55 protein-coding genes (2 of these 55 running past the window's edge) are annotated in these 57,671 nt (G+C 48.5%); 16 read left to right on the top strand and 39 right to left on the bottom strand.

Translation table 11 applies throughout. The annotated features are described in order from the left end of the window. Positions 1-621 carry the 3' portion of a carbohydrate ABC transporter permease gene (locus tag AB4Y93_RS22830; protein WP_441895366.1) on the top strand. It extends 348 nt beyond the left edge of the window, so the window shows 621 of its 969 coding nt (coding positions 349-969); the start codon falls outside the window, past its left edge; the stop codon is at positions 619-621. A gap of 19 nt (positions 622-640) precedes the next feature. Beyond that, positions 641-1,459, top strand: coding sequence for a carbohydrate ABC transporter permease (locus tag AB4Y93_RS22825; RefSeq protein ID WP_441895364.1), 819 nt, complete (start codon positions 641-643; stop codon positions 1,457-1,459). A 58-nt stretch (positions 1,460-1,517) separates the two neighbouring features. Here the strand turns inward: AB4Y93_RS22825 and AB4Y93_RS22820 are convergent, their stop codons facing one another. The 6 genes from AB4Y93_RS22820 to AB4Y93_RS22795 all read right to left on the bottom strand — a co-directional run bounded on the left by AB4Y93_RS22820 (position 1,518) and on the right by AB4Y93_RS22795 (position 7,093). Then, positions 1,518-2,321, bottom strand: a complete 804-nt coding sequence (locus tag AB4Y93_RS22820) for a DUF4358 domain-containing protein (RefSeq protein ID WP_441895362.1) — start codon at positions 2,319-2,321, stop codon at positions 1,518-1,520. Between the two features lie 28 nt (positions 2,322-2,349). Then, positions 2,350-3,501 carry a DHHW family protein gene (locus AB4Y93_RS22815; protein WP_441895361.1) on the bottom strand — a complete coding sequence of 384 codons (1,152 nt, stop codon included), beginning with the start codon at positions 3,499-3,501 and terminating at the stop codon, positions 2,350-2,352. Positions 3,502-3,518: 17 nt separating this feature from the next. After that, the gene (locus tag AB4Y93_RS22810) at positions 3,519-4,928 is read right to left on the bottom strand and encodes an MBOAT family O-acyltransferase (RefSeq protein WP_441895359.1); all 1,410 of its coding nucleotides are present in this window, start codon (positions 4,926-4,928) and stop codon (positions 3,519-3,521) included. Between the two features lie 6 nt (positions 4,929-4,934). Further along, positions 4,935-5,417, bottom strand: a complete 483-nt coding sequence (locus AB4Y93_RS22805; RefSeq protein ID WP_441895357.1) for a DUF4358 domain-containing protein — start codon at positions 5,415-5,417, stop codon at positions 4,935-4,937. 167 nt (positions 5,418-5,584) lie between these two features. Then, entirely contained in the window at positions 5,585-6,127 is a 543-nt protein-coding gene (locus AB4Y93_RS22800; RefSeq protein WP_441895355.1) for an NADPH-dependent FMN reductase, read from the bottom strand. A gap of 87 nt (positions 6,128-6,214) precedes the next feature. After that, the gene (locus tag AB4Y93_RS22795; protein ID WP_441895353.1) at positions 6,215-7,093 is read right to left on the bottom strand and encodes a LysR family transcriptional regulator; all 879 of its coding nucleotides are present in this window, start codon (positions 7,091-7,093) and stop codon (positions 6,215-6,217) included. Positions 7,094-7,216: 123 nt separating this feature from the next. Here AB4Y93_RS22795 and AB4Y93_RS22790 point away from each other — a divergent pair, with 123 nt between their 5' ends. Then, positions 7,217-7,957: an SDR family NAD(P)-dependent oxidoreductase gene (locus AB4Y93_RS22790; protein ID WP_441895351.1), complete on the top strand. Its 741-nt coding sequence runs from the start codon at positions 7,217-7,219 to the stop codon at positions 7,955-7,957. A gap of 4 nt (positions 7,958-7,961) precedes the next feature. Here the strand turns inward: AB4Y93_RS22790 and AB4Y93_RS22785 are convergent, their stop codons facing one another. The 4 genes from AB4Y93_RS22785 to AB4Y93_RS22770 form a co-directional block, all read right to left on the bottom strand. Continuing rightward, positions 7,962-9,110: a Ger(x)C family spore germination protein gene (locus tag AB4Y93_RS22785; RefSeq protein ID WP_441895349.1), complete on the bottom strand. Its 1,149-nt coding sequence runs from the start codon at positions 9,108-9,110 to the stop codon at positions 7,962-7,964. Between the two features lie 14 nt (positions 9,111-9,124). Continuing rightward, positions 9,125-10,585 (bottom strand): spore germination protein, encoded by a 1,461-nt coding sequence (locus AB4Y93_RS22780; protein ID WP_441895348.1) that lies wholly within the window; start codon positions 10,583-10,585, stop codon positions 9,125-9,127. Then, the gene (locus AB4Y93_RS22775) at positions 10,582-11,685 is read right to left on the bottom strand and encodes an endospore germination permease (RefSeq protein ID WP_441895346.1); all 1,104 of its coding nucleotides are present in this window, start codon (positions 11,683-11,685) and stop codon (positions 10,582-10,584) included. The genes AB4Y93_RS22780 and AB4Y93_RS22775 overlap by 4 nt, the downstream gene beginning before the upstream one ends. 161 nt (positions 11,686-11,846) lie before the next feature. Beyond that, complete coding sequence (locus tag AB4Y93_RS22770) at positions 11,847-13,133, bottom strand: glycosyltransferase (protein ID WP_441895344.1); 1,287 nt, start codon at positions 13,131-13,133, stop codon at positions 11,847-11,849. Positions 13,134-13,256: 123 nt separating this feature from the next. Between AB4Y93_RS22770 and AB4Y93_RS22765 the strand changes: the two genes are divergently transcribed. Both AB4Y93_RS22765 and AB4Y93_RS22760 read left to right on the top strand, forming a co-directional pair. Next, positions 13,257-15,746, top strand: coding sequence for a choice-of-anchor A family protein (locus AB4Y93_RS22765; RefSeq protein WP_441895343.1), 2,490 nt, complete (start codon positions 13,257-13,259; stop codon positions 15,744-15,746). A 254-nt stretch (positions 15,747-16,000) separates the two neighbouring features. Next, complete coding sequence (locus tag AB4Y93_RS22760; RefSeq protein WP_441895341.1) at positions 16,001-17,494, top strand: DHA2 family efflux MFS transporter permease subunit; 1,494 nt, start codon at positions 16,001-16,003, stop codon at positions 17,492-17,494. A gap of 57 nt (positions 17,495-17,551) precedes the next feature. Here the strand turns inward: AB4Y93_RS22760 and AB4Y93_RS22755 are convergent, their stop codons facing one another. After that, positions 17,552-18,523, bottom strand: coding sequence for an iron-hydroxamate ABC transporter substrate-binding protein (locus AB4Y93_RS22755; RefSeq protein ID WP_441895340.1), 972 nt, complete (start codon positions 18,521-18,523; stop codon positions 17,552-17,554). A 151-nt stretch (positions 18,524-18,674) separates the two neighbouring features. On the opposite strand from AB4Y93_RS22755, the gene AB4Y93_RS22750 reads away from it, so the two are divergent. Next, positions 18,675-18,878 (top strand): DinB family protein, encoded by a 204-nt coding sequence (locus tag AB4Y93_RS22750; protein WP_441895339.1) that lies wholly within the window; start codon positions 18,675-18,677, stop codon positions 18,876-18,878. Positions 18,879-18,893: 15 nt separating this feature from the next. Here AB4Y93_RS22750 and AB4Y93_RS22745 read toward each other — a convergent pair whose 3' ends face one another. The 14 genes from AB4Y93_RS22745 to AB4Y93_RS22680 all read right to left on the bottom strand — a co-directional run bounded on the left by AB4Y93_RS22745 (position 18,894) and on the right by AB4Y93_RS22680 (position 31,275). Next, positions 18,894-19,271, bottom strand: coding sequence for an MmcQ/YjbR family DNA-binding protein (locus tag AB4Y93_RS22745; RefSeq protein ID WP_441895338.1), 378 nt, complete (start codon positions 19,269-19,271; stop codon positions 18,894-18,896). A 20-nt stretch (positions 19,272-19,291) separates the two neighbouring features. Next, on the bottom strand, positions 19,292-19,741 hold the full coding sequence (locus AB4Y93_RS22740) for an SRPBCC family protein (protein WP_441895336.1): 450 nt from the start codon (positions 19,739-19,741) through the stop codon (positions 19,292-19,294). A gap of 79 nt (positions 19,742-19,820) precedes the next feature. Beyond that, positions 19,821-20,393 carry a GNAT family N-acetyltransferase gene (locus tag AB4Y93_RS22735; RefSeq protein ID WP_441895335.1) on the bottom strand — a complete coding sequence of 191 codons (573 nt, stop codon included), beginning with the start codon at positions 20,391-20,393 and terminating at the stop codon, positions 19,821-19,823. Positions 20,394-20,482: 89 nt separating this feature from the next. Then, positions 20,483-20,920: an SRPBCC family protein gene (locus AB4Y93_RS22730; protein ID WP_441895333.1), complete on the bottom strand. Its 438-nt coding sequence runs from the start codon at positions 20,918-20,920 to the stop codon at positions 20,483-20,485. A gap of 48 nt (positions 20,921-20,968) precedes the next feature. Then, a complete protein-coding gene (locus AB4Y93_RS22725) occupies positions 20,969-21,445 on the bottom strand; it encodes a MerR family transcriptional regulator (protein ID WP_441895332.1) in 477 nt (158 codons plus the stop codon). Positions 21,446-21,504: 59 nt separating this feature from the next. Continuing rightward, complete coding sequence (locus tag AB4Y93_RS22720) at positions 21,505-23,391, bottom strand: FtsX-like permease family protein (protein WP_441895330.1); 1,887 nt, start codon at positions 23,389-23,391, stop codon at positions 21,505-21,507. A gap of 95 nt (positions 23,392-23,486) precedes the next feature. Beyond that, complete coding sequence (locus AB4Y93_RS22715) at positions 23,487-24,272, bottom strand: helix-turn-helix domain-containing protein (RefSeq protein ID WP_441895329.1); 786 nt, start codon at positions 24,270-24,272, stop codon at positions 23,487-23,489. A gap of 123 nt (positions 24,273-24,395) precedes the next feature. Beyond that, positions 24,396-25,292, bottom strand: a complete 897-nt coding sequence (locus AB4Y93_RS22710) for a 3-hydroxyacyl-CoA dehydrogenase (protein WP_441895327.1) — start codon at positions 25,290-25,292, stop codon at positions 24,396-24,398. A 108-nt stretch (positions 25,293-25,400) separates the two neighbouring features. Further along, a complete protein-coding gene (locus AB4Y93_RS22705; RefSeq protein ID WP_441895325.1) occupies positions 25,401-26,156 on the bottom strand; it encodes an SDR family NAD(P)-dependent oxidoreductase in 756 nt (251 codons plus the stop codon). A 71-nt stretch (positions 26,157-26,227) separates the two neighbouring features. Next, a complete protein-coding gene (locus AB4Y93_RS22700) occupies positions 26,228-27,016 on the bottom strand; it encodes an SDR family NAD(P)-dependent oxidoreductase (protein WP_441895324.1) in 789 nt (262 codons plus the stop codon). A gap of 186 nt (positions 27,017-27,202) precedes the next feature. Continuing rightward, positions 27,203-27,847, bottom strand: coding sequence for a GntR family transcriptional regulator (locus tag AB4Y93_RS22695; RefSeq protein WP_441895323.1), 645 nt, complete (start codon positions 27,845-27,847; stop codon positions 27,203-27,205). Between the two features lie 159 nt (positions 27,848-28,006). Then, on the bottom strand, positions 28,007-29,827 hold the full coding sequence (locus AB4Y93_RS22690) for a carbohydrate-binding domain-containing protein (RefSeq protein ID WP_441895321.1): 1,821 nt from the start codon (positions 29,825-29,827) through the stop codon (positions 28,007-28,009). Positions 29,828-29,857: 30 nt separating this feature from the next. Next, positions 29,858-30,538: a DUF4956 domain-containing protein gene (locus tag AB4Y93_RS22685; protein ID WP_441895319.1), complete on the bottom strand. Its 681-nt coding sequence runs from the start codon at positions 30,536-30,538 to the stop codon at positions 29,858-29,860. Further along, the gene (locus tag AB4Y93_RS22680) at positions 30,535-31,275 is read right to left on the bottom strand and encodes a polyphosphate polymerase domain-containing protein (RefSeq protein ID WP_441895317.1); all 741 of its coding nucleotides are present in this window, start codon (positions 31,273-31,275) and stop codon (positions 30,535-30,537) included. Before AB4Y93_RS22680 ends, AB4Y93_RS22685 begins: the two co-directional genes overlap by 4 nt. A 190-nt stretch (positions 31,276-31,465) precedes the next feature. On the opposite strand from AB4Y93_RS22680, the gene AB4Y93_RS22675 reads away from it, so the two are divergent. The 4 genes from AB4Y93_RS22675 to AB4Y93_RS22660 all read left to right on the top strand — a co-directional run bounded on the left by AB4Y93_RS22675 (position 31,466) and on the right by AB4Y93_RS22660 (position 36,375). After that, entirely contained in the window at positions 31,466-32,143 is a 678-nt protein-coding gene (locus AB4Y93_RS22675) for a response regulator transcription factor (protein WP_441895315.1), read from the top strand. After that, positions 32,143-33,432 carry a sensor histidine kinase gene (locus AB4Y93_RS22670; protein WP_441895313.1) on the top strand — a complete coding sequence of 430 codons (1,290 nt, stop codon included), beginning with the start codon at positions 32,143-32,145 and terminating at the stop codon, positions 33,430-33,432. Before AB4Y93_RS22675 ends, AB4Y93_RS22670 begins: the two co-directional genes overlap by 1 nt. A 921-nt stretch (positions 33,433-34,353) precedes the next feature. After that, positions 34,354-35,343, top strand: a complete 990-nt coding sequence (locus AB4Y93_RS22665) for a phosphodiester glycosidase family protein (RefSeq protein ID WP_441895311.1) — start codon at positions 34,354-34,356, stop codon at positions 35,341-35,343. An 18-nt stretch (positions 35,344-35,361) separates the two neighbouring features. Then, positions 35,362-36,375 (top strand): glycosyltransferase, encoded by a 1,014-nt coding sequence (locus AB4Y93_RS22660; RefSeq protein WP_441895309.1) that lies wholly within the window; start codon positions 35,362-35,364, stop codon positions 36,373-36,375. 301 nt (positions 36,376-36,676) lie between these two features. Here AB4Y93_RS22660 and AB4Y93_RS22655 read toward each other — a convergent pair whose 3' ends face one another. After that, positions 36,677-37,372: a response regulator gene (locus AB4Y93_RS22655; RefSeq protein ID WP_441895307.1), complete on the bottom strand. Its 696-nt coding sequence runs from the start codon at positions 37,370-37,372 to the stop codon at positions 36,677-36,679. A gap of 6 nt (positions 37,373-37,378) precedes the next feature. Next, a complete protein-coding gene (locus tag AB4Y93_RS22650; RefSeq protein WP_441895305.1) occupies positions 37,379-38,914 on the bottom strand; it encodes a sensor histidine kinase in 1,536 nt (511 codons plus the stop codon). A 231-nt stretch (positions 38,915-39,145) separates the two neighbouring features. Here AB4Y93_RS22650 and AB4Y93_RS22645 point away from each other — a divergent pair, with 231 nt between their 5' ends. The 4 genes from AB4Y93_RS22645 to AB4Y93_RS22630 all read left to right on the top strand — a co-directional run bounded on the left by AB4Y93_RS22645 (position 39,146) and on the right by AB4Y93_RS22630 (position 43,633). Then, a complete protein-coding gene (locus AB4Y93_RS22645) occupies positions 39,146-40,435 on the top strand; it encodes an ABC transporter substrate-binding protein (protein WP_441895303.1) in 1,290 nt (429 codons plus the stop codon). Between the two features lie 74 nt (positions 40,436-40,509). Then, the gene (locus AB4Y93_RS22640; protein WP_441895301.1) at positions 40,510-41,400 is read left to right on the top strand and encodes a carbohydrate ABC transporter permease; all 891 of its coding nucleotides are present in this window, start codon (positions 40,510-40,512) and stop codon (positions 41,398-41,400) included. Between the two features lie 18 nt (positions 41,401-41,418). Further along, a complete protein-coding gene (locus tag AB4Y93_RS22635) occupies positions 41,419-42,264 on the top strand; it encodes a carbohydrate ABC transporter permease (RefSeq protein ID WP_441895300.1) in 846 nt (281 codons plus the stop codon). A 22-nt stretch (positions 42,265-42,286) separates the two neighbouring features. After that, positions 42,287-43,633: a glycoside hydrolase family 5 protein gene (locus AB4Y93_RS22630; protein ID WP_441895298.1), complete on the top strand. Its 1,347-nt coding sequence runs from the start codon at positions 42,287-42,289 to the stop codon at positions 43,631-43,633. A gap of 44 nt (positions 43,634-43,677) precedes the next feature. On the opposite strand, the gene AB4Y93_RS22625 is transcribed toward AB4Y93_RS22630, so the two are convergent. The 4 genes from AB4Y93_RS22625 to AB4Y93_RS22610 all read right to left on the bottom strand — a co-directional run bounded on the left by AB4Y93_RS22625 (position 43,678) and on the right by AB4Y93_RS22610 (position 46,771). Further along, positions 43,678-44,259 (bottom strand): TIGR00730 family Rossman fold protein, encoded by a 582-nt coding sequence (locus AB4Y93_RS22625; protein ID WP_441895296.1) that lies wholly within the window; start codon positions 44,257-44,259, stop codon positions 43,678-43,680. Between the two features lie 17 nt (positions 44,260-44,276). Beyond that, on the bottom strand, positions 44,277-44,597 hold the full coding sequence (locus tag AB4Y93_RS22620) for a MazG nucleotide pyrophosphohydrolase domain-containing protein (RefSeq protein WP_167281558.1): 321 nt from the start codon (positions 44,595-44,597) through the stop codon (positions 44,277-44,279). Positions 44,598-44,701: 104 nt separating this feature from the next. Next, complete coding sequence (locus AB4Y93_RS22615) at positions 44,702-45,502, bottom strand: lipase family protein (protein ID WP_441895294.1); 801 nt, start codon at positions 45,500-45,502, stop codon at positions 44,702-44,704. 324 nt (positions 45,503-45,826) lie between these two features. Continuing rightward, positions 45,827-46,771 carry a helix-turn-helix transcriptional regulator gene (locus AB4Y93_RS22610; protein WP_441895292.1) on the bottom strand — a complete coding sequence of 315 codons (945 nt, stop codon included), beginning with the start codon at positions 46,769-46,771 and terminating at the stop codon, positions 45,827-45,829. Positions 46,772-46,869: 98 nt separating this feature from the next. Between AB4Y93_RS22610 and AB4Y93_RS22605 the strand changes: the two genes are divergently transcribed. Both AB4Y93_RS22605 and AB4Y93_RS22600 read left to right on the top strand, forming a co-directional pair. Continuing rightward, positions 46,870-48,060, top strand: a complete 1,191-nt coding sequence (locus tag AB4Y93_RS22605; RefSeq protein WP_441895290.1) for an MFS transporter — start codon at positions 46,870-46,872, stop codon at positions 48,058-48,060. Positions 48,061-48,163: 103 nt separating this feature from the next. Continuing rightward, positions 48,164-48,802, top strand: a complete 639-nt coding sequence (locus tag AB4Y93_RS22600) for a DUF2306 domain-containing protein (RefSeq protein WP_441895289.1) — start codon at positions 48,164-48,166, stop codon at positions 48,800-48,802. A 38-nt stretch (positions 48,803-48,840) separates the two neighbouring features. Here AB4Y93_RS22600 and AB4Y93_RS22595 read toward each other — a convergent pair whose 3' ends face one another. From AB4Y93_RS22595 to AB4Y93_RS22560, 8 genes are all read right to left on the bottom strand, one after another. Beyond that, positions 48,841-49,791 (bottom strand): NAD(P)H-binding protein, encoded by a 951-nt coding sequence (locus AB4Y93_RS22595; RefSeq protein WP_441895287.1) that lies wholly within the window; start codon positions 49,789-49,791, stop codon positions 48,841-48,843. 113 nt (positions 49,792-49,904) lie between these two features. After that, complete coding sequence (locus AB4Y93_RS22590; protein WP_441895285.1) at positions 49,905-50,426, bottom strand: TetR/AcrR family transcriptional regulator; 522 nt, start codon at positions 50,424-50,426, stop codon at positions 49,905-49,907. Positions 50,427-50,647: 221 nt separating this feature from the next. Then, positions 50,648-52,609, bottom strand: a complete 1,962-nt coding sequence (locus tag AB4Y93_RS22585) for a GTP-binding protein (RefSeq protein ID WP_441895284.1) — start codon at positions 52,607-52,609, stop codon at positions 50,648-50,650. A gap of 38 nt (positions 52,610-52,647) precedes the next feature. Beyond that, on the bottom strand, positions 52,648-53,943 hold the full coding sequence (locus AB4Y93_RS22580) for an MFS transporter (protein ID WP_441895282.1): 1,296 nt from the start codon (positions 53,941-53,943) through the stop codon (positions 52,648-52,650). A gap of 126 nt (positions 53,944-54,069) precedes the next feature. Next, positions 54,070-55,362 carry an amidohydrolase family protein gene (locus AB4Y93_RS22575; protein WP_441895281.1) on the bottom strand — a complete coding sequence of 431 codons (1,293 nt, stop codon included), beginning with the start codon at positions 55,360-55,362 and terminating at the stop codon, positions 54,070-54,072. Positions 55,363-55,376: 14 nt separating this feature from the next. Continuing rightward, a complete protein-coding gene (locus tag AB4Y93_RS22570) occupies positions 55,377-56,072 on the bottom strand; it encodes an NAD(P)H-dependent oxidoreductase (protein WP_441895279.1) in 696 nt (231 codons plus the stop codon). Between the two features lie 81 nt (positions 56,073-56,153). After that, positions 56,154-57,152, bottom strand: coding sequence for an ABC transporter substrate-binding protein (locus tag AB4Y93_RS22565; RefSeq protein ID WP_441895278.1), 999 nt, complete (start codon positions 57,150-57,152; stop codon positions 56,154-56,156). A gap of 96 nt (positions 57,153-57,248) precedes the next feature. Further along, positions 57,249-57,671 carry the 3' portion of an amidohydrolase family protein gene (locus AB4Y93_RS22560; RefSeq protein ID WP_441895276.1) on the bottom strand. Its footprint extends 912 nt past the window's final position, so only the last 423 of its 1,335 coding nucleotides appear in the window; its start codon lies off the right edge, out of view; it ends in the stop codon at positions 57,249-57,251.

The following is a 57,671-nucleotide window of genomic DNA, read 5'->3' as shown; positions in this document are numbered from 1 at the left end:
GTCGTCACGAACAACATGAACGGCAAAATGAAAAACGTTTACCGCGGTATCTTCTTTATCCCGATGATTCTGGCCCCTGTGTCGGTCAGCGCCATCTGGCGGTGGTTATTCCATCCGTCCAACGGTGTAGTCAACCACATCCTGCTCAAGATGGGCATGATTGATCAGCCTATCGCCTTTTTCTCCGACGCGCATTATGCGAAGTGGATTATTCTATTCATTACCGGCTGGAAAATGATCGGCTTCAGCGTCATAATGTTCTCGGCTGCCTTAACCAGCATTAACCGGGAATACTACGAAGCTGCTGCCATTGACGGTGCTTCGAGCCTGCGCCAATTCATTAACGTCACTGTACCACTCATGTCGCCAATGATTATGTTCATGCTGATGATGAGTATCCTGTTCTCCAGTCAATGGACATTTGCTTATATCGATATCCTAACAACTGGCGGTCCATACGGCACTTCAACAAACATCTATTACGAAATGTACCGCTACGCATTCTCGAACTTGAATGTTGGCTTCAGCTCGGCAGCTGCGCTTGTATTCTTCTTCCTATTTGGCGCAATCGCATTGCTGCTCAATGCAGTATCCCGCAAGCTGTCGTTCTACGACAATTAATGGTGAAGGAGAGTTATCGATGAACAAACGATCCCCGGTAGCGGCAATCCTGCGGCATGGGGTGCTGGCTCTGATGTGCATCATTGCGATTATTCCGCTGTACTGGATGGTTAATTCCTCACTCAAGAACGAGTCTGAGATTTTCACATCCAGCTTTTTCCCGAAAGCACCGACCTTTAGCAACTATACGTATGCTTTTTCCCAAATGCCGATTGTCCGAATGATCTTTAATTCGTTTGGCATCTCGATTCTCATGACGCTTCTCCAACTGGTAACAAGCCTGCTTGCGGCTTACGCTCTCGTCCGCTGGAGATTCCGCGGCAAGGGATTGATCTTCTCGATCCTGAGCCTGACCTGGCTGATTCCGTTCCAGGCCATCATGATTCCGAACTATGTACTCGTTAATAACATGGGACTTAATGATTCCATGCTTGGTATCGTGCTTCCGTTCTGCGTTTCTACCTTTGCAATTCTGTCGTTATATCAATCGTTTCAGTCGTTCCCTAGCGTTCTGATTGAAGCAGCTTGTATCGACGGCATGAATGATTGGGACATTCTGGTGCGGCTTATTATTCCTAACATCAAATCGGGGATCGCGTCGCTTGGCATCATCTCTTTCATCAACGCATGGAATGAGTATCTCTGGCCGATGCTGATCACAAAGAAGATGGAAAACTCGCCGATTCAGATTGGTCTGAAGCTGTTCGTCAACTCGGACACGAATATGTGGGGCTCCTTAATGTCCGCCACTACCGTGTCTTGTCTGCCGGTTCTGATCATCTATCTGCTGCTCCGCCGTCATATCGTAGATTCGTTCATTAAGTTCGGTATCAAGTAACACTTTAGTAAAAAAGGCCGTGATCTCTGTTCAGTAGAGATCATGGCCTTTATCTTTATTATGATTTTAACGCCGCTTTAAAAGCTTTCACGAGATCATCCGCACTTTCCGAGATGACGAATAGGACGTAGTTGCCTTGTACGACTATTTTATAGTTCTTCGCATTCTCGTATTGGTCCTGCAGATAGGTCTCGAACATCTTCTGAACCGTTTCAGCACGACTTACCATGCCTTTCTTAACGGCATCGATATCCTTTTCTTTCTTCACTTTAAATACCGCAATTTCGTTCGTCTTCACATTCATCATCGGCATACGTGCGGAGAAGTCAGCAAGGGTTGACGTATCGATGCCATACATATTCTTCACATCATCGGCAGTCATCGCCATAAGAGCGGGCTGTTCCACGGCTTTCAGCATCGCTTCGATCACATCACCTGCACTCGCATCCGCAGCCGGACTTGGACTTGGCTTAACCGTTGGCTTCGGCGATGGCTTTGGCGTTGCAGATGGCTTCGCGCTTGGCGCCGGCGTTGCAGCTGGCTTCTTCGTAGGCTCAGACGGCTTCTTCGTTGCGGCAGGCTCTTTCGTTGGAGCTGGCGTCTTGCTTGGCTCAGGGGTAGCACTAGGTGAAGGTGATGCACTAGGGCTTGGGCTCGCCGAAGGACTTTCGCTTGGCGTCTCCCCAGCCTCTTCACTTGGCTCCGTATCTGGACTTACCGATGGGCTTTCTTCACTTGGACTCACTGTAGCAGTAGGACTTGGCGATGCCCCCGTATTACTGTTGTTATTGCTGCTGCAAGCACTTAACACGCCGCCCAGAATCATCGTGGATAGTAGAAGAATAATCGCGCGTTTTTTCATGAAAGAACTCTCCCTATTATGATCTCGTTTATTTGTTTAGCTTTAAGATCTCGCCATTCTCCGCGAACGTCGCCGTGTTAAACAACAGCAGCGTATGGCTGATGCCATTCTGCTCCATGTAATCCCCGATGCTTCCGTTGTAATAGCGCATATCAATGACATGAATCTCTTTCACATGTTGCGTCAAGAAAGGCAGGAAGCTGTGTGCATACGAATCTTTGATCACCAGCAGCTTGTCCAAATCCTCTTCGCCCTGTGGAATATCACTCGTAATGGTCATAAGTGCATGAACCCCGCCTAGAAAATACGAGTACTTATCCTTTTTCGCCAGATAACTGTCGTCGTACAGACTATCTGTTGTTGTGTCCGTATCAGCTACATATACCGAGGTTCCAACCGGCTGCTTCGGCAGATATTTCTCTATAGAATCCGGTTTGACAAGGCTGAATTGTCCTCGCGTATCGTAGCTTCCGAGGAAGGAATCGCTGACCGTCTTTATTTCATAATCCGTCACGGGATGCGGCGTCCACCCCATCTGTTTCGCATACGCTTCATAAGCATAATAGGCGCCAAGTGTTGTCCAGTGATGGTCGGTCCGGTAATAAATATCCTCAGAGGCATGCGGCATCAGAACGTCGAACCCATTCATAAACGTCAGATTCGCAAGCCCCTGCAACTGTTCCGCTGCGGCATCATTCACCTGATCCTGCGGATCATAAGGCGCTTTCCATGGCAGTTTGTCCGGATAGAGGCCAATTGAGGTTGGTGCAAGCAGGAACTTCATGTCCGAGTCCGGATGGGCAGCTGCAAATGCTTTTATCGTATCTGTATATTGCGCGAGCAGCGCCGAATCAGGCTTCGTAAATTTCTCGAACAAGTAACCGTCCTTCCCTTTGTAGATGCCGTTGTTTTCCTGCTGAAGCCTCAGCTGTTCCGACAGCGACTTCATCCACACCCACTCGCCGCGCATTGGAAAATGATCGGTCACGAACGTTTCCGCTTCCTCTGCGAATTTTTTGGAGATCAAGTTATCCCACGTAAGCTTTGGTGCTGCCTGCAAATAACGGTTCTCGAGCTCGGAGAACTTGCTGGCAGGTGAGAAGAGGAAAATCAGAGCTAGAACAAGTAACGTCGCGACGAACCAGATGGCGAGCAGCCGGTCGGTTTGCTTTTTCATCATGTTGTCCTCCCTTGCTGTCAGAAACGGAAATACAGGAACGGATTAAACGTCGCGTCGACGAGATAGGAGACGGAAAGGAAGAACAGCAGCACCAGCCACGCTAAGCTTGCCACTGAACGCACGCCATCGACACGTCTTTCCGTTCCTTCCACCACAGGCTGTCTCTTCCAAGCCATTGAGGCCAGAATAAGCAAAACAAGCAGAACGGCATTCGTATAAACAAAATACATCGTGCCGTCGTTCCAGACCGGCTGCCCATTCAGTCCAAACATGGCTCTCAAGTAGCCGCTGACCTTCGGCAGTTCATCAAAGGCGAACAATACCCATCCGATAAGAATAAGCAGACTGGCATAGACATGCCTGATCCATCTTGGTGCCCGGGCGAGAAGCCGAAGCCCTGCCCATTTTTCGAAGATAAGAATGACACCAAAGTACAAGCCCCACAGCATAAAGTTCCATGCCGCACCATGCCAAATCCCGGTCAGCACCCAGACGATAAGAATGTTGCGGAGCTGCTTACTAAGCCCCTTCCGGTTACCTCCGAGAGGAATATACACATAATCCCTGAACCAGCTGCTCAGCGAGATATGCCATCTGCGCCAGAAATCTGTAATGCTCTGAGCCGTGTATGGCTTATTAAAGTTCTCATTGAATCGGAAGCCAAACATAAGTCCAAGTCCAATCGCCATATCGGAATAACCGCTGAAATCGAAATAGATCTGGAAGGCAAATGCAATAATACCAAGCCATGCGGTCAGAACCGGTAAGGTGCCTGCATCTGCGTCCGAGATCGCATGCCAGAGCAAGCCGATGTTATTTGCAAGCAGCACCTTTTTGGCAAGGCCGATAATAAAGCGCTTCACACCCTCGGCGAACATCTCCATCGTCACACGGCGTTCCCGCAGCTGCTCCGCCAGCGTGTTATACTGCACAATTGGCCCTGCGACGAGCTGCGGGAACAAGGCAACAAACGTACCAAAGTCGATCCAGTTACGCTGCGCTTTGGCCGTTCCACGGTACACGTCAATAATGTAGGACATCGATTGGAATGTATAAAACGAGATGCCGATCGGCAGAGCAAGCTCAGTCAGCGGAATATCGGTTCCAAGCAGCGCATTCACATTATGGATAGCGAAATCTGCATACTTGAAATAAGACAGCAGAGCCAAATTTACAATGACCGATGCAACAACGATTGCTTTCCTCCGCTTCGGCCCCCAACCTGGTTTGTCTAACAAGAGCCCAAAGCTGTAGTCCGTAACGGTCGAGATCAGCATGATGACAATATAGACCGGCTCACCCCAGGCGTAGAAGACTAGACTTGTCAGGAAAAGAACAAGGTTCTTCATCCTGCGGGGTGACAGGAAGTAGAGCAGGAATACCACCGGCAGAAAAACAAACAGAAATAGCAGGCTGCTAAATACCATAGCCGGTTACTTCGTTTCGAAGAATCCATTGAAGGCGGTTACGATATCATCCGCATTCTCTCCAATGACAAACAGAACATAGCTGCCTTGTGCGACTACTTTATAATTTTTTGCATTCTCATATTGGTCAGGCAGATAAGTTTCGAACTGCTTCTGAACGTCAGCCGCACGCTGCTTCACGCCTTCTTGTATAGCCTCAACGTCCTTGGCATCCTTCGCTTTCAGCACCGCAATTTCATTGGTCTTCACATTCATCAGTGGAATCTTTATGGTATAAGTGTCAAGAAGTGCCGGGTCCAAATGGTACAGATTTTTTACCCCAGCTGTCTCAAGATCAGTTTGGGGCGGCTGCTCGTATTGCTTCGTAAGCTGCTCGATCATTTCTTGTGTCGACAACTTTGGATCGTAGTTGCTGCCTTTTTCAGAACAGGCACTCAGCGTTAGGCCGATGAGGATCGTAAATAACAGAATAAACACTGGTTTTTTCACGTTTAGCACTCTCCTTGATGTAGTGTTGATTTTACGAAATTCAAGACAGTGCTACAGACGCATGATAGGACAAGAAGGTTACAAATTACACAAAATTAACATTATAAAAAAACAAGGCCTTCCACCATAGTAATGGCGGAAAGCCTTGTTTACTTCCTAGCAGATAATTATTGTCTAAGCGTTCTTAATGCACCGCTCCAAGCCACAACTTGGTCGAGCATACCGTTCACATTCGTTAGATGCAGATCAGCTGGCTTGAATACAGAGCCGTTCTCGAAATCAGTGAACAGCGACAGAGCCGGGTGCACGCGCACATCCGCTACCGACAATTCGCCCAAGATGCCACGCAGATGTTCAGCTGCACGGGCGCCGCCCACCGAGCCATAGCTCACGATGCCGGCAGCTTTATTGTTCCAAGCATCACGCGCGAAATCGAGTGCATTTTTCAGAGAAGCCGTAATGCTGTGATTGTACTCCGCTACGATAAATACGAATCCGTCCAGACTTGCCAGCTTCGTATTCCAAGCAGTAGCCTGCTCCGTTGCATCTACCTCGCCAAACATTGGCAGCTTGTATTCAGCGATATCGACGATTTCGTAGTTTGCATCGCCACGTTTGTCAGCAATGCCCTTCACCCATTCGCCTACTTGCGGACTTACGCGGCCTTGGCGGGTGCTACCCAGAATAATACCGATATTCAGATTAGACATTAATGTTTACCCTCTTCCATTGAGATTTAGATGAACGATCGAACCTTGCTCTATCGTTTCCACATTATACCTTCTCTATGCAAGGGTTCAAATCCTTTCCAACTTCTGCCTTAAATTCTCGTAAAGCCTCACTGCTGCATGTCCAAGCGGATTTGTTCTGCTCAAGAGTCCTGTAAGCATATCAATGGATTCACCACGGATCTCTCTCGTCAACGTGCCGGCAGGCAAAGGGTCTAAGGCAATTCGGGGAACAAGAGCAATGCCAAATCCGCTTGCCACATAATGCTTAAGCGCCGTCATGCTGCCGATCTCCATCGTCGCAATCGAGGGCTGAGCGGCGTCCTGCAGCATTCGTTCAAGTCTCTTCCGATAGGGACAGGTCGCCGCTGTAATTAACAACCGGTGTCCTTCCAGATCACTTAACCTAATGCTCTCAGAGTCGGCAAGCAGGTGACCTTCCGGCAGCAGAGCCGTAAACTCCTCTTGAAACAGCGGGTGAAAATACAGCTCCTCACCAGCCTCGGGTGGCGAGCACAAAGCAAAATCCAGCTCTCCCTGCTTAAGGCTGCTTACCAGCGCAGGTGTACTAGCAATCTCCAGCGACACATCAACTTTTGGATACTCGCGCATAAAAGCCTGCAGCAGCATCGGCAGCCGGCAGCTGGCCGACGGCTCTGTTACGCCAAGCCGCACTTTGCCGGCCTCGCCATTTTGCATTTCCGATAGGTGAGCCTGTAATTGCTCCATCCGATACGTAATATCCAGACTCTGCTCATAGAACACCCGTCCCGCTTCCGTCAGCTTTATTTTCTTCCCCCGTTCAAACAGCTGTACACCCAAATCGGCCTCCAGCCTTTGAATTTGCATCGTTACCGTTGACTGCGCATAGTTCAGCTCCTCCGCTGCCTGATGAAAGCTGCCGCTTTTCACAATCGTGTGCAGCGTCTTAAACGTCTTCAGATCCATCCGTTATCTCTCCTCCAATTATGTTCAATAATATTGAACAAAATATTCATTATGTTCAATTATACAAATCGGAAGCTGAGAGATACAATTTATTTATAAATGTAATCCATAGGAGGAGATTCCATGAATCTGCAAAATAAAGTGGCGTTAGTAACGGGTGGAGGCACAGGCATCGGTCGGGCAACCTGCCTTGCCCTGGCTCATCGCGGTGTTTCTGTCGTAGTTAACTTCTCCCGCTCCAAAGAAGAAGCCGAAGAAACCGTGAAGCTAATTCAAGACTTAGGCGGGCAGTCCATTGCCATGCAGGCTGATGTTTCGAAAGATAACGAAGTTAGAGCCATGGTTGATCAGATCGTAAACTGCTATGGAACAGTGGATCTGCTCGTCAATAATGCGAGCATTACCCGCCACATCCCGCTCCCAGACCTGGAAGCCGTAACAGATGAGATATGGGATGTGCTGCTAGCTGTCAATGTGAAGGGGATGTTTTACTGTGCAAGAGCCGTCGCCTCTCACATGAGGAAGCAAGGACAAGGGGCGATCGTCAACCTCGGCAGTATTGCCGGTACAACCGGCTCTGGGTCTTCCCTGCCTTATGCAGTATCTAAGGCCGCCGTCCACGGCCTCACCAAATCTCTCGCCCGCGCCCTTGCTCCACTCATTCGAGTCAACTGTGTTGTGCCAGGGGCTGTTGCAACTAGGTGGTGGGACGGCAGAGAGGAACAGATGAAGTCACTTGCCCCTAACCTGCTGCTGAAGCAAATCTCAACGCCCGAGGACATCGCCCAGCTCATATGCGCTGCTCTCGAACAGGAAGCCATGACCGGCCAGATCATTACCGTTGACAGCGGCCAGACACTGTAATTGGTTATTTCACAACCTCTTTATATTTGCCTGTACTTGTAACATTAGCCTTGATGCGCAGGCTGCCGAGGGAGTGTTCGTTCAAGAAAAATTTACCCCCTTGGCTCAGCTTGTGAAAGACACGCGGGTTCTGGCGATACAGCGCTTCTTCCAGTTGGAACGGATCACATTTTTTCGATAAAGCGATCCGGTACGTTTTCCGAATTTCGTCTTCAATTGCCTGCTCCGCTTTCTGCTCAAGCTCCTTTATCGGTGCATTAAAGGATTCCCTAATTGTACCGTTTACCGTCACAGAGAGATCAAAGGTCACATCCCCGCTGCCCGTTACCTTCGGCCTGACTTTCAGCTTAGGGTGTGTAAACGAAATAACAGCCTTCTTACCCTCGTCCAGTGGAACTTGAAGCGACGTTCTGACAATCTTTCTTGTCGCCCACCGTATGCCCTTCAGCTCATCAACCGACATCCGGTCCACTAAACGCCCCTGATTGAAAAAGTAAGCTCCGTCCATCTCGAACATTCCTTTCTGCTTCTTCTCCTCCAGCCAGGTGCTTCTATTGATAGCAATCGACGGCATATAGAAAGAGTTGCCCGGCTCATTCATATTCGCAATCAGACGGTTGCCATAAGCGGAGAGGATATAAGGACTTTGGCTGCGGACCTGCATACTTGTGTACATAATAGTGTCGAGCGGAGATAGGTTGAACAAAGATCTTTGCGTCAGGATATCAGTCATCTTCTCCCTCGTCGCATATACCAGGACATTATAGCGCACCTCATAAAAGCGGTTCAGCGTGCTGTACGTTTCTTTGCCGTCCCTCCGCAAGATATTCTCACTAAGTACTACGGCCTTCAGATGTCCCCAGAACAAAGGAAACTGTGAAGTCGCATTTGTATCTGTCAGTGCAATGGCCAGGGTATCTCCTTGCCCTTTGCCGATCCAGATCGGTACTTTTGTTCCCAGCTGCGTATTCTCGGACCGGGCGATATTCGAGAAATTAAGCACTTGCACATACGTCTTGTACTTGCCATCCTCATAGTCGATGCCAAGTGCCGTCACATAAGCCAGGTTCTGAATATCCCTGGAATTGGCGCAGCCTTGAAGCAGCGGCACCCACATCAAACAAAGGACACATATTCCTAATAAAGAGCGCATCGCCTTCAACTCCTCTACCGTTCCTCGTCCTGATCCTGCAGGCTGACTGGCCGCCTTTTCATCAAGAACCAGGGCAGCCTGAGGAACGAGCCGATTAAATCTCGAAGCTTAAGTGGAGATAACGGCGCGAGATAGCTGACTCCGAATGACCTCTGACTGCCCATCACGGCAATAAAAATAACGATCCCCAGAATAACTCCGTACATACCGAGGAAGGAAGAGAGAACGAAAAAGAATAGACGGATAATGCTGACTACCGTGCTTAAGGATTGATTGACCAGCGTTACGCCTGAGACAGCCGTTATAGCACCCACTACTACAACCGAAGGAGAGACAAGTCCCGCCCTGATTGCGGCATCTCCGATAATAAGACCACCGATCGAAGTTAAAGTCTGGCCAATTGACGTTGGGAGACGTACCCCTGCCTCCCGGAAAATCTCAAGGAGCATCAGCAGAATAAACATCTCTATTTGCGCCGAGAAAGGCAGCCCCAGCCGGGATACTGAGATAGTCGCCATAATCCGGAACGGCAGTTGATCCTGATGAAAGGCCATTAACGCCACCCAAATGCCTGGCAGAAATACCGTTATGAACAGACTGAACAGCCGGATAAGCCGGGCGAATGAAATATAGGTATAGTTAAAATGAATATCTTCTGGTGATTTAAGCAGCAAGCTTAATCCCGCCGGCCCCACAATAACAAGCGGATTGCCATCCATGACAATGAGAAACCGGCCCGACAGCAGAGAGTTTACACAGTAGTCTGGCCGGCCCGTATAATCCAGTAAAGGAAGAAACTTATACTTCGAGCCCGTTAAGGCCTCTTCCAGCTGATTAATGCTGTATACCCCATCGGTATCGATCGATTCCAGGCTTTTATGAACCTCTTCTAATATCTTGGGGCTGATAATATCCGAGAAATAGAGCAAAGAAAGCTTCGTCTTCGTTCGTTTGCCAAGCGTGTATTCCTTTACATACAGCGAGTGGCTGCGCAGCCGTTTGCGGATGAGCGCCACATTCGTTGACATATCTTCATTAAAGCCGTCCTTTGGACCTTTAATAGAGATCTCCGTACTTGATTCCGTAGGCATACGCTGAGGACGGTCAGCTATTTCCATACGGAAATAACGTTTCTCTTGCACGAAATAAAGGAATAACCCCCCTTCAAAGATCGTTTCGTCAATCTCCTCAACAGTAGGATTGCCCTTATAAGGGAACAAAGAAAGTCTAGACACCAGCTGATTGATCTCTTCTGCTGTTACTTTGCCAGCTCGCTCATAATATTCAGCAAGGACAGGAAGAGCAAATTCATGAATTTGTCCGGTGTCGCATAGACCAATCGCATAGACCAGCACAACAGCAGCCTTATCGCTTGTCCCAAACCGGCATGGCTTCACACACACATCAGCCGAGCCTTTATATAACTGCTTCAAGCGTTCTTCCGACCAGTTCATACTGACTGCCGGTGCTGTCATTGGGGCTCATCCTTTCGAAAAGGTTTTGCAGGCTTGGCGAATAGCGTAATGCCCATCCAGATCAACGTCACAACAAACAAGATGCCGAAAGAAATCGGCAAGAAGACGTCATACATCCATTGGTAATAGGAATCATCATTCGTTGGGATGATGCCAACAAACAGATAGCTGACCATAATAATGGCGGTAGCCCATCGGCGTACCCGCCCCTTAAGTTTAAGGGTATCCGTAAGCAAGTAGACGGCGAGACTAATTCGAATACAAGCCCCCGACATCCATTGAAAGATGGAGAAAAAATCAACATGCTCAAGATATTCCCCTACCTTCACCAGCCGCCACTGTTCATAAGGAGGGGTCATCTGGTTGGATGCTTCTGTGGGTCCAAATTCGGTGATCGCTCCGATAATGGGGCCAAGCATAATAAGAATAATAAACAGACTGTAGGCAAATACCTGCCATGACTTGATCTTCTGGCTGAGCCTATGCTGCAGCATCAAGATGAAGATAACCTCAATAAACCCGCTTGAAGCATAGAGGACTCCATCGAGAACAGGCTCCCACCCCTTTTCCAAAATCGGGGTCAGTAGTTTGTAGTCCTTTTCCGAATGATTAAATACACTGACGAATACCCCCAGCATACTGACGATGGGGAACAAGACCCCCGAAGTAACAGCAATGACCCGAAGACCCCATAAGGTAATCATGAAGCAGATGGTCACTAAGGTGATCGTTAGTACAAATGCATGTGAATCCGGCAAGTAGTTCGTAGTATTCCACTTCACGGTATGAACCACCGTTGTAGCTCCAATTAGGTACAGGATCACACAGACCGGCATCATTAATATCCATGAAAGAGCGGGATGGGTTTTCTCGGAGATCCACTTATGCCACTGCTGCTGCCCCGATTTTCTGATCATCCAGGCCAGCAGCAGGCACCACACGATAAAGACACAGCCCGTCACGAGCACGGTAATCCAAGCATCCCGCCCGGAAGAATCCAGCAGCATCGGGTTAATAATGACATGATCGATAAGTCCGTTCGTTAAGGCAAATATCATAAGCAGCTGGGTGATATTGATTTTACTGGCTGTTCCACTCATCGTCTGATTTCCATTCCCCTTGCTCCCTTTAAGTCAGGAAAAGATAGGTTAATCATTCCACCACCCATTCCAAATTATGCATGACATGTAAACCTTTATAATAGAAAAGCTCCCTCATTGCACTTGGCAAGAGAGAGCTTTTTGATACGGATATGATTTAATTAAAGCCCCTCAATTAGCGGCTTCAGCCGGTTCTCCCAAATCCACTGTGGATTATACCGCTGGCGGGTAATTGTCTTGGCCTGAAGAACCGGATTATTCTCTATCTGCCTGACAATAATTCCTGCATGCTCTCGTAAATAGGCTTCCTCTGAAGGATGGTAGCTCTCTCTTGTATCGCAGTCGAAGCCCCTTGCATTCCACCGCATAAAATAAGCATTCAGCCCATGTCCAAGCTCCTCCAAGGCAGGCACCGCCTGATTCAGCACAAGCAGATTTCCTCTGCTGGCTGCCTCCAACACGATCAGCCCAAAGGATTCCGAATACGAGGTACAAATAAACAGATTGCTTAACGTAAATAGCTCCATTACACCGCGATGGGGAAAACCGTCCGGCCAGCCCAGATCGGAGGTAAAGATAAGCTCCTCACTGCCAAGCCCGTAACTCTCGCCTGCGCTTCTAATTATTCGTTTGTACGACGCTGGTTCAATATCAAGGGAGGGAAAGTCGCAGAAAATCAATTTGATCTGCTTGCCTGATTCTGCGCCTATTGCACCGATCAAAGCAGCAGCTTTCTCGAATTGCTTGCCTGTCGTTAGCCTCCCAGGATACACAGCTAGAATGTCTGGTGCAAGCAGATCCGTCAGATTACCGAGTCTTTGAACTGCTTCGCTCATTCCACCATAGAGATTCAGGCTATTTGGAATAGCCCGGCACTGCTCAAGTGGAACATTATATTGACTGGCTAAGGCGGGTAGTCCTGACTCTGCCGGATACAGGTACGTTGTATTGGGAAGCGGTGTATATCTGCCTGAGAGAGGCCAGTCCATTCGCAGTGGTCTCTGGGCAGGATAGGAATGATTCATAGCCAGGAATCGCAGTCGTGGAAGCCGGGCCTGCACCTGCCGAATTGCTATGTTATGTACCAAATGCCAGCCTTGATAGAGAATATCATGGAGGAAGACGACGTCGACATCCCGTACAGCTTCATATAAGCTAGCTGCAATGACCTCCGCCTCCTGAAAAAAAGTCGGATGGACTCTGCCGGTCGGCTGGGTATAATCAAGCCAATGAATCTGCTTGCCATTCAGCCGGTTCGTTATTTTGACCCATTCGATCCTCTCATCGCTGTATATGCCATACCGCTCGGAGTCGGGGCAATCCTGACTGACAAGCACTTTCACCTTCATTCCTCCGCCAAGCAGCATATGCAGATGCTCCTCAACCACACTCACTAACGAATAAGTCTTCGATAAGCCATTAAACATCGTCAGGATAGCGACATTCATGAGCGGGTCCCCTTTATTTCCGATTAAATACTCTCTTCTATGCCTGAAAAAAAGGGAATATGCATAGATATCATACGTGTGCCTCGGCGGGCTAATTACTGCAAATATGGAGGGGATAATTGAATGGCGTGTACTAACCTCGGGATAGCCAATGATTTTAATCTATTTATATTTGGCGATCACACCCAATCCTTCGTTGACTCGGAAGGGAGAGTGGCCGTTGGAGGCAATTCAACTCTTAGTAGTTATGGTGTAGGGGATAAGCTTCCCGTCTCTACAACAAGACCGGATCTTATCATACAAGGCAATGTGAATATTTCGCAGGGGACAAATTTTGCAGGGAATACGGTCGTGTATCCAAGCAGTACGATTATCAATTACACGATGACTAATAATAATGGGGTTCCAGGGCAGCCGCTTGTTGGCACGCCAATCGACTTTAATGCGGCAGAAATTGGATTGGCACAGCTCTCCCTTGATCTTGCCGCAGCAGAGGCTACAGGAACAGTAACCAACAACTTTGGCCAGATTGTTCTTACGGGAACAGACCCGGCCTTCAATTTGTTTATGTTCAACGGTAATAACGTGGATGGGAACGGGCTGCGCCTCGATACGGCTAACGGAATTAATATTGTTGCTCCCGCAGGATCAACGATTGTTATTAATGTAGGAGACGATAATGTCGGCTTCGGAAGCTATACGATTTTCCGCAATGGGGTTACTGCCTCTGAGGGAGAGGGGGCTTTAATCCTCTGGAATTTCTATCAGGCTATCACAGCCTTTAATCAGAACATAGCCATTATTGGCTCCGTGCTGGCTCCGTATGCGAACTGGGAAGCCATTGGATTCGGAAATATAAATGGTACGCTGGTAGCTGCATCGCTGACGAATGTAGGCGGTACGCTGGAGGCGCATAACGTGCCATTCATGGGCTGTATTCCTTCCAGAGATGTTACGACAACAACAACGACTACTACTTCAGCTATTCCAACTACGACAACTACGACAACAAGCACGACCTCCACGACGTCAACGACAAGTACGACATCAACTTCGAGTACTTCGTCAACGTCTAGTACAACAACTGTTGTCCCTACGACGACAACGACAACGACGCCTGTGCCCACTACGACGACAACGACAACTACTTCAACGACCACACCAGCTGTTAATATAGGTCCAATTATCACCGCAACAAAAACGCCAAATGTCGCTACCGCTCAGGTTGGAGATACGATTACTTATACCTTAACCATCACCAATGTGGGGACCGCTCCAGGAGAAGTGTTATTAGCCGAAATTTTTCCTCCAGGTGTGCAATTTATTCCGTCAAGCTTAATTATTGATGGCGGCCGCTTTAGCGGCGTAGACATTACAGAGCAAGTCATTATTGGCCTTGTTAATGTAGGGCAAGTCGTAAACATCCAATTCCAAATCTTTGTTGCGGGATTCCCGCCAAACGGACAAATTACCAACGCAGGATTTGTTGTCACAGTTCCACCTGGCACCGTTCCACCAACTTGTACACCAGGAGAAGCATCCGTTATTGGGATACAAGGGGTACCTCCCATTCCAGGTCTCATGCTTCCTGTCCTGCCAATCTTCAAGCCGGGAGTGACACCAGCTCCTGGGCAAGTCCCGAATTCGGGGCCACTTTCGCTTGCTGACGGAAGAGTTGTGCTCAATCAATCGGTAAGCGTTCCAGGGATTACACTTACCCCGCTTGTCGGTTTAACCATACCTGTTCAGACAGGAACCATTCAGCCGATTATTTCAACCAGCTTTGTCACCGTACCTACGACACCTGTTCTAAGTACTCCTAACCTGCTTGTATCCAAAGCCTTCCTCGATGTTTCATTATTCGTCGGGCAGCGGATTACTTACACAATCTTTATCATTAATAACGGTAATGCGGTATCGGCAAGAACGACACTCATTGATGCTTTGCCGGCCAATGCCTTATACATTCCGGGCACCATTCGGGTGAATAATGTGCTCAGGCTGGACGATAATCCGAATGAAGGCATCAGCATCGGCCCAATTACCCCTAATCAAAGTGCCATCATCCGGTTTGATGTCTTGGTCAGAGGCAGCGGCGCCTTAACGAATACGAGTCAGGTAAGGGCGGATTTCCTGCTGCCGAACCAGCAGCTCCAGACGCAAACCTTCCAATCAAATACAATCTCGAATCCGGTGTCCACCATTCGGGCCGCCGACTTTGCTTCGTTCCTGAAAACATCAGATGCCCAAATTGTCAGGGTCGGAGACAGCTACCATTATAATATTACGCTTACTAACCTGTCTGCGGATATTACAGCGGGAAACGTTATTTTCTACGACCCGCTCGATAATCAGCTTCAGTTCGTATCAGGCAGCCTTACTGTAGATGGCATTCCACAGCTTGATCCGCAGGCAGGGATTCCGCTTGGAACAATTGCTCCAGGGATGACACGGCGGCTGACCTTCCTGGTTAATGTATTAGCAGAACCAATGGGCGGCATTATCATTAACCAGGCTGCTGTTCTTTTTGAATTCCGTTTCGGATCGTCCTGCTTCCGAGCAGGATTGCTTACGAATACAGTTCGGATCATTGTCGAGGAAGAAGAGGAGTAACAAACGGATAGAAGGGCACCCACGGGTGCCCTTCTATCCGTTAATCATAAATTAACCAAATTATAGTCGTTTTTTCCCCGAACCGCCCCTTTTCTCTGCCTAGCCCCCTGTGATAAAGTGGAAATTGGGCTAATTAAAGATCTATGGAGGGGGAAATTAAGGACGCTGTAACTATGCATACTGTCCATCAAGCCTTAACAAAATAACGTACATACCTTTTCGTCAAAAGGCGAAGGAAAGGACGGCAATTATCAATGAATGCTTCTAATGCTGGTACGTCCAGCTCTGCACCCAACTTGACCAATATCAAGCGTGGTCCCATTATTGCTACACTTATTATAGGCGCGTTCATCGCGATTCTTAATGAAACCCTGCTTGGTAATGCGCTCCCTGAATTAATGAGGGCTTTCGATGTAGGTGCTTCTACTATTCAATGGCTATCGACTGCTTACATGCTTGTCGTTGGTGTACTTGTACCGGTAACCGCTTTGCTTCAACAATGGTACACCACAAGGCAAATGTTCATCGGCGCCATGACATTATTTTTTGCAGGTACAGTCATATCGGCCGTTGCACCAGAATTTGGTGTCCTCCTTGTAGGCCGTATTGTTCAAGCTGTAGGAACGGGCTTATTACTCCCGGTTCTGATGAACACCATTATGGCGATCTTCCCTCCGGAAAAACGCGGTGGTGCCATGGGCCTGATCGGCCTTGTCATTATGGCTGCTCCAGCGATCGGACCAACGCTGTCCGGTGTCATTATGGACTCGCTCAACTGGCGCTGGCTCTTTATTCTCGTGATTCCGCTTGCCGCATTGTCGATTATTTTCTCCTTTGTTTTCCTTAAAAACGTATCTGATATTACCAAGCCTAAAGTCGACCTGTTATCCATATTCCTATCCACCATCGGCTTCGGCGGACTGGTATACGGCTTCAGCTCGACAGGTAACAAAGGCTGGTCCGATCCCGTTGTTATCTGGTCTATCGTAATTGGCGGCATCGCCTTGTTATTGTTCATCTGGCGCCAGCTTGTACTGGAAGCTCCGATTCTGGACCTGCGGGCATTCAAATTCCCTATGTTCACTATCGTGACGATTCTGCTCTTCGTGCTTATGATGACGTTGTTCTCCACCATGACGCTGCTTCCGATGTTCCTGCAAGGAGCTCTGCTGTTGACCGCGTTCCGATCTGGTTTACTAATGCTGCCGGGCAGTATTATTAACGGGATTATGGCACCGATCTCCGGCGTATTATTCGATAAGTTTGGTCCTCGTATCCTCGTGACGCCTGGCCTCATTCTTGTTGCGATTTCGCTGTGGATGTTCACAGGTATTGACGCAACAGCAAGTAATGGTCATATCATCATGATCCATATCATTATGATGCTTGGTATATCCCTTGTTATGATGCCAGCTCAAACATCCGGCCTGAATCAGCTGCCGCGCCATCTCTACCCGCATGGCACAGCTATTCTGAACACGCTGCAGCAAGTATCCGGTGCCATCGGTACAGCTCTGTTCATCGGTATTATGACCAATGGCACGAAGGACTATCTGAAGACCTCAACTGATCCAACCGCTCCTGCTGAAGCAGCAAAAGGGATGGTTGCAGGTGTTCATGATGCCTTCTGGATTGGTCTTATAATCGCTATTGTTGCAATTATCATCGGCTTGTTCGTTAAACGTACAAAGCCGCCTGAGGGAGATCAGCAGCCTGAAGGTGAAAAGCAAGTAAGCATGAGCCATTAAGATGCAAAAAGCTCCTTCCAGTTGTTTAGGAAGGAGCTTTTTGTTATAGGGTTGAAATCATTTAAGGAAGCCGTCCTTGAAGATTGTCAGCAAGCTTTCCAACGTTGTTGGATCGCTGTAAGAAGAAGCTTCTGTATCAATTTCAATGACATGGTTGTTCTTAACAGCAGCGATATTTTTCCATACGTCTGTATTCATGAAGGCATTGTCATTAGCGGTACTTCTGCTCAGGACAACCCAATCGCCCGCGTATTCAGGAATAATTTCTTGCGATAGCGTGAGATAACCAGGCCCTTGAGCATCCTTGGTTACTTTCTCAGGCATTTTCAGCCCCATTGCTTGGTAGATAATTTCTGTGCCACGTGCAAAGTTGTTGCCAAACACATAAAAACTCTTGGAGTCCGTTTCCAGGACGGAGACCGTTGTATCTGCTCCGATTTTCGCTTTAACTTCTTCGCCAATCGATGCTGCGCGCGATTTGAAATCATCAACCCAAGTTGTTGCTTCTTGCTCTTTACCAAGGATCTTACCGATTTCGACCTGTTGATTCAGGTAATCCAACTTGCCCCATGTGAAAGCAACGGTAGGAGCGATTTCGCCCAGCTTCTTAACGTTCTTGCTTTCTGTACCTACAACGATCAAGTCCGGATCCAGCTCAATGATTTTCTCCAGATCTTCATCGGATACAACCTCTACACCCTTCAGTTTGTCAGTGAAGAGCGGGCTCATATTGGTCCATTGGTCTACGCCAACAATGTTAGCGCCAAGTGAAATCAAGTTAGGTGCATAAGCTAGTGCTACGATACGCTGTGGGTTCGCAGGGATTTCTACTGGACCGCTTTCAGCTTGATACGTTACAGTTCCAGCTGCTGGCTGCTCTGCTGCTTCAGATTCTGTTGCCTCAGGTGTTGCTGTCGCTTCTGCAGCTCCGTTATTAGCGTTGTTCTTGTTGTTTGCTGCATTGTTTCCGCATGCACCAAGAACAAGTACGAGTGCAAGAAGAAAGATAGCGGGAATAAACTTTTTCATGATACGACCCCTTTACTATTTTAAAATACATTGATTACGATAATGATTATCAATATCACATTGAATCTAACTATAATTGGTTATTTAAAGTCTGTCAATGACAGAAACGGGAGAAAAATTTTTATGGTGCGCTATTGAAAGGGGATAAGGCATGATGATGGACAAACTGATCGAATCACTGCGCAGCCGGTTTGCCGTACTGCTCCAAGCGATGCAGCCCTCCGACTTCCAAAGAACCTTTACTAGTCCTACACATGGTGTTATGACACTTGATATGGCTCTTCAGCGATTTGACTGGCATGGCCGGCATCATCTCGCACAGATCACCTCGTTAAAAGAGCGTATGGGCTGGTAGCCCATACGCTCTTGTTTAATTATGAACACTCTCCAGCACCTGTTTCACCAGCCGTTTCGGCGCTGCAAGCAAGTAAGCTTCCTGAATAAGTACGGTCAGCTCATCCCAGTTTGGTCCAGCCTCCATGTCAACGGAGACCCAGCCGTGATGGCCGATATACGCCGTCTTCACATAACCGCCCTGCTCCAGCAGCAGAAACTGCTGCTCCTTCGTGGCTTTGATTGATAGGCTTGGCAAGACACTATTATGTCCTTCACCCATCATGATGAAGGTTTTGCCCCGTACCTTCATCACATCATGGCCAAAGCCGTCAACGATTTGTTCCACTTCTGGCAGCGCTGCGCAAATGCTCTGCACCCGCTCCAGCATCTCCAATCCAAGCACCGACTTCATGTTTATCCCTCCTCCCCTAGCTATCCCTTTACATGGGCATAAGGCGCCTTATCGTACACAAGGTTCAGCTGAATACCATGCTCCAGATAAGCTTTCGCTCCGCACAGGACAATCGTGAAACCCTCGGTTGAACCGATTGCCCGCTGAGCGACCTCTTCCGCTTCGCCTTGAAAGCCGGAATCGGTAATCGTCACGAAGGTTTCGGACTCGGACAGGGCAGCAAACGTCCATTCCGCTTTTGTGCCCCAATCGATGACAATCCGTTTATTTTCCTCAAGTTCAAGAACTTGAATAGGCGCTGAAACCCCATACATCTCCCAAGTCCACTGCACCTGCTTGCCTGCTTCCAGTCTCGCACTGCTCTTTGTAAACCAGAACTTTGTCGTAATCGCGGGATCGATAAAGGCTTCATATACCTCGCTTACTGGTCTTCTGATGAGCATTTCTGCTTTGGCCACTGGATTCAGCATTCTCACTGCCCCTCTCAAGTTCTTATCCTCATTATTTCTATATCACCCGGCAGGCAACCTGCCATACACTAATGGCTATTTATTTTTTCTTCCGGTAAACCGCCTTAATAAATCCTCCAAATACATCATGACTGTATGTAAAGCCTTGCTTTATGTAGAAATCAAGCGCCTCCTCATTGCCGTTCGAGACGTAAATGAAAAGCAGATCCACGTCCGGGAAGCTCTCCAGCCATGTCATGGACATGTTGAACAGCTTGGATCCCAGTCCCATACTCCGGTAACCGTCCCGCAAATACAGGTTGCTTAAGAACCCAATCTGCTGCGGAGTCTCTATCCAATCGGGGTAAAAGCCTTTACTGCCCTCCTGCTCCTGATTAGGCGCCCATGCTGGAATACCAAGATCCTCTTGCTCTACATTACTAACCGTCGAGAAAGCATAACCAACTGGTACATCATCATCCTTTACGATAAGGACATGGGTATGCAGCGCATGGTCATAGCTTCTACGCATTCGGGTATCGAAGTTCATCATGTCGAATAATTCCGGTGCCATCACAGCCTTTGACTGTTGAAAAGCCATAAGCTCATCGCATAATACTCTGCAAGGTTCTATATTACCGTCCGTTACGACTTCAATGGTGATAGTAGACATGCCAACTCCCCCTTTGTTACTAAAATACATCGAATAACAGAACAGATCAAATAAAAAAGAGCCTCTTATAGAGACTCTCCATGTTCAGCCTATCCCTCAACCAACTTGCCAAGTGCATCTAACATCTCGCCTGTGCCATGCTCGCGAATTTCTGGCGTATCATGTCCATCAAAGAAAGCACCCTGCTCGGTGAATACCAGTTTGGTGCCCCCATCTGCTTCGAATAACTCAATAGTTGTTGTAGACACCGACATCCGAGTTTCATTCATGTCCAATGTGTAGGTGTACACAATGCGCTGATCTGTTTCGATGTCCTGATATACAGCATCAAAGGTGAAGACTGGTCCTTCCGGCGGTCCACCGCTGCTGTACTCACGCCCCCCAACTCGAAACTCGAATTGATCGGGCTTCGAGAACCACTTCCCCTTTACCTCAGGGTCTGCAAAAGCCTCAAATACCCGCTCTGCAGATGCTTTGTAAGTACGTTCGACAACAAAGGTTGCATGTTTAACAAATCTTTCGTTCATTAGTTATTCTCCTCCTAAAATGAATTGTGAAACTTCGTAAGCGTAGGCTCATTCACCCCGCTCGAGCAGCGATCCCAGCTTGTCCAAATGCTGAACCCAGCTTTGCTTCCGCTCGATCACGGGCTTCTCGAATTCCATCTTCATTGCCTGCAGCAAGCTCGTAAAATCATCAACGGTCAATGTTCTCTTCCCGATTAATGCTTTCGACGTATGCTCCAGCTGTTCCAGCAGCTTCTGCTGCTGCTTGATCTGCTCTTTGATCCGCTGCTTCTGCAGCGTCACCATCTCCAGCGGGCTGATCTGCTTGGCTGATAAAGTTTCCTTGATCTCCTCCAGCGATAAGCCCAATTCCTTCAAGGTCAGAATCTGATGCAGACGCGACAGGTCGGACTCATCATACAGCCGGTGGCCGGAATCTGTCTGACTAGACGGCGAGAACAAACCGATCTGATCGTAGAATCGTAACGTTCTGACCGTAAGCCCCGTCAATTTGGCGAGGTCTCCAACTTTCCAAAGATTGTTCATGCTCAGCCCTTTCGTTGTCGCTAGCTCAATTACCGGCAACTCTATTGTAAAACATTACGTTACGTAAGGTGCAAGCCCCATGCTGATTTTACATTCGAAATATATTTTGAACGGATAAACAAGAAGTAGACGGTCTGAATAATGATGAACGACCCAAGCACGGTCAGCGACGGCTTCATCATATTGTACTGAAACATATTCTGCATCGCCGTAAGAGCGATTGCCCCGTGAATTAGAGCCACAACAATCGGAGCGAAGAATAGTATCATTAGCTGTTTGGACAGAATGGCAGACAATTCCCGGTCCGTAAGTCCAATCTTGTGAATCGCCTGGAACTTCCGCTTATCTTCACCAAGGTCGGTATACAGCCGGAAATACAAGAAGCTGCCCGCCCCAACAAAGAACACGATGCCGATAAAAAATCCGACAAACAAGACGACGCCAAAAAATTGATCCTGCTTGTACAGCTCATAATCGACACTCATAAACCAGTTGTCGGAGCCGCCAAGCTTGCTATCGAGCTCTTGCCCTACCTTCTTCAAGGCATCATGAGATCCAGAGATGTCAAAAGCATATTGATAAATGACACTTTCTGTCTGCTTTATCTGATCAAACCGCACATCTGTCACCACATAGTAATCCTGCCCCGCCTGAATAGCGGGCGTATCAATAGCTTGAACCGGCTTCAGCGTAAGTGCTGATTCCTTCAACATGACAGGTGTAAGCTCCGGCCCACCTGCTCCCATCAGGGTACTGCTGTAATGGACAATCGCCGTTTCATCTCCCTCAACATCAGCCTTGATCCCCTTAGCCGCAGCTACAAATGCGTTAAAGGCGGATTCCGCCACGACGGGAATCTGCTTGCCGCCAGACGTTTTAACATTTTTAATCATCAGCTCATATTGCTGGTAAGGCAAGCCAGCTTCCTTTAAAGCCTGCTCAATCGTTAAAGCATCCTGCTTGGATGGCTCATCATAAGAGGTGTACTTCACCGCAAACGGGTTCTCGTCCCGGATCACATCCGTATACATCGATTTAAATCCAAACAATGACCCAATGGCAGAGAAAGCAACCGTCGACAGGATCGCGACCATAAAGAACGTTCTCGCATTATCCTTCATTCGATAAGCAAGGTCCGAGAATAGGATGATGTTTGTTTTCCTCCAGAAGATCGAGCGGCTCTTACGACTTTTATTGACGACATATACGCTCAGCTGCGTGAACAGGAAGTACGTGCCGATAATGACCACGATCGTTACCGGTACCATCGCGTAGAAGACAACCATCCCTTTTGCCAACAGAGCTACGGTGTAGCCTCCAACAATTAAGAGCAGTGCAGCCCAGGACAGCAGCGCAGATGCTTTAGGCTCAGGCTTTGGCTTGTTTGAACCTTTCAGCAAATCAATAAGCGAGTTATTCCGCAGCACCGTAACTGTAAATAACGAGATGAGCAGGAACAGCGCCATAAAAGCAGCCCCTGTCAGAAGAATAGCCTTGGTTGGAAAATAAAACGACAGCGACTCATCGAGGCTGAGCAGCTTTTGGGAAGACATAAGGATGATTTCGGCAAAGCCTACTCCAATCACAATCCCCGCCACCGTGGCAGCAAAACCAATCACGATATTTTCCATAAACACAAGTCGTCTTAATTGCATGCTCGTCATCCCATGCATGATAAGGATGCCAAACTCCTTCTTGCGTGTCTTCAGGAATGAACCCATCGAATAAAGCACGAAGAAAAACGAGAACACATAAATAACCGATTCGGCAAATTTCATCGTAACCGATACAGTCGAATGAATATTGCCGTCAGCCAGACCCGGATGGAATGCAAACATCGAATAAACGAAGAACACCATAACCGAAAAAGCACTGCTCAGAAAATACCCCGCGTAAATTCTCCCGTTCCGAATAACGTTATTGAAAGCAAATCGCCGTAAGCTCATAAATAAGCCCTCCCTATTGATTTGTTCTCATCGTAACAAAGGAGGGAATTCCACTGCTATCGATTAACCTTACCTTTCCTTACAATATTGAAAGGTTATCTCTTCTTCCGGTAAGCCCCCGGCGACATCCCGTACCGTTCGCGAAACAACCGGTGGAAATAAGCGTAGCTGCCAAGCCCGGTCTCGGCTGCAATCTGTTCCAGCGATAAAGCGCTGTGATTAAGCAGATTAATGGCGCGGCTTAGCCGAAGCTGCTGGGCATATCCGATAATCGGCACGCCAAAATGCTCCTTGAACAGATGCACCGCCCGCGAGATACTGAGTCCGGTATGCTGCGCTACCTGCTGGAGCGTCAACGACTCCGAAGCATGCTCCTCAATATATTGCCTCATACGAAGGGCGTGATAAGCAAGCGGCGACTGGTTATCCGGCACCTCTTCGATTGCTCGGTCAATCAGCATAAGTAAGGACCAGACAAGCGAGGTGATTATGTCCGGATTACCACCGTCGAGCCTTCTTTTCTCTAGTACAATCTGATGCCAGACAGCCTTCAGCCTCCGGTCCTCGGCGATCTTCGCAAGCGTCGGCCGCTTCTTCTGCTCCCACCATTCCTCCATGCCAGGACCATCGCTAATAACGTAATAATCGAGGGAAAGATTTGCCTCCTCATCCATTCCAATGCGCAGATCGTAGATATCACCCGGCTTGAATAGCAGCAGGTCTCCTGGGACGATTTCTCTGATGTTTCCGTCGACTAATGCCTGGCATCCCCCTTCTACCTGAAGCCGGATAATATAGCTGTCTAATCCATTTCCAAAATAATGATGAAATGGCACCTCATGCTTCGAATACTCGCTTAAATAAACGTTTATCGCCTTCATAATGGGGGACCCTTCCTTATTTTTTCTAATATATTCAATTAGATCACTACATTGGTCACTTCAGCAAGTTGAATAGAAAAAGGAGATGCCCATGATGATCATGGCGCATCTCCTTTTTCATTATTAGCTTTTGAAATCCGGCTTCAAGAAGCTCGGGTCCGGATATTTGTAGAAGCCTTCGCCCGTTGCCCGGCCAAGCTTTCCTTTGTCGATATACTCGGACTTCAGCAGCTCCGCTATCCTCTCAAACTCTGCGTTCCCTGTCGCTTTCGCCTTCGCAAGACCAATGTTATAGGCCGTATTGATGCCGACCACATCAAGAATCGCGAATGGACCAAGCGGCGCGCCGGTTGCGACCATCCACGTCTTATCAATGGTCTCCACATCAGCAATTTCCCGGACGAGCAGCTGCTGAGCCGCTTCAAGCAGCGGTACCAGCAGCGAATTAAGAATATAACCCGGCTGTTCCTTCTGCAGAGGCAGGGCCACCATGCCAATTGCTTTGGCAAAAGCGACTACATCCTCGAATACCTGATTATCTGTTCCTGGATGCTTCATAATCTCTGCGGTATTATTTTTCCAGATCTCATTAGCGAAATGAAGAGCAAGGAATTGCCCCGGGCGGCCCGTTGCTTCAGCAAATTGGCTCGGCAGCAGGGTGGACGAATTCGTCGCAAATATCGTCTTGGCAGGAGCGACCTGACTAAGCTCTTTATAGAAATCGGTCTTGATCGACACAACTTCCGGGATCGCTTCAATAATAAGCTCCGCATTCTCCACAGCCTGTGCCAAGTCACTATTGTACGTAATCCGCTCATACGCTGCGTTAAGATCGGCCTCTGATGCCTGCAAGTCCGCCACATAATGCGATTTGAGCTCCGCCATTCTTTCTTTCGCCTTCGCTAGTGCTTCATCATTTATATCGTAGACCGTTACATGAAACCCTTTGTATGCCGTCTGAAAAGCAATCTGACTGCCCAGAACGCCACTGCCTGCTACGGTTATTTGTTTGTCGTTCATTGCCTAAGCTCCTTTGTTAACCCTTCTTTTTTAAAATCCCCTATCGAGACCAATCCATACGGTTAAAAAAGGGCCGCTACCCTTGAAGGGCAGCGACCATAATAGCAATTATTTAGTTTTGAAGCTGAGGAAGCCATCGTCGACTGGAATAGTCTGGCCATTAATTGCACTAGCTCCTTCACTAAACAGGAAGGTTACGACACTTGCTACTTTCTCAGGCTGAATAAGTTTGCCACGCATATGCAGGGCGCCCAGTGCATTTTTCATACCCTCGTCATCACCAAGGATTGGCGTATCAATGAAGCCAGGAGCCACACCAACAACGCGGATGCCGTAGTCCGCAAGCTCGAGCGCACCGGATTTGGACATCATAACGACGGCCGCTTTTGCCGCATTATAGTTGAAGCTGCCAAGCGCAGCCGCTGTACCGTAGATGGAAGCTGTGTTTACGATGGTACCTTGTGTGTTCAGCTCAACCATTTTTTTCGCGCCATAATACATGCCGTAGTAAACGCTATGCTGATCGACGTCAATGACACGGTGGTAAGATTCCGGATCCATCTCGAGGAATGGCTTAACCAACCCGATGCCCGCATTGTTGAAGATACCGTTTAATGTACCAAATGTCTCCACTGCAAAATCAATAAGGGCCTTCACTTCATCGCCCTTGGATACATCAACTTTGTAAGCAGCAGCCTTGCCGCCTGCTCCCTCGAGTTCTGCGACAACCGCATTAGCGCCATCCAAGTTATAGTCTGCAACAACGATTGTTGCCCCTTTGGCGGACAGCTGAAGAGCGGTTTGTTTGCCAATCCCGCTTGCTCCTCCTGTAATAATAATCACTTTTCCTGTTAATTCTGCCATGATGGATTTCCCCTTTGTCATAAAGTTTGTGTATGTGAATGAAAGTCAATTACCCGTCTATTATGCCGTTATTAGGTCAGAATCGATCCGCCGTCGATAACGAATTCTTGTCCAATAATATGCGTGGAGAGGTCAGACACCAGATACATCATCAGGTTAGCAATTTCTTCCGCTTCAGCATAACGGCCATCCGGTGTAGTCACGGCCATTTGCTGTCTTGCTGCTTCTGCCGCTTCCTGATTGCCTTTGCCATATCCGCTTTCGATCGAGCGCATCATTTGTGTATTAACTACGCCAGGAAGCACCGCGTTCACGCGGACACCATGAGGTGCCGCCTCAAAACCTGCGGTCTTAGTCATGCCAAGCACCGCATGTTTGCTTGCTCCGTATGCCACCATGTTTGGTGTTGCCACGAGCCCTGCAGCTGATGCGGTGTTAACAATCGCGCCGCTCTTCTGAGCGATCATATAAGGAAGAACATGTTTAAGTCCAAGGAATACGCCACGTACATTAATTGCCATCAGGCGGTCAAATACTTCTGTAGGATAGTCAACGAGAGGAATAATCTTGCCTTCCCAGCCGGCATTATTAAGGAAAATATCAATTTTGCCGTAAGTCTTAATGGTTTGCTCTACATACGCCTTGATGTCTTCTTCTTTCGTAACATCCGCTTTTATAAATACGGCTTCTCCACCGTTTGCTTGTACTTGCTTAACCGTCTCGTTCCCTGCTTCTTCAGACAGATCAACGACAGCCAACTTAGCGCCATTCCCGGCAAGAGCGAGTGATGCTGCACGGCCAATACCTCCGCCTGCACCCGTTACAATCGCTACTTTATTCGTAAAATCAAAACTTTGCATCTACAATCACTCCTTAAAAGAATTAGCACCTAAACAGCCAAATTCAGGGCTGTTTGTGGTGATTCTTACTTCGTAAGCATGAAACATTTACTCATGCTTGCTTACACACCTATCTTAACAGATTACTTTGTCGATTGTCGACAATTTAACCTAAAAAGCTCTTCTATTAACACCAATTTCCGTTTTTTATTTAATGCCTACCATCAGAAATTCATAAATGGCAGCTTGCGCTTTTTCATATTCCGATGCCAGGATGGATGTAGCAAACACTTGAAACGGCGTGTGGAATTCCTTGATCTTGCTCTCACTCCATCTTACTTCAACAAATACGTTCAGAATGAGACTGGCTTTCTCATAGAACTTCGCAAGTGCCATGTTATCCGCTACAAACACAACATGCCTCAGCAAACGCTCCGCTTTTCGCTCATAATCCCGAACATCGCCCTGCTCACATGCCGCATCAGCATCCGCTGCAAATGTCATCAGCATGTCCTTATATTCCTGCGTCCACTTGTGCTGCCCATATTGAACGGCTACACGAAGAAGCTCTGCCATTAAGGTGTTATAATCCACGATCTCCTGCTGGGTGAAAGGCTTCACAATCGTGCCACGTCTCGGAAGCCGCTCCACAATACCTTCGACCTGCAGCAAATAAAGCGCCTCCCGTACGGGCGCCCGGCTCGTATTCAGCTCTTTGGCAATTTCCTCTTCAACGATCTTATCTCCCGCATTCAGCTCACGAGCAATAATTTTCTTCAAAATATGTCGGTATATTTGCTGCGGCAAAGACTCTCCAAATGAAGAATCGGATAGGTCAAATGTGTTGTACATGCTTCGTCTCCCTGTGTATCAAATCAAGCTCTTCTCTTAGTTATCCCAAATTAAGCCGGCAAAATCAATAAGAAACCCGATCAGTGAAATATAAATCTGAATATAAGTCAGTCATCTAATAACAAAAAGGGCGTCCACTACTAGGACGCCCTTCCTCACTTATTTAGCTGTTGTAGAATCAGCATTAGCTGATGCATCTGGTGGTGCAGCACCATCTGGAGGTGTGCCACCATCCTGTGGCATAGTACCGTCCATTCCGCGACCGCCTCCGCCACCCATGCCGTGGCCTCCACGGCCGCCTCCCATACCGCCGCCAAAGCCGCTTTGTGCTTCGGTTACACCGGATTCATTCACCCAAGTGATAAGGGATTCTGCTGTGAACGATACCACCTTCGTTCCCCCGCTGTATTCACCATCTGCATAAAGACCGTTTGTTGCTGTTCCCGTCGATTGACCGCCAGAATACAGCGTGTATGAAGCGCCTTTTGCCATATCAGCTGTGCTAATATAGACCGCTTGGTAGCTCTTCGTTGGAGCAAATGTTGCAATCGATTTGCCCGACTCGTCTTCCAGATGAACCAGTGTGCCAGCCTGTTGCGTCTGTGGGAACATCATCAGAATGCCGGCTTGTGTTGAGCTGTCCGACGCCGCCTGTACCATGCCGGAGCTTCCAGCTGCTACGAGAGTACCACCTGTCATATTGAAGGTACCGTCGTAATCAAGCGATCCGTTGCCATTTTCCGTTGGGCCGTTTACAAAGACCGAGCCGCCTGACATTACAATCGAACCATTTGCATCTAGTCCGTCACCAGTTGCATCTACCGATAAAGTACCACCACTAATGGTCAGGAGACCTTGAGACGCCGAACCGCCTGCCTGACCTCCGCCACCACCGCCAGGAGCCGATCCTTCTCCACCAGAGCTATCTGCACCGGTTGCCGCATTCACACCATCATCGCTTGATACGACCTTAATGTCTCCACCTGCAATTGTAATATCTGTTGCTTCAATCCCTTCATAACTCTCCGTAATATCAATCGTACCACCAGCGATCAGCATCGCTGTTTCCGCATGAATGCCATCATCACCGGCTGCGATCGTAAAGTCACCGTCTGAGATTGACAAGCCTCCTGTGCTGTGAAGCGCATCCTCACCAGACTTAATGTTATAGGTGCCGCCTTGCAGCACGATGATGCCTTCTTCGCCTTCGGTATCATTCGTTGTCTTGATGCCATGACCAGCTGCGTCCAGCGTAAATTGCCCGTCTTTGACAGCTACAAGATCACGTCCCATTACCGCATCATCCGCTGCTTGAATATCGAATGTACCACCGGTAATTTTCAGCTTATCTTTACTTGCGATCCCGTTATTGTAGTTACCTTCTACGGTAAGCTTGCCGGTACCGTTAATCGTCATATCATCTTTGCTGAAAATAGCTGCATTCGGCTCATCCGTCGAATCATCCGGGAACACGTAAGTATCTCCGTCAGATACAACGTTGTTCGTGCCTTCAGGCAAGGACAGAATCAGCTTGCCCGCTTCTTCTACATAAATCGGCGAGCTCTTGCTGTAATGAATCTCCGCTCCGTTCAGAACAAGCCGAACCGTTCCTTTATCCGCTACATTAACAACGATTTGGCCTTCATCCAGCTTGCCGCTGGCAACATAGGTACCGGCTGCAGTAATCGTAACAATACCGCCCTTCACTTCAGCTCCCGAGCCTTCGATCGTTGCACTAGTGCCGCTCAATGTTATTGTCGTTACATCGGCTGTACTCCAATCCGTATAAGTGTCATCCTCATCATATTCAACGGTATTATCAAGTTCAAAGCTTGCGGTTTGAACAGCTCCCGTTTCGCTAGTATTCGTCGTACCCGTACTGCCAGTTGTTACTGCATTCGAATTGTTGTTGCATGCCGACAGTGCTGCCGCGCATAATAAAATGAAAGCAAGCTTGCTTATTCTTTTCTTATTATTCATGGTTTTCTTCCTCTCTATTGTTGGTAGGATCTAGGCTTCTACTACCGTAGGGGTCATCGTTAAGGAAATATCGAGATTTCCGTTTCTGCATCTTATCGCATCAAGCAATTCCTTCTGATTCGTAGAAGGGTCAAGTGTGACGGCATAGACAAGCTCGTACAAGCTGCCAAGCTCGGTAGTTCTTACTTTTCTAAGCTCATACTGCACGTTAAAGACGTTGAAGACTTCAGCAAATGCTTCTTCGTAGCTGAGGTTCTCCGGAATCGTTACTTTTAGCAGCTTCTGCGTTGAGGATTTTGATCCGAATTTCACTGCTTTTAGCAGGAACATCAAGAGACAGAGAATGATTGTGAACAGAATCGCGTATCCGTAAGCTCCAACGCCGCAAGCGAGGCCAGACGCCATCGTGAACAAGACGAACGCAATGTCCTTCGGATCACCAGGTGCACTTCGGAAACGGATAATCGAGAAGGCACCCGCCAAGCTGAATGCTCGTGCGATATTGCTGCCAATTAACAGAATGATAATCGCAACGATCGTAGGGAGAACAATCATCGTTAAGGCAAAGCTTTGGGTATAGACGGTTTGTGTTTTCATATACGTAAAGCTGATCATCGCACCAAGTGCAAAAGATAATAAAAGCGTAAGTATAGCATTACTAAAGGATAATTCGGTTACGGATGCGGTGGTTGAAAAGAGTGAATCGATCATAATAAAAGGCGCTCCTTTATTCGTTCTTCATTTCTTATGTTCATTCGGTATTCATTGCCGTATTTCGAGAAGCCTGTCCGGAACACCCCAAGCTCAGACAGCAGCTGGGCCAGCCAGACTGGAACGGTCTTCTCGGCTTTCACTTCCATCAGCCATTGACCCTTTGCCATTAGCAGCTCCCCGTGGTCACCGGCTTCCAGCCTGAGGTCATGCCGTCTCGTGCGGATATTGGTGTCGAAGGTAATCCGCAGATCCCGGTTGTTCTTACAAAACATCGCGATCCTGTCGTAAGCCAGATATACCTTTGGCTCCAGCTCATAGCGCCCAAGGAAGTATTTGATTTCCTGAATCACCTGCTTGTTCATGTACGGTGCAAGCTCTGGCTCGACTCCGGTGCGGACGAACTCATACGCCTCTTCCAGCTTTAGCCCTGTTCTCCGTTTGTTGACGATGCCGAATACTTTCTTCTTCAGCTCCAGGTACACCTTGGCATCCGGCTTTGGTACGCCGTAAGCTCTGAGCCTGAGCTTCTCCCGATACTTCGGCTTCGACAAGCTGTTCCTAATAATCGAATGCTGATCGGTATCGAAGTAAAGATTGCTTATGGAGTAGAATTGATCGTTCTTGTTGTATTCATCGAGCTCCATGTATTGAAGCAATCGGTTATAAATCTCGTGAAACGATTGGCTGTCCATCAAATACTTGCTTTCATATCGGTTGAATACTTCAATGGCCATCTTCTTGAGGCTCCTTTCATGCGGCCAGCTTGCCGCCTGCTCATGACTGTATCTTAGAGTGGGAACCTTTAATGAATCTTAAATGTTTTGTAAAGTTACTTCAGGTTCGTTTGTCCGAGTTAAGATTGATTAAAGGTTCCCTTCCTATAATAAGTTTGTAAGACAGCAATAACGAAAAGAGGAATGCTTCATGCGAATACTAATAGTAGAAGACGAAGTGAATCTGGCGGATGCCTTATCTCAAATTTTGAAAAAGAATAATTACTCCGTAGACGTCGTTCATGACGGCCAATCTGGACTCGATAATGCCTTATGCGGCATCTATGATCTCCTGCTACTCGATATCATGCTTCCGGAGATGGACGGGATTACGGTGCTGAAGAAGATTCGGGATGAAGGAATCGCAACACCGGTTATTCTGCTGACAGCCAAGGGAGAAGTGAATGATAAAATTACCGGGCTCGATTATGGGGCTGATGATTACATTTCCAAACCTTTCTCGACTGGCGAGCTGCTTGCCCGTATAAGAGCGGCTTTAAGAAGAAGAGGCGAGGTTGTACCCGAGGATGGACTTAAGTTCGGCGATATTGAGCTGAATACAGCGAATCTGAAGCTGATGTGCAAGGGGAAAGAGCTGAAAGTCATTCTAAAGGAGAGCGAGCTGATGGAGCTTCTTATTCTGCGGAAAACAGCGGTGACTTCCAAAGAGCAGATTATTGAGAAGCTGTGGGGCTATGATTCGGATGTGGAGCATAATAACGTGGAAGTCTACATCTCCTTCTTACGCAAAAAACTCGTGTTCCTGCAGTCCTCGGTGAAGATTAATACCATTCGAGGCGTTGGTTATGTACTGGAGGCGACCACCTAATGTTTACTCGGCTGCGCAACCGATTTCTAATTGTGAATATGGTCATCATTAGCTTTATTATGATTCTGGCCTTCTCAACGATTTATACAATTACGTATCAGAACAACCGTAAGACCATAAATGATGATCTCATGCAGGTGGCGGAATTTTATCGTAAACAGGACGGTCCTGATGGCGGTAAGTACGGCGGCAGTCATGGCGGCGGCCATGGGGATATGATGTCACCCGAAGGCAGCATGAAAGGCGGTCCGCCGCCCGAACGCTCGGTATCCTTCGCGCTTGAAGCGGATAGTGATTGGAATATTACAAAGACGGATTCCCGCTTCGATATGGACAGCGACTTCTACGCACTTGCGATCAAAGCCGCTTCTACAGATAATTCCGATCAAGGTGAGTTCAACCTAGACGGTAACCGCTGGGCTTTTGACAAGCAGACGACCCCTAACGGGTATTCTGTTGTATTCCTTGACGTCACGAATCAGCATCAATTCCTGATGACGCTCTTATACACTTTCCTTGCGGTAGGATTTATTATGCTCATTGTCATCTACTTCACGAGCCGGTATTTTGCGAACCGCTCTATCTCTCCGGTCAAGGAGGCCTTCGATAAGCAGCAGCGGTTTATCGCCGACGCTTCTCATGAGCTGCGCACGCCGCTCGCCGTCATTAATACGAATGCGGATGTCCTTTTATCTAATAACGATGATCTCATCCGCAATCAGGAGAAGTGGCTGCATCGTATCAAATCGGAGACAGAGCGAATGAAGACGCTGACGAGCGACCTGCTGTATTTGACTCAATTGGATGATGCACGGGACAATGTCATCTTCGCGCCGTTCAACTTAAGTGAAGCGGTGGAAAGCGTTATTCTTACCCTTGAGGCGGTGATTTTCGAGAAGGATATTGCACTCAGCTATGATATCTCATCCGACTTATCCATTAACGGCAACGTGGAACAGATGAAGCAGGTGGCGCTGATCCTGCTCGATAACGCCATCAAGTACACGAATACGAAAGGTACGATTGATCTAACGCTGAAGAAGCAAGGCCATGATATTATGCTGACGGTCACCAACTCCGGAGAAGGAATCCCAGCCGAGCATCTGGGCAAAATATTCGACCGCTTCTATCGCGCTGACGCGTCCCGCTCCCGTAAAAACGGCGGTTACGGCCTCGGCCTCGCCATTGCTAAAGCAATCGTAGAGCAGCATAAAGGCAGGATCCACGCCAAAAGCGTGCCAAACGAAGCCACCTCATTCTACGTCCAGCTGCCGGCTGAACGCAGTTAGCAAATAGTTAAGCGGTCATGCAGGTGCTAAACCTGCATGACCGCTTTTTTGCGTCCTGGTGCAGTTAAACCATCATGACGCGTCCATACGTTGGATTTCATCCAACCTAAGTCAGCTCGATTGCAGACTGCTGCTAGCTACATTGGATTCTATACAGTAACTTTCGCCAGAATGAGCTTCTTTCGACCAAATGAACTCATTACGCTGGATGATATCCAATGTAGCTTTAGCTGCTCAGCCTAGCACACCATTATGCTGTACGAAATCCAACGTAGGTGACAGTCGGGGCTTCTTCTAGTAAATAGTTAAGCAACCATGACGCGTCCATACGTTGGATTTCATTCAACCTAAGTCAACTCAATTGCAGACTGCTGCTAGCTACGTTGGATTCTATACAGTAACTTTCGCTAGAATGAGCTTCGTTCGACCAAATGAGCTCATTACGCTGGATGATATCCAATGTAGCTTCAGCTACTCGCCCTAGTGCACCATTATGCTGTACGAAATCCAACGTAGGCGGCGAACGGAGGTGTCTTATACTCCCGATTTTGATTGTTTTAGTTTCCCTGCTCCCACCCGCACAAATAGGAAGGAGGATCCGTTTGGATCCTCCTTTTTATCACACGGGGAAGTTGGTCGTTTGAAGGGAGCTGGGGTATCCCCTGAGGAGCGCAGCGTTCGCCTTTGCCTGGCAGGGAATATCCGCTATGCGGATTCCAATCCAGATTCCCTGCCAGGCAACAGCGACCGAAGGGGATACCCCAGCCCCTCAAACACCACTCACTTCCCCCCCCGAAAAAAAGGAGGACCCAATAAGAGTCCTCCTCCCCGCATTTTTGCCCCCGCCCTCCCATTTAAGATTCGCTAAAGGTTGTCGATCTAAGATTACTCCATAACACAAGGCAAACGCCTATTGAAGGAGTGATCATTATTATCCGCACCAGCAAAAAAACCAAAATCATCACCATCATAGTTGTCGTCCTGCTTATCAGTTCAGCCATTCTCTATAAGCTGGCCGATCGTTATTTGATCGAGCATGTCGAGGTGAAGGTGACCTCAAATCCAACGATTACGGAGAGCTCGAGCTCTAATTCCAGTTCAAACTCAAATTCTAGTTCAAGCACTGGAACGTTAACCACCCCCTCCACAGATGCCGTATCCGATGATTGGAACTACAAGGATGACAAGCAGACGATCAGCATCAAGAAGGTGGAGACCGGTACCGGTTCGGATATGATCACCTATTATGTCGCCGATGTGACCTTTAACAGCACAACCAACCTGCTTACCGCTTTCGCCAAAGATTCCTTTGGCACCAATATTATTCAGAATACGTCGACAATCGCGGCTAATCACAATGCGGTCTTCGCCATTAATGGCGATTACTACGGCTTCCGCGAGGATGGCGTCGTCATCCGCAATGGCACCGTGTACCGGGATAATCCTGCAAGAGTTGGTCTCGCCATGTTTAGCGACGGTACGATGAAGTCTTACGATGAAGAAGAAACCTCCACAGATGATCTGCTCGCTCAAGGGGTAACCAATGCCTTCTCCTTCGGACCAGCACTGGTTACAAACGGTGAGATCGCCGGTGATTTCAGCCATGTCGAGATCGACAAGAACTTCGGCAACCGCTCGATCCAGGCATCTAATCCACGGACAGGCATCGGAATGATCTCGGCGAACCACTACCTGTTCGTCATCGTCGACGGACGGAGCTCGGGTTACAGCCGTGGGATGACACTGACGGAATTCGCTGATTTGTTCAAGGAGCTTGGAGCAACAGAAGCTTACAACCTCGATGGCGGCGGCTCGTCTACGATGTATTTCCAGGGTCGGGTGGTTAACAATCCACTGGGCAAGGGGCAAGAGCGTGGTGTCAGCGATATTATCTATATTCCTCAATCCTAAGACATGGAGGCAAATGATATGACTATACTTATCCCCTCCTACGAGCCGGATGAAAGGCTGCTAGCTCTTATTCACAATCTAAAAGAAGAGGCCGGTGATGCCCCTATCCTAATTGTAGATGACGGCAGTGGCGAGGATTATCGTGGGATCTTCCAATCCGCAGAACAAGCCGGCTGTACGGTTCTGACGCATGCCAGTAATCGAGGTAAAGGCAGCGCGCTTAAGACAGGCTTCGATTATGTAAGACAGCATGGTGATGCAGACGGCGTTGTGTGTGCTGACAGTGATGGACAGCATCTACCGGAGGATATCTTCAGAATATCGGATGCTGTTCGCAAGAACCGCAATCATATTGTATTAGGAAGCAGACAATTCACAGGCAAGGTACCGCTGCGCAGCCGCTTCGGCAATTCGGCGACCCGGATGGTCTATGCGCTCGCAACCGGCAGACCTATTCAAGATACACAGACCGGCCTTCGGGGGTATTCCTCCGATATGCTGGACTGGCTGTGCGAGGTGCCGGGTGACCGGTTCGAATATGAAATGAACATGCTGCTGGAAGCGCCCAAGGCAGGCTATGATTTTGTAGAGGTGCCGATCGAGACGGTCTATCTGGAGGATAACAAATCCTCCCACTTCCGCCCGCTTACGGATTCAGCCAGAATCTATTTTCCGTTCCTGAAGTTCTGCACCTCGTCCGGCTTCTCAGCCGTTCTCGATTTTGTCCTGCTGTTCCTGCTGCAGTGGCTGACCTCAAACTTGCTCGTATCGGTGATGGGAGCAAGGCTGGTCAGCTCGATCTTCAACTTCTCGATGAACCGCCGATTTGTATTTACGGAAGGACAAGGGATTGCGATCAAGAAGTCGCTCCCCCGTTATTTCTCCCTTGTTATCGTGATTATGATATCGAACTATGCCCTTCTATATCTGTTCCATGAGAGCATCGGCATCCCATTATTCGTGGCCAAACTGATGACCGAAGTGTTCCTATTCGCCTTCAGCTACATGGTACAGCGAAAGTTCGTTTACTAATAGGTCAGAAAAATAAGGCTGTCCATAAGTCATCAAAAATGACAGTGGACAGCCTTTGCTTTTTCGGTGCGTTGGATTTTCTACATTAAAATCATCCGTTTAAGCTGCTTCGTATTCACTACAATGGATTTCATCCAACGTAATCCTCGCTGAAATGAGACAACTAAGCTGTAAAGCCCATAATACTACATTTATTCCAACGCAGAAGGTCCAATAACAACAACTATCGTTCTATACTGGATGAAATCCATTGTAGGCTTTATCCGCCCTGAGCTAATGGAACTATTGCAGCTAGCTCTAATTAATTCTTCGCCTTACGCTGCGACAAAATCTCTGGAATATGCAGCTCCCGCAGGAGCACCACAACTTCCACGACACTGCTTTTATTAAACTTCTTGAGAATGCTGTTAATCTGCGATTTCAAGGTCGATGGCTCGACATGCCGCAGCTTGCAGATTTCCTGTCGGGTATAATCCTTCATTAAGAGCTCCAACACTTCAAGCTCCGTTGGTGTCAGCTGGGTGAAAATATAGAAGTTATGAAGCAGACTGTCTTCCGTTGTCTTAATCCGCTTAAATTCCCTCGTAATCTTCCCTGCGATGTTCGAGTGCAGAGATGGACGGTCATAATAGGCATCCTTGACCGCTTCCAAAATCGTCTCAGCGGGCATATTTTTCAGTAAATAATTGGTTGCCCCAAGCTCAAACGCGCGGAATACCGTCTCATCCGTCTCGCACACCGTCAGCATCACAATCTTAATATCCGGCATATAGTTCAAAATCTCCGACGTTGCCCGAAGGCCCGCTTGCTTATCTTCAAGCTCGATATCCATTAAGATAACATCGGGCTTATTCAGAGCGGCCAGCATCGTTCCTTCATAGCCGCTTGCCGCCCGCCCGACAAATTCAATCTCTTCATCCTTTGACAGAATCATCTGATATCGCTTACAAATTAAGGGATCATCTTCTACAATCAGTACTTTAATGGGCATGCTCATGCTGCCTCATCTCCTTTCCTGCTTGTCCATTGAAAGTAACGGCATAACGATATGAAACGCGCTGCCTGTCCCTACCTTACTATCTACACTAATCTTGCCGCCGTGAGAGGTAATAATCGTATGACAGATCGACAACCCCATTCCCCAATTGGTTGCAGTAGGCTTGGACGAATAGAACGGCTGAAAAATATTCACCAGATTTTCTTCCGATATGCCTGGTCCGTTATCTTGAATGACGAGCTCAACCCACTTATTTTTCACATTTACGATCATATCAATTTGCCTGGATTTCTCCGGGACAAACTCCAATGCTTCCGCAGCATTCGCAATCATATTTTCGATGGCTTGAGAGAAGTAATAAGGATCTGCCATAATCATAACCCGTCTCTCGGATCTGGCGTAATTCACCTTAATGGCTTTCAATTCCGCGCTCATCTCGGCTAGCAGCTTATCTAACAGATCGAACAAAAGCACAGGCTCCAGCTCGATCCTGGACTTCAGGTTCTTCTGATGGATCGCATCAAGGCGAGTATAGACCTTATTGCAGCGCTGTTCAATGACACGAATTTCCTCCACGACTTCAGGCGACTCTTCGCATAAGCTTTCCAGATATTCCGATTGCGCTTTGATCGCAAGCAGCTCGTTCTTAATATAGTGGCTGAACACCTGCGAAGTTAACAGGGCAGAATCGATATTGTGTGAAATAATCGTCTCCTGGTTGTTAATCTTATTTTGAATACGGGCGTACTTATAGATGCTGTACAAGCTGATGAATAAACAAAAACCCGAGACATAAGGCAATAACGAGTAAATAGACGGGTTACCCACCAGATTGATTGGCTTATAGCGGATAAAATGAGCAGCCTTCGACACTTTGACCAATACATCAGGAGCCCAGTAGTTCATATAGTAATACGTCGTATGAACGGATACATAGGAGATGAGAATCATGACGATATTGCTTCGTATTTGCCGGACTTTCGGGGCATTATACAGAGCATAGAGAAGCAGAATAATGCCCGCAGCAATGTATAGGGCATTCATAAGCAGAGTAACGGTATGAATCGATTCATAGACCGTGTTAAATCGTTGCGCAGACATAAAGTCAGGATAAAGCCAGTAATACAAATGAGCGTAAAAGGATGGATCATAGATAACGACCTGCAGCACGCATGGAACAGCAATTAGAGCGAGCAGCCATCTGCTTCGTCTTGCGGTTAGATCAAAGGCGAAATACATAGCCGAGCAAAGCCCGGTAAAGAGAAACATCACCGTAAACAAATGAAAGATGCGAATAAGCACAAGCCGCGAGATCGGCAGGAACAACAGCTGATTCTGCAAGCTTTTTTGGATGCCGAAGTAATTAGCCATACTGTTGTAATAATAAGCATCCTTACACATGTACGTAATAATGCAGGTGACGACGATCAGATAGGACAAGCCCATTAGCAGCATAAACAAAGTAGCCTTCGTATATTTCTGTTGCGTCAGGCAGAATACGGCGATCGCTATAAATAAAAGGAATACCAAGAAGATAAACATAGCTGCCATCCTTTCATGACCAAATAAAATTTATTTTATTTGATCTTCGCCCAGCTGTGGAGGTTGAAGTTTTATACAACCACCTCTCTATATACTCCTGTAAATTCGCAATGATTTATACCCTTTGCCCCCCTCCCTCCTAGGATAAGCGATGATAAAACTTCAACCTTACCGGATTTCCCGATCAGATTTACTATAAAAGGACTACAAAACTTAGGAGGGAACATCACGATGAAAACTCGCAGCTACCTCAGCTTAGCCCTTATTGCAGCTCTTGGCGTAACCGCTGCCGGATGCGGCTCCAACGATACAAATTCACCTAATGCTTCAGCAGACGGCGGTAAAAAGGTTTTGCAATATTACACCTGGACGGATGAAGCCGATTACATGCAAAAGGTTGTCGACGCCTTTAATGCACAGAGCAGCACCGTCGAGGTAAAGATGAACACGATCAGCAATAATGCAGATGAGTATAACACAAAAATCATGAACAACCTGACCGGCGGTTCCAAAATGGATCTGTACAGCATCAATGGCACATCCAGCCTTGGCCTCTACTCTTCTAAGAACCAGCTCGTTGATCTGACGGACAAGATCAAATCAGCTAACCTGGACGTTGGTGCTTACGGTCCAAGCTATCAGGATATTGTAGAGACGCTGAACCAAGGCAAATATTACGCCCTTCCTTACCGTACTTCTGAATATGCCTTGTTCTATAACAAGGCCATCTTTGATAAAGAAGGCATTCCTTATCCAACTCAGATGACCTGGGATCAATATGCAGATCTGGCGAAACAGCTGACCAAAGGCGACGGAACAAGCAAGCAATGGGGTGGTTACTTCGCAGATTGGCTGACAGCACCACTTGGTGCGCTGCAGAAAGGGACTACCATCCTCGATGACAGCCTGGATGATGTAGCGGAGTGGCTCGACTTCCAAAACCGCTTGTACTACAAAGATCAGTCCCATATGAGCTACAAGCAAATGAAGGGTGAAAGCGTCGACTGGATCAAGCAGTTCGAGAGCGGCAATGTTGCCATGCTGGTTAACGGCGAATGGACCGTTAATATGCTGAAAGCCGATATTGCCAGCGGCAAGACGGATATCAACTTTGATATGGCTCCACTTCCACTTCCGGAAGGAACAACTGATCCCGTTACGGTTGGCGGTGTGAGTACGTTTATCGGTATTAACCCAGCTAGCAAGAACACGGATGCAGCCTTCGAATTTGTTTCGTTCTTAGCCGGCGAGCAAGGCGAATCTATTATTGCGCAATCTAGTGTACTGCCAGCTTACTCCAGCGATAAAACAAAGGATGCGTTCCTGAACGCTACCGGCATTCAAGGCAGCGGCTACTTCTTCGAAGCAAATACCGTTATTGAAAATCAGCCGGTTGCTCAAATCGATGAAATTAACCGTGTATACAACGAGCAGCGTGATCTATTCCTGTTCGAAGAGGAAGATTCGGCGAAAGCCATTACGAACTTCCTGAATAATCGTAAATCCGCTCTTAACCCGTAAGCATAACTCAGCAGTAGTCGGCTTCCGCTTCTTATGACGGAAGCCGATCTTATTTCAGCAAGGAGGTCCAATCCATGACCAGCAGACGACTGCCTCATTACAAGCCGTATCTGACGGGGACGCTCTTTATCCTTCCGGCTTTCGTGCTGTTCGCTGTCTTTATCTTGATCCCACTCATTTATGGCTTTGTCATGAGCTTTACCGATTATGGCGGCTTTAATGTGAAATCGAATTTTATCGGCTTTGACAACTATACGAAGCTGTTCAAAGATGATTATTTTCTCGTATCACTCAAGAACAACCTGATCTACACCGTTTTGTTCGTTCCGTTAACGATGCTGCTGTCGCTTCTTGCAGCGATCGCACTGAATTCCGTTTTACATCTGCGCAAGTACTTGCGCATGGCGTTTTATTTTCCGCAAATAACGTCTATGGTATCGATCGCAATCGTCTGGGCACTGCTGTTCAATCCGATGTCCGGCCCGATTAATCATATGCTTGAAGCAATAGGAATCGCCAATCCGCCGGAGTGGCTCATGTCCTCGAAGTGGGCGCTGCTCGCTATTGTTATTGTTGCCGTATGGAAGAGCTTTGGCTATTACATGATTATTTTGCTGGCGGGCATTCAAGGCATTCCGATTCATCTATACGAGTCCGCGAAGCTGGATGGTGCGAACAAGTTCAAGCAGTTTCTGTACATTACGCTGCCATCGCTGTCACCAACTTTGTTTATGGTTCTCATTCTTACCATTATTAACTCCTTCCAGGTGTTTGACCTGGTATCCGTTATGACGGACGGCGGACCGGGCCGCTCGACGAACGTGCTTGTCTTCCGTATTTATCAGGAAGCGTTCGTGAACTACCGGATGGGCTATTCCGCGGCAATGTCGACCGTGCTGTTCCTGATCATAATGATTATTTCCCTGATTCAATTCCGTTTAGAGAAAAAATGGGTGACTTACTAAGATGGAAGCGAGGTACTCATGATGGATGTCACTGTTAAATCAAAATGGGGCAAGCTTGCCAGCTATGTGTTGCTCGTCGTATTAACACTCTTTTCGATTGCGACTCTGTTTCCGTTCTTATGGATGATCTCGACATCGCTTAGGACGGACGTAGATTTGTTCAATAATCCGATGAACTGGATTCCAAGCAAGCTCTATTTGCACAATTATCAAGAAGTATGGACGGCGATCCCGTTTGGCCGATACTTCCTCAATACACTTAAGCTTTCTGCCATTATTACCATTCTGCAGGTTGTCATCTGTTCCATGGCGGCTTACGCCTTCGCGAAGCTGAAGGTGCCGTTCAAGCAGACGATCTTTATCCTGTTCATGACGAATCTGATGATGCCTTGGCATTCGATCATGGTTCCGCAGTTCGCGATTGTCAGCAAGCTCGACTTGTATAACACGCATACCGGCTATGTCCTTATTCAATTATTCAGCGGCTTTGGTATTTTCCTAATGCGTCAATTTTTCCTCAGCCTGCCGAACGAACTGAATGAAGCAGCCCGAGTGGACGGCCTCAGCGAGTGGAAGATCTTCTGGAAGATCATTATGCCGCTCTCGGCGCCAAGCTTGTCCACCTTCGCGATCTTCACCTTCACTTTTATGTGGAACGACTATCTGGCACCGCTTATTTACTTGAACGACGATATGCTGAAGACCCTTCAGCTTGGCCTTAAGGCATTCCAGACTGAGCACACCATGGACTACGGCCTGCTGATGGCTGGTACGGTGTTTGCAACGATCCCGATGGTCATTGTGTTCCTGGTTGGCGAACGGTTCTTTATTCAGAGCGTAGCCACTACCGGCATGAAAAACTAACTTTAGAAACGAGGGTTTATAGATGACAACAAACCTGAACAACTTTGTACAAGTACGCGGCGAGGATTTTGTCGTGAACGGAGAAAAAATCTTTTTCCGAGGCTTTGGACTGGGCTCTTGGATGAACCTTGAGCATTTCATGATTGGGCTGCCCGGCACGGACACCATGATTAAGAAAGCATTCGATGAGGTGTACGGCGAGGAGCGCGCTGAGAAGTTTTTCGACCGCTTCCTGCTTGAATTTGTTGATGAGAGAGACTTTGAGTTTCTGAAGAAGATTGGCGTGAACCATCTGCGTATTCCGTTCAACTACAAATATTTTATCGATGATCAGAATCCTGGCGAGTATAAAAAAGAGGGCTTCGTCTATCTCGATCATATCGTCGACTTATGCGAGAAATATGAGATCTACGGTATCCTCGACCTTCACTCCGTACCCGGCGGACAAAATCCGGACTGGCATTGCGATACGAACTCCGGGCTGCCGCTGTTCTGGGAATACAGCGCTTTGCGCGATACGGTCATTAAGCTGTGGGGCCATATCGCTCAGTACTACAAGGATCAGCCTTGGGTTGCCGCTTATGATATCGTAAACGAACCGTCGCAGGTGACCAATGCGAAGGTGTTCAACGAGTTCTATGAGAAAATTATTGCAGAGATTCGCCAGTATGATGAGCATCATATCATCTTCATTGAAGGCAACAAGTTCACCACCGACTTTACGATGATTGATCCAATTGATGATCCGCAGGTTGCTTATGAGTTCCACTTCTACCCGTTTGTGGACGAGCCGGCTGTTCTTACACCGGAGATGGACCGCGCACGCCGCAAAGAAATTTTCGCCGAGGCTTTCGGCAAGCTAGTCAGCATCCGTGAGAAATACAAACGCCCTGTCTGGTGCGGCGAGCTTGGCCTCGTGTTCGAGCAGGAACAGATCGACTTCCAAATGACGATTATTGAAGATATGCTCGACTTGTGTGAAGAGCATGATGTATCGTGGGCGCTCTGGACGTACAAGGATGCGGCGACAATGGGGATTGTATATCCGAAGGCAGATACACCGTGGAGACAATTAACCGATGAGATCAAGCAAGTGTGGAACCAGCATAAGGAGCAGGAAAAAGGCGAAGCGTTGGTCGATTATATGGCGGCAACCTACTTCAGGCCAATCTCGGTAGAAGAGCGTTACCCGCTGCAATTCCGGATGAGAACAATTATGCAGGTCATCTGTGTCGAGCAAATTCTGAAGCCTGCCCTGCAGAAACGTTCGTGGGAAGAGATGTACGAGCTTCCGGCTTCCTTCCACTGGGAGAACTCCGAGCATTGGAGCGAGCTTGCGAACCTGATTGGGAAGTATACAAAGGCTTAAAAGATAATAGAAAAGGACGATATCCACGGATATCGTCCTTTTGCTTATTTGGGCAGCTCAGCCCATTTATTCACCTGCTCCGGCGGGGAGTAAGCGGCCATTTTATCTAATAGTACGGCTGGGCTCTCTTCGAAAAGCATCAGTTCAAGATTCGTGTCCCGCATAAATCCTGCCGCAACAGCCTGATTCAGCATATCTGTAATCGGCTGGTAGAAGCCCTTCACATTCAGAATGCCAACAGGCTTCTTATGTATACCAAGCTGCGCCCAGCTTGCAACCTCAAACAGCTCTTCGAATGTTCCTAGTCCGCCCGGCAAAGCGATGTAACCATCTGACAAATCCGACATAAGCGCCTTCCGCTCATGCATATTGCCAACTTCATGAAATGCCGTCAGACCGGTATGCGCCATCTCACCGTTGAACAGTCCACGCGGCATAACGCCTGTTACTCGTCCGCCATTAGCCAGCACCGCATCGGCGACTCTTCCCATCAAGCCGATTTTGGATCCGCCATACACTAATTCGATCCCATTTGCAGCCATCAGCTCCCCAAGCTGAGTCGCTGCCACCTCATATTCCGGACTGTTTCCAACATTGGAACCAGCAAATACACAAATTTTATTCATCGTGAGTACGCCCCCTGCTATTCCTTGATGTATCGCTTGCTCAGCTTATCCTTATGTGCCTCTAATATTTCACCGATCGTGACATCATACATACTAGCCAGGATAAACACATTGCCTAGAATATCGCCTAGCTCCTCCGTCAATTCCTGCTTCAGCTTGTCAGCAGACTGTACGGCTTCATCCGGTCGATCTCTCCCAATCTCAATTGCCCGCACCGCTCTTGCCGTCTCTCCAACTTCCTCCGTCAGGAAAGCAATCCGTTCGAATGGTCCGTAGTTAGACCAGCCGCGCTGCTTGTAGAAATCTTGAATCCACTGTTGCATTTCGGTTTCCTTCATGATGCTGTCTCCTCTATTGTTGTTGTCCCTTTATTATAAAGTTTGCCCTGTACTCTGCTCAACCGGCAAAAAGAAAGAGGCACCCTGCCGGATGCCTCTTCGCCTTATGAAGGAGTCGCTTGACACTTCGAAATATTATCGTCTGTATCTCCAAGAACGTACAAGTAGGTGCTAAGCGCGTGATAGCATGGGATCGAGTGCTTGATTGGGAATAAGGTCGAGTTGATCTCGAGTCCAGGCTCAAGATGGTGGTAACCTGCGATCTCAACTGGAACTTGAGGCACAATGTCCGGTTTATTGTATACACGAGTGTTAGGGATATTCATCCGTTGGAACGCTTCAACAAAAAGCTTGTCCCCCACACGAGGGGAGGCGAATGTCACCAATTCAACATCGATATTCTTGCTTCCTGCAAGAAAAGCATGCAAAGTCGCCAGCGAGCTGCCTAGACTATGACCGGTTACAAGAAGCTGTGTGCCTTGCGGCAGTGTCTCGATTGAATCCATCAACGATTGGGAGGGCAGGCTTGCATCTGCATATTCCACCATCATGCTGCGGTACAAGTTCGTAAATCCACGCTCAGTCTTGCCGCCGTTTGGAACCTCATGGAAGGTCTCCAGCACAAACTCGAAATCCGCCAGCCAGTCTAGCGCGCTCTCCGTTCCACGAATGACCACTGCCTGATGCAGTGGATTATCTGAAGATCTCGCGATATAACCAGCAAACTCTCTTTCCTTCAGATCCTCAAGACGGGGTATCATTGTCAAATTCGCGACCAGTTCCCAGCCTGCCGGAAAATCCGTTGGCACCACTGGCGAAAGATGATTCTGCGCATACATCTCATAAGCAACCTTTACAAGCTTCCCCCAATCAATCAGCTTCTCCATACTAATCGTATTACTCATTCGAACTAGCTCCCCCTACACATGCCAAAATGGTTATTCCTACCTTTATTTCGACAAATACAGGAAAAAACCTCCAGCGGCAGCTGCTTGATAAATCCCTTTCGAGTGGACAAAAAAAAGGAGCTGCTCAACGGACAGCTCCATCTTGTTAGGCAACAAGTACCCTTACCCCGCCATTTGTCGGGATCTCGCCTTTGGTCCACCATTTTGGTTGTAAGCGTCAATGCAGCGCTCGCCGTCAACAATCCAACCCTCTTCATAGACCATGCCAAAAAGCCCCCTTGCCTTCCAGCAAAAGGGGTTCTTTTCTCTTCCTATTTGCGATCAGCGATAACGGTCCATTAGCCCCGCCAAGCTGATCCGCACCGCTTTCCGTAGTTCATCTGGCCCCTTGAGCACCACTTCTTCTCCAAGCCCAATTAAAAATTCTGTATAAAAAGGAATATCCCCGCGGGATACGTCCACGTCAATCAGGCCGCTGCCATCCTCTCGGACCTGCAGCATAGGGGCCAGCCATAGCTCCGCTTCGCATCGCTGAACACCTACCCTGCTTAGCTCCAAGTGCAGACGGATCGGATCACTTGGCGCCACTGTCGCCTGGCGGCTAAGACGGATATCCCCGAGATCCTTCTTAGCCGTACCCGAAGTATCCTCTGAGGCTGAGCGGATTCGATCGCACCGGAATACACGGAAGCCTTCGCGCAGGAAGCAATACGCCGTGCAGTACCAGAGCCCGTTATGGGCATAAATGCATACCGGCTGGATTTTACGGCATCCCGCTTCGCTGTCCTTCGTCTCATACTCGATATCTAACAACTTCTGGTCTACCGCTGCATCCAGCAGCACGGACAGGCAGGGAGCATCTCCCCGCCTTGTTGGCGTAATGAAATCAACCCTATGCTTCATGCTGTCGATGCGGTCTCGTACATCACCAGGCATATGCAAATAAAATTTGTTCAGCGCTGAAGCGGTTTCCGTTTCGAATGGTAAGGATGAGTAATGTCGCAAAGCATGCACCGCGAAGAACATTGCAACCGCCTCTTCTTCCGTAAATGCAATCGGAGGCAGCACTCTCTCCCTCAATACCTGATAACCCCCGTGTGGCCCCACTTCTGAATAGAGAGGAACACCCAGCTCACTCAGCTCTTGTAAATCTCTTAGAATGGTTCGCTTGGAGACACCAAACTCATCGGCCAGCTCCTGCACTTTGAAACGGCGTTTACGATTGACGGTCATCATGAGCTCCATTAACCGTTTGGATTTGGACATCCCTATCCCTCCTATTTCAATATCAATGACAGAATGTGTCACTATTATCCGTTACGATAAGGGCAATAAGCAAGACCAAACCAAAGGAGTGAATGACCATGCTCAAATATTCCGTGCTGTTCTTCCTTATTATGTTCATGATAGGAACCGATACGTTCCTGATCTCGCCGCTGCTTCCGACACTTCAGGCGCAATATGGTGTAACCACCAGCATTGCGGGCTGGATGATTGGTGCTTATACGTTAGGCTCTGCCCTGTTTGCACTTATCGCCGGACCTTTATCTGACGGTTGGAACCGCAGAACGGTTATGATCAGCGGACTAGTTGCCTTTTCTATTTCAACCGCCCTCTGCGGCTTTGCAGAAAGCTTTGAAACCATGCTTTTATTCCGCTTCCTTGCCGGTGTCAGCGCTGCCTTCACCGCTCCCCAGGTATGGGCATCTATCCCTGCTGTCATGCCAGCAGCACGTATCGCGAAAACGATGGGGATTGCCTTCGGCGGACTTGCTGCCGCACAGGCGCTTGGTGTACCGATCGGCAGCTGGCTTGCTGTCTCAGATTGGGCCGTCCCTTTCTGGACAATTGGGACTGCTTCGCTACTGCTCGCAGCCGGAGCCTTCTATTTGCTCCCGAATATGAAGCCCAGCAGACAGAACGGGCAGTCCACCTCCATTCTTAGCCGCTATACCCCTTTAATAACCAATGGCAAAGCAAGAAGCGGATTTTTCGCTTACCTGCTGCTCCACCTCGGCAGCGGCACCGCTGTCGCCTTTATCGGCAAATGGATGGCTGACCATTTCGAGCTGTCAGTTGGCGGCATTGGTAACGTTATGATGTGCCTCGGCTTTGGCACGCTGCTTGGAAGCATCATCAGCTCTGCCATTGTTCGCAAGCTGGGTATTACCACTGCGGTTACAGCGGGAATGCTGCTGATCGTTGCCCTCTATGCAGTTGGTCCTCATGCTGCAGGCATCCCGATGACTACTGCTATCTACTTCATCATTTTCACTATTCTCGGCGTGATCTTCCCTCTTGTTATGGGATTGCTCACTGCTCTTAACGCTTCGATTAGGGGAACGATCTCCAGCCTCGCCAACTCCACGATGAATGGAGCAAATACACTAGGAGCCTGGCTGGCCGGTATCCTGTATGTACAGTTTGGCGGCTATGAAGCTATAGGGATCTTCTCTGCGATATGTATTGCTCTATCGCTTGGCGCATTTCGGATAGGCGGCCTGCTCGGGAGTAAGGAAGTGCAGGCCGGGCAGCAGACAAAATCGGTCTCCTGAAATCCTTCATACAGTGTTTTTATCGTTTTTTTAGAAACTCTTTAGAGTCCGTAAACATCCACCAGCTATACTGTGGACACACATCTCAAAGGAGTGCTGTCCAATGAAAAAAAGCTGGTGGATTCTGTTTCTTCTATCCATTGCCATTATGCTGCCTTTTATCATTCCATATCTTAGTTTGAATCCGGCAAGCAGCCGAATAGTCATTTCCTCACGTGCGCTGCAATATCCTGCCTTAGTCATCCATATCGTACTGGCTTTACTCGCCTTAGTTACAGGGTTTCTCCAATTCCACAAAACACTACGAAAGAACAAACCGTCCCTGCATGTCCTGCTTGGCAAGGTGTACGTAAGCTCTGTCTTTATCAGCGGCGGACTTGCCCTCATCCTTATAGGCTACGAACCGGACTACGGAAGAGCCTTGTCTTTTCTTTTCCTGGATCTGTTATGGCTGTTTACAACGGTGAAAGGATTCCGGGCAGCAATGAACAAAGATTTCGAAGCTCATAAAAAGTGGATGATCCGCAGCTTTGCCATGACCTTAACGGCAGTAAGTGCAAGAGCATTTGTCCCGCTGCTAATTCTGACTTACCTGCTGCTGCACCGGTTTTCCCTCCCTGACGGTCGTATGGACATGATTGAGGAGGTGCTGGACAACAATATTTGGGCAGCGCTTATCCTCAACTTTATAATCGTGGAGTGGTACTTACTAAAGCCGCGCCGCGAGCAGCTTTCATTATAACGAGACTCCGCCACCAACTGGGGTAAAATGCCACGATATCATCCCTTAAGATGGTTGATTGTTTCCTTAACTCCCTGCTCGAAGCTTGTTGCTGTAATTGGACCAATAAACCGCTCATATTTTTTAGTACTGAGGCGAAGTGGTTCGGTCGTCAAATAAAGCATCTCCACAACCTCCTTCATAACAGGAACAAACAAGCCAAGCAGCGACAAGCCGACTTTCCCAAGAGGCAGAACGGGTTTGCTGGAGCCGCTGACTCCCTGCGCAATACGGACAATCTCTTGACCTGTGATTACCCCACCGCCAGGTATGTTCCACTCCTGTCTGTAAGACTGATCTCGCAACGAAATTTCGACGATCATGTGTCCGGCATCCGGCAGATAAACATATTCGCGCGGCACATGCATATTGCCGATAAAGAAGGCCATTTTACCAGCAGCAATGGCTTCCAGGGTAGAGCCAAGATACGAGGCCTCATTTGCCGTTGGTCCATAATAATCGGGCAGCCGGACAATGAGGGGACGAGCTCGATTCCACCGTTTATCAAATATCATCTCAGCAAACTTCAGACGGGTGCGCCCTTTACGCGTATGAGGCTGTTTGGGATGCTCCTCGGTTACACTCTCCATCTGCCTTCTTCCATATGGATAGATACCATCTACAACAACGACCTTCAGACCAAGCCGGTTGGCTGCCTCCATAACCGCCTCGCCGAGCGGGAGCAGACGTTCAGCCATCTCATGGTACGGAACATTGGCACAATGGAACATCACATCGGCCCCTATTGATGCCTTCTCCACATCATCGGCTTTGAATGCATCCCCAATGGCAAGCGACAGATGCGCGGGATTGCCTAATTTATTGGCAAATTGCTCCAGCTTAACTCGTGACCGCCCGAAAGCAATGACCGGAATCCCCCGTGTTACTAATTCTTCCGTAATAGCAGCACCTGTGCCGCCTGTCGCCCCAATAACAATTGCCTTATTCATAATGACCACTCCTCATATTTGTGATTGATCAATCACTAACTTTTATTGAATTCAATATAACATCTATTTAGTGATTAATCAATCACTAAATTCCAAGGCTTGGCAGGCCCCTATTATTTGTTCATCAGCTCCGGTATATCGAGTGCCATCGAGATATTGCAAAGCATGCCGCGGGCAAGGAAGAGCAACGCCCTATCCTCAGGATTTGAGAGCCCGTTGTTCTGAAAAGCTTCTAGTACAATACGGCGAACTTCTCTTAGGCCAGACTGCATCGCAGCACGAATTGGCTCCTCCTGCATCGTCTGTGCCTGCATCTGGAGCAGTGTCTCCTGCCGGTGTGCCGCTAGAATTTCTTCATACGTCTCAATTAGTTCCTTCTCCAATTGATCCGGTGATGTTGTTGCGACCACTTGACTGAATGCTTCCGTGATTCTCTCCCACGAAACCTCAAGTGCCGCTAGCATTAACGCTTCCTTCGTCGCAAAGAACTTGAATACATAAGGCTGAGAAATGCCTGCTCGCTGTGCGACCTGGGCTGTTGTTGTGCGGTAATAGCCGGTTTCCGCGAATACCTCAATGGCTGCCGAAATAATCTCCGTCCGCCGGTTAACCGAGGCTGTATCGTTTTTCGCCATCGTCTATCGCTCCTTTTTTAGCTATATTTAGTGATGAATCACTTATTTATCTTTAAGTATATCAATTGCGTGCACAACGCAGCAACCGAAGCCCTTTAAATAGATAGCTAAGGACTCCTGTTTATCATCATCTGGTTTTCTAACGAACCGCGATATCATCTTTTTCACGGAACAGCGTGTCTGCGGTTCGTTAGGATACCATCTATTTAAAGAAACCATCATTACAACAAATGCATCTTTGCTTCCGCTTCATCCCAAGGTACCGTATATCCGCTGCCCTTCGCACAAAAAATCGAAGATGAGCTGTACAGCGGATCAGCATCCTTTCGATAGCCCTTGCGCTCAATGACTTCTTGCTCATTGTGACAGCGGTCATAACCGGCGAAAACAAGCTGAATGCTTCCTCTGCCATGAGTATAGGCAGCAAGCTCCGTGTTGTAATCCATAAAGGTAGCGACAGGCACCTTGCCTGTAACTACCGCATAAGCAGCGGTCGTGTGCGGCGGATCAAACTGCCCAGATGCTCGCTGAAGATCCGATAGAACTTTGCCCAGATGATCAAGCTCTACCTTGATTTTATACTCGTAAAATGGCTCCAGCACCATATTTTCCGCCTTCTCAAGGCCTTGCCTCAACGCCCGGAATGTCGCCTCCCGAAAGTCGCCGCCATGTGTATGCTCATTGTGGGCAGCGCCCGTCAGCAGTGTCACTTTTATATCCGTAAGCGGCATGCCGGTAAGCAAGCCATGATGCTCGCGTTCAAACAGATGCGTCTCAACCAGATTCTGATTGCCGATGGTGAGATCATTCGGATGGCAGGCATTATGATAGGTAATCCCACTACCCCGCTCTCCAGGCTCAAGGAGCAGATGGACTTCGGCATAATGTCTCAAAGGCTCGAAGTGGCCATAGCCTCTCACCGTGCTAGCAATCGTTTCTTTATACAGAATCTCCGGGCTGCCAAAGGCAACCTCAAGCTGGAACCGCTCCTTCACCAATTGCTGCAGCACCTCAAGCTGAATGAGGCCCATCACATGAATATGGATTTCCTGCAGGCTCTCCTCCCAGAGAACATTCAAGGATGGATCCTCCGCATTCAGAATACGGAAGGCCTTCAGCACATCCTTCACATGAAGCGATTCCGAGAAAATAACCTTCGACGTAAGCGCCGGTACAAGTTCATAAGCCAGCTTGTCCGAATAAAGGCCAACGCCTTGCCCCGCCTCGGCACCGGAAAGTCCAACCACAGCAAACAGATCGCCTGCTGTGACCTGATCAACAGCCTGCGATTTGTTTCCGTTAACAAGCAGGAGCCGGGTTGCTTTTTCACATAGCTGCTCCTCTTCATTCCCACTGCTATAGCTAAGTTCATCGCGAACTTTAAGCGTACCGCTCAAGGCCTTGATATAGGTTAATCGCGTACCGTTGCTGTCATGGCGGATTTTATAGACACGTCCTCCGAATGGAGCCTGCTCGTTATAATCAACAATTGTAAGCAGATGCAGCTGTTCTAACAGCTCAATGACGCCAACATCCTGCAAAGCCGAACCACTGGCGCAAGGATACAGCTGACCACTCCGGATCATCTCCTGAAGCGCCTGCAGCCAGAAGGCTTGATCTCCAGCACCCGCAAGAAACGTGTCCAGCAATTGTTCATCCCGCTCCGCCAGACTTTCCATCAAAGCTTCTCCTACTTGGCCGCCAGCGAAGCTGCCATTAAGCATACAAGCATCCGCAGTCAGATGCATTCTGATTTCCTCAAGCACACGATCTACGTCTGCCCCGGTCCGATCCGTTTTGTTAATAAATAAGAAGGTTGGTATGCGATTCTTCCGAAGCAGCTGCCAGACCGTTTCCGTATGTCCCTGCACCCCTTCAACGGCGCTCACTACGAGCACCGCATAATCCATCACCTGAACAGCCCGCTCCATCTCCGGCGAGAAATCGACATGCCCCGGTGTATCAATCAAATAATAAGTAGAACCTTTATAAGTCATAATGGCTTGATCAGCAAATACCGTAATCCCTCTCGCCCGTTCGATATCATGGCTGTCGAGGTAAGCGTCCTTATGATCGACTCTTCCCCGCTCCCGAATACTGTTCGTATGATACAGCAATTGTTCTGCCAGCGTCGTCTTGCCCGCATCGACATGCGCGAACATGCCAATCGTTACATGCTTCATGCGTTTCCCCTTGGTCTGTTGAATTTGCCATTATCATATCATACCGCCTGGTCCGATTGACCACGAGCTTCTAAATTCCTCATAAACAAGGAGATAACAAATGACAACGTCAGTAAAATAAAAGGTACCATACAGATCAGCACGCGGAAAACTGTCTCCGGATGAGGTCCAGGTTCATCACCACTCTGGTATCCGTAAATAAGACCAACAATCCAGAAGGCAAGCGCCGCAATAAGTCCACTCGACCGTGTAATGAACCCGGCAACCGCAGTGTAAATGCCTTCTCTTCTTTGCCCGGTCCTCTCCGCGTCAAGATCAATAATACGAGCACTAAGCATAGCCGGAGTGACCAGAAAGCCCGCCATGCCAAAGCCAACAACAATACCAGCAGCAATGCCGCTGCCAAGATTACCTGCGAACCAAAGCGGAATAACGGACACCGCATATACGGCGAGCGCAAGCCGCCAGCTGTGAAGACCACCAAGCTTCCGGGAGATCAAATACCATATCGCTACAAGCGGAATAATGGAGACGAAGACGGCTCCCATCAGGATAGATACCTCCCCCTCCGAAATGTTGAGCGCATATTTGGCATAAAAGGGAAGTAAGGCTGCGAGGAGACCATTCACCGTCTGTGCAAAAGAGCCTGCAATATTAAATATCCAGAACGGCTTATTCGTCAGTGTCTCACGAAATGACGCAAGAAGCGGAAGCGGTGCTTCCTGATGGGTACTGTCCTTCTCCCGCACGGAGAGGGCAAACCAGGTCATGAATATGCCGAAGATAAACGAGTAGATAACCGACATCCATCCGAAGCCAATCGCTTCGTACAGAATTGGAGTCAGCGCTGTTCCAATTAAAATCGCTACGATCTGGAATCCCTGCTGGACCGCGGATGCTTTCGCCCGCAGCCGGTCTCCCTCGAACAGCTCTGGAAACAATGCCCCGTAGTTCACCCATAGCAGTGTTGCGATCCCCTCGAACAAAACTAATGAAGTAAGCAGCCAGACGAATAACTCCGTATTGCCAAGCCCCTTCGGAACGGAGAAGACCATAATGAATACAAGCATAAAAGCTGGCGTGGAGAAAAAAATCCACGGCCGCCGCCGGCCGTAACGCGTACGGGTCCTGTCGGACAAATAGCCCGCCATCGGATTGTTGACCGCATCCCAGATCAGATAGATCGTACGTGCAATCGTGGCTAACCCGAGGCTGAGGCCCAGCTTTTCCACATAATAGTAATTAAAGAAGGACGCAAAAGCCTGACTTGGCACCATCATCGCAAACATGCCCAGAGCATAGGCAGTTGGAGAATTGATAAATTTCCTGCTCATCGGCCTGCAACACCCCTTGAAAAATCGACTACTTACGTCTTATGCGGCGTGTCCTTTATATATGCGGGCAGTCCCCCTGTTTCGGAAACACAAAAAGAGTGCCCCGCAGGCACTCTTTCGTGTTATTTAAGGAATCGTAATTCTTCCGTCCGCTGTATTCAGAAGACTCGTGACAGCAGGCTTTGTCTCTGCGACCAGCAAGCCTTTCCGATATACGCAGCGTGGTGCTTGGCGCGTCCGGATTAATTCGCCTGTATCAGCCGCTTCAAACAGCAGGAATGACGCAGGATCACCGATTCGAAGTAAGCCATTGTCGAAGCCGTAAGTTTTTCCTATATTCATAGCTTTGGCTCCACCTGTTGTGATCATGCCAACGAGATCCTGCAAGTCCTGTCGGCCAGACATATGAGCCAAGTGGGCTGCCATATGAGCAGCATCCAGCGGATTTCCTGTTCCAAGCGGATAAAATGGCGTACGGATATCGTCATGGGCTAACGCAACGTTGATGCCGTCCCGGTGGAAATCTTGAATACGCGTAATTCCCCGCCCCTTCGGACTCGTATCGTACCGCCCCTGCATGACACTATTGATTAGAGGGCAGGCCACGATCGAAATACCGGATTGACGCACTAGACCAAGCAGCTTCTGAAAGTATGACTCATTGTAATAAGCGGCAGCATTTGCATGAGCGCAAGTTACCTTGGCACCAAGCCCAGTCGATAAGGCAAGCGAAGCACATACCTCCAGATAGCGAGAAGCCTCGTCATCTGTCTCATCGCAGAAGATATGAACAAACGCACCGTAACGCTCTGCCATGCCAAATGCTTTGCGAAGGCTTAACACGCCATCCTCGCGGGTCCGCTCCAGATGAGGAACTGCAGAGACACCATCTGCTCCAAGCCGAAGCGCCTCTTCCATTCGGGCTTCATTATCTGGGTAAGCGACAATGCCGTCCTGCGGAAAAGCAATGACTTGGATATTGATGAGCTCCCGATAACTCTCCTTCAGTTCCAACACAGCCCGCAGCGCCGTAAGCTGAGGGTCACCGATATCGACCATTGCGCGCATGTGCAGAACGCCATAGCCCAGAAACAGCTTTAGTGTACGCTCCGCTCGAACGAGGACATCTTCACGCGTAAGCTGTTTTTTACGAGAAGTCCATATCGATATCCCTTCCGATAACGTGCCGCTTTCATTCCATAAGGGATCACCCGCCGTTAAGGTCGTATCTAGATGAACATGGGATTCAACGAATGGAGGGATCAGCAATTTCCCTTGGGTATGAACGATTTCTTTGGAGGCAGATCCAGCCAAGCTGCCGATTGCAGCAATGATACCGCCGGTAATCCCAATGTCTATCACTCCGTTGCTGCCAGGCAGCCTTACCTGAGAAAGAAGTAGTTCAAATGGTATCGTCATTATATCCCCGCCATTCATTTTATGCCTATGGTTGCTGCTGCAAATCTTGCTACACGAGCACCTAGCCTTCCAGCCATCCGCAGCTCACGCTCATCTGGTGATCTAGAACTGTCAGGGCCAGCTAACGTAGAAGGCCCATACGGTGAACCACCGATCGCATCGGCCGTCAAATATTCCGGATTTTGCGAATACGGCAATCCCACGTATATCATCCCGAAGTGTAAGAGCGGTATGATTGACGTCAATATCGTCGCTTCATGTCCGGTATGAATCGATCCTGCACTCGTCATAACGCCGGTCGGCTTCCCTTCCAACTCTCCACTCGCACATAAACTGCCCGACAGATCAAGGAATGATTTTACTTGCGCGGGCATAGAGCCGTAATACGTGGGAAAACCCCACACAATCCCGTCGGCCCAGCGCAAATCATCAGCGGTTGCCAACGGAACGGACTGTTGAACCTCTTGCGCCGCTTCGTACTTTTCCCATCTGCCTCCGACCCGGAAGGTGCCGGACAACCCGCTGTCCTCTGCCCCCCGCCTGCGTTCCGGATGATCTAGCAGCGCCGTAATGTTATCCGGATGGAGAAAATCAGGAATGCGCACCAGCTTTGCCACATGCCCCTCGCTGACTGCCCCTTCTGCAGCAGCCTCCGCCATCTTGTGAATATGTCCGTACGCGCTGAAATAGATGACCAGTACGTTTGCCATTCCTATCTCCCCTTGATAAAGCGAGAGCCGCGCATACCAGCATGCGGCGGCTCCAGCCTTAGTCCACTCTATTTTCAACAATTACTTGCCTGGCAAGAACTCATTCGTAAAGACATCGTCGATCGGCTCTGCTTTCTTCAGCAGTCCCATGTCAATTAACTGATCCTGCAGACCGGACCAAATGTCTTTGCTCATATAGCCAACGCCATTCGCCTCAGCGTCGCCGCCATAGACAAGCGGCTCTTGGGCTTTGGCGCCAAAGGCCATCGCTTCCAGCTTCAGATCAGGATTTTTCTCTTGCATGACTTTGTTGATTTCTTCGGAATTTGTTTTGTAATAGTCCCAGCCCTTAATGGAGGCTTGCACGTAAGCCTTAACCACATCAGGATGTTTCTTCATGTAATCTTCCGTCGTGTAGAGGATATTGCCATATTGCTTATAGCCGAGGTCGTAGTTGAGGAAATAATCCACATCCACGCCTTCCTGCTGCATCGAGAATGGCTCCGAAGTGACATAGATTTGCGTCGCTGCCGTTGGATCCGCCACGAAGTTAGCAAGTGAACCGGTGTATTTCATTTCGGTAACCTTGTCGAGGCTGTAAGCCTTCTTCAGATACTCCCAGAACACGACGCCGCTGCCGACAAAGATTTTGTTGCCGTTAAGCTCCGTAATATCTTTGTATTGACCCTTGTGGAACATGATCCCTTGCGGATTCTTCTGGAACGTTGCTGCAATCGCTACAAGCGGGATTCCGTTCTGACGTGCCAACAAAATCTCATCCGCCTGCCCCATGCCGAACTCCGCCTTGCCTCCGGCGACGATCTGGGTGGAAGAGATGCCTGGTCCACCGGATTGGATCGTCATATCCAGTCCCGCTTCTTTATAGAAGCCTTTAGAGAGTGCCGCATATTGCCCGCCATGCTCAGGCTCCGCGAACCAGTTGGTCACCTGACTAACCTTCGTGAGTTCCTTTGAATCCCCTGACGAATTATTGCTGCCGCAAGCAGTCAGACTGAGGGTTACGGCCAGAAGCGCGGTGAGTCCACCTATCTTTTTCTTTGCTCCAGTTGTTGTCAGCATGTTTCTCTTCCTCCCTTATCCTCTAAGTAATCTAATCTATATGTGCATCCCTCTTGCTGGGAAAGACACCGCGTAACACGCTAAGTACGGTTTAATCTAGATAGGGGAAATGGTCGTTCCAGAGAAACGGGGCTCCATCCCAAACCGGCTCAGCTTCGAGGCAAACGTCCACTTCGATTTGTTATAAACCCATCGCGTCGACGGCAGCTCCTGGAACAGCTCCTCTTCAGAGCGAGCATCCATAATGACAAAGCTAGCTGGATTGCCGGCTGCTATCCCGTAATTCTGCACACCTGTAATTGCAGCAGGAATGGAAGTCAGCATTCGCAGAACCGAGACGATATCCTCCTCCTTGGCCAGATGAGCAGCGTAAGCAGTCATCAGACCAATCTGCAGCAAATCTCCTCTGCCAAACGGATGGAACGGGTCTTGGATATTGTCCGAAGCAGCAGCGACTGGAACGCCGGCCTCCGCCAGCTCACGTACCCGAGTCACACCACGACGAACATTCCCGCGATC

This window comes from Paenibacillus sp. YAF4_2, from assembly GCF_052113225.1.
In the GTDB taxonomy this organism is placed as follows: domain Bacteria; phylum Bacillota; class Bacilli; order Paenibacillales; family Paenibacillaceae; genus Pristimantibacillus.
This window is presented reverse-complemented; position numbering and strand designations above follow the sequence as displayed.

Bases quoted from the DNA above. Each gene is read 5' to 3' on its own strand.
- AB4Y93_RS22825 (WP_441895364.1), top strand. From the start codon at position 641: ATGAACAAACGATCCCCGGTAGCGGCAATCCTGCGGCATGGGGTGCTG.
- AB4Y93_RS22820 (WP_441895362.1), bottom strand. From the start codon at position 2,321: ATGAAAAAACGCGCGATTATTCTTCTACTATCCACGATGATTCTGGGC.
- AB4Y93_RS22815 (WP_441895361.1), bottom strand. From the start codon at position 3,501: ATGATGAAAAAGCAAACCGACCGGCTGCTCGCCATCTGGTTCGTCGCG.
- AB4Y93_RS22810 (WP_441895359.1), bottom strand. From the start codon at position 4,928: ATGGTATTTAGCAGCCTGCTATTTCTGTTTGTTTTTCTGCCGGTGGTA.
- AB4Y93_RS22800 (WP_441895355.1), bottom strand. From the start codon at position 6,127: ATGTCTAATCTGAATATCGGTATTATTCTGGGTAGCACCCGCCAAGGC.
- AB4Y93_RS22795 (WP_441895353.1), bottom strand. From the start codon at position 7,093: ATGGATCTGAAGACGTTTAAGACGCTGCACACGATTGTGAAAAGCGGC.
- AB4Y93_RS22790 (WP_441895351.1), top strand. From the start codon at position 7,217: ATGAATCTGCAAAATAAAGTGGCGTTAGTAACGGGTGGAGGCACAGGC.
- AB4Y93_RS22785 (WP_441895349.1), bottom strand. From the start codon at position 9,110: ATGCGCTCTTTATTAGGAATATGTGTCCTTTGTTTGATGTGGGTGCCG.
- AB4Y93_RS22780 (WP_441895348.1), bottom strand. From the start codon at position 10,585: ATGACAGCACCGGCAGTCAGTATGAACTGGTCGGAAGAACGCTTGAAG.
- AB4Y93_RS22775 (WP_441895346.1), bottom strand. From the start codon at position 11,685: ATGAGTGGAACAGCCAGTAAAATCAATATCACCCAGCTGCTTATGATA.
- AB4Y93_RS22770 (WP_441895344.1), bottom strand. From the start codon at position 13,133: ATGAATGTCGCTATCCTGACGATGTTTAATGGCTTATCGAAGACTTAT.
- AB4Y93_RS22765 (WP_441895343.1), top strand. From the start codon at position 13,257: ATGGCGTGTACTAACCTCGGGATAGCCAATGATTTTAATCTATTTATA.
- AB4Y93_RS22760 (WP_441895341.1), top strand. From the start codon at position 16,001: ATGAATGCTTCTAATGCTGGTACGTCCAGCTCTGCACCCAACTTGACC.
- AB4Y93_RS22755 (WP_441895340.1), bottom strand. From the start codon at position 18,523: ATGAAAAAGTTTATTCCCGCTATCTTTCTTCTTGCACTCGTACTTGTT.
- AB4Y93_RS22750 (WP_441895339.1), top strand. From the start codon at position 18,675: ATGATGATGGACAAACTGATCGAATCACTGCGCAGCCGGTTTGCCGTA.
- AB4Y93_RS22745 (WP_441895338.1), bottom strand. From the start codon at position 19,271: ATGAAGTCGGTGCTTGGATTGGAGATGCTGGAGCGGGTGCAGAGCATT.
- AB4Y93_RS22740 (WP_441895336.1), bottom strand. From the start codon at position 19,741: ATGCTGAATCCAGTGGCCAAAGCAGAAATGCTCATCAGAAGACCAGTA.
- AB4Y93_RS22735 (WP_441895335.1), bottom strand. From the start codon at position 20,393: ATGTCTACTATCACCATTGAAGTCGTAACGGACGGTAATATAGAACCT.
- AB4Y93_RS22730 (WP_441895333.1), bottom strand. From the start codon at position 20,920: ATGAACGAAAGATTTGTTAAACATGCAACCTTTGTTGTCGAACGTACT.
- AB4Y93_RS22725 (WP_441895332.1), bottom strand. From the start codon at position 21,445: ATGAACAATCTTTGGAAAGTTGGAGACCTCGCCAAATTGACGGGGCTT.
- AB4Y93_RS22720 (WP_441895330.1), bottom strand. From the start codon at position 23,391: ATGAGCTTACGGCGATTTGCTTTCAATAACGTTATTCGGAACGGGAGA.
- AB4Y93_RS22715 (WP_441895329.1), bottom strand. From the start codon at position 24,272: ATGAAGGCGATAAACGTTTATTTAAGCGAGTATTCGAAGCATGAGGTG.
- AB4Y93_RS22710 (WP_441895327.1), bottom strand. From the start codon at position 25,292: ATGAACGACAAACAAATAACCGTAGCAGGCAGTGGCGTTCTGGGCAGT.
- AB4Y93_RS22705 (WP_441895325.1), bottom strand. From the start codon at position 26,156: ATGGCAGAATTAACAGGAAAAGTGATTATTATTACAGGAGGAGCAAGC.
- AB4Y93_RS22700 (WP_441895324.1), bottom strand. From the start codon at position 27,016: ATGCAAAGTTTTGATTTTACGAATAAAGTAGCGATTGTAACGGGTGCA.
- AB4Y93_RS22695 (WP_441895323.1), bottom strand. From the start codon at position 27,847: ATGTACAACACATTTGACCTATCCGATTCTTCATTTGGAGAGTCTTTG.
- AB4Y93_RS22690 (WP_441895321.1), bottom strand. From the start codon at position 29,827: ATGAATAATAAGAAAAGAATAAGCAAGCTTGCTTTCATTTTATTATGC.
- AB4Y93_RS22685 (WP_441895319.1), bottom strand. From the start codon at position 30,538: ATGATCGATTCACTCTTTTCAACCACCGCATCCGTAACCGAATTATCC.
- AB4Y93_RS22680 (WP_441895317.1), bottom strand. From the start codon at position 31,275: ATGGCCATTGAAGTATTCAACCGATATGAAAGCAAGTATTTGATGGAC.
- AB4Y93_RS22675 (WP_441895315.1), top strand. From the start codon at position 31,466: ATGCGAATACTAATAGTAGAAGACGAAGTGAATCTGGCGGATGCCTTA.
- AB4Y93_RS22670 (WP_441895313.1), top strand. From the start codon at position 32,143: ATGTTTACTCGGCTGCGCAACCGATTTCTAATTGTGAATATGGTCATC.
- AB4Y93_RS22660 (WP_441895309.1), top strand. From the start codon at position 35,362: ATGACTATACTTATCCCCTCCTACGAGCCGGATGAAAGGCTGCTAGCT.
- AB4Y93_RS22655 (WP_441895307.1), bottom strand. From the start codon at position 37,372: ATGAGCATGCCCATTAAAGTACTGATTGTAGAAGATGATCCCTTAATT.
- AB4Y93_RS22650 (WP_441895305.1), bottom strand. From the start codon at position 38,914: ATGTTTATCTTCTTGGTATTCCTTTTATTTATAGCGATCGCCGTATTC.
- AB4Y93_RS22645 (WP_441895303.1), top strand. From the start codon at position 39,146: ATGAAAACTCGCAGCTACCTCAGCTTAGCCCTTATTGCAGCTCTTGGC.
- AB4Y93_RS22640 (WP_441895301.1), top strand. From the start codon at position 40,510: ATGACCAGCAGACGACTGCCTCATTACAAGCCGTATCTGACGGGGACG.
- AB4Y93_RS22635 (WP_441895300.1), top strand. From the start codon at position 41,419: ATGATGGATGTCACTGTTAAATCAAAATGGGGCAAGCTTGCCAGCTAT.
- AB4Y93_RS22630 (WP_441895298.1), top strand. From the start codon at position 42,287: ATGACAACAAACCTGAACAACTTTGTACAAGTACGCGGCGAGGATTTT.
- AB4Y93_RS22625 (WP_441895296.1), bottom strand. From the start codon at position 44,259: ATGAATAAAATTTGTGTATTTGCTGGTTCCAATGTTGGAAACAGTCCG.
- AB4Y93_RS22620 (WP_167281558.1), bottom strand. From the start codon at position 44,597: ATGAAGGAAACCGAAATGCAACAGTGGATTCAAGATTTCTACAAGCAG.
- AB4Y93_RS22615 (WP_441895294.1), bottom strand. From the start codon at position 45,502: ATGAGTAATACGATTAGTATGGAGAAGCTGATTGATTGGGGGAAGCTT.
- AB4Y93_RS22610 (WP_441895292.1), bottom strand. From the start codon at position 46,771: ATGTCCAAATCCAAACGGTTAATGGAGCTCATGATGACCGTCAATCGT.
- AB4Y93_RS22605 (WP_441895290.1), top strand. From the start codon at position 46,870: ATGCTCAAATATTCCGTGCTGTTCTTCCTTATTATGTTCATGATAGGA.
- AB4Y93_RS22600 (WP_441895289.1), top strand. From the start codon at position 48,164: ATGAAAAAAAGCTGGTGGATTCTGTTTCTTCTATCCATTGCCATTATG.
- AB4Y93_RS22595 (WP_441895287.1), bottom strand. From the start codon at position 49,791: ATGAATAAGGCAATTGTTATTGGGGCGACAGGCGGCACAGGTGCTGCT.
- AB4Y93_RS22590 (WP_441895285.1), bottom strand. From the start codon at position 50,426: ATGGCGAAAAACGATACAGCCTCGGTTAACCGGCGGACGGAGATTATT.
- AB4Y93_RS22585 (WP_441895284.1), bottom strand. From the start codon at position 52,609: ATGAAGCATGTAACGATTGGCATGTTCGCGCATGTCGATGCGGGCAAG.
- AB4Y93_RS22580 (WP_441895282.1), bottom strand. From the start codon at position 53,943: ATGAGCAGGAAATTTATCAATTCTCCAACTGCCTATGCTCTGGGCATG.
- AB4Y93_RS22575 (WP_441895281.1), bottom strand. From the start codon at position 55,362: ATGACGATACCATTTGAACTACTTCTTTCTCAGGTAAGGCTGCCTGGC.
- AB4Y93_RS22570 (WP_441895279.1), bottom strand. From the start codon at position 56,072: ATGGCAAACGTACTGGTCATCTATTTCAGCGCGTACGGACATATTCAC.
- AB4Y93_RS22565 (WP_441895278.1), bottom strand. From the start codon at position 57,152: ATGCTGACAACAACTGGAGCAAAGAAAAAGATAGGTGGACTCACCGCG.